Genomic DNA, 48,124 nt, shown 5'->3' with positions numbered 1-48,124 from the left:
CGATCCCGCCGGTGATGATGTTGTCCAAGGCATTGCCCGTGCCGACGAAGTTGACACTGCCGGTGAAGGTCAGCCGCTCGACATTGGCGTAGCCCGCGATGCTCAACGTCCCCTGCGCCGTCTGCACTGTGTCGTCGCCCTCGCCCGCCGCTTCGACGACGGAGACGCCCTGAACGCCGAGGATGTAGACGTCGTTTCCAGCCCCGCCCTGCAGCACATGTCCTGGCACCGCCGAGACCAGCGTGTCACCATAGGCCGAGCCGATCGCCTTCTCGATGTTAACATAGGTGTCGCCGGCAGCATCGCCGCCGCTGCCCGTATTGGTCCAAAAGTCGACGTTCACCGCAGCCGCCGAGGTCGAGTAGTCAACCGTGTCGACACCGGCGCCACCATCCAATCGGTCCGCCCCTGCGCCGCCGATGAGGATGTCGTTGCCTCCGAGGCCGGAGATCTGATCATCTCCGCTAGTGCCATTCAAAGTATCGTTACCTGCCGTTCCCGTAATGACTGCCATTTTAGCCCCCTGTCGATTCAAATGTGGAAAAGAAATGATGTTGGTCGTCCCGAGACACGTGCTCGACGTGGTCGCTGATTGGCTTCAGGAAATAAGGGAGGACCATTCGATCCGTCCTGCGAATGAAAACCTGCGTGGACCGGTAAGAGCTTGAGATCGCGAGCTTTTGCCGTTCGTCTTGAGATATCGTCTGAAATCACAGCAAAGGCGTGTTTTGTCAGCGCACCATCAACCACTGCAGCCATGCGTAGCATCACGTGCGAGCGAATGACCTCCATCAAGAGTCCTGTTGCGAGGAGGATTGGGGCGATCAGGGCCGGAACGCTCTTGCTCAGCATCGCCTGATCGCAGACCTCGACCATGAAAATCGGTTTGGTGAGCTCCAACTATTGATTAGGCGTGAAAAGAGAAACACGCCACCTGAAGCGGCAAGGCAACTCCGATACTCCTGAGGCTGTTTCCTACCCAGCACCTGCATCCTTCTCGCCGCTATAACTCCCCATGAGATCGTTAGGATGACAGAAATTCAGGTGCAACTTTTAATTTAAAATCTTGACATAAGGCGGAACTCATGCCCGCTATAGTGTTAAACCTCGGATGTAAGTATCTATAAAATATCTATTTTTGATTGAATTCAATCTCTTAAGGTAACATTCGAATTCAATGAAAAAGAAATTCGAATAGCTGCAAATCGAGTCATCTCCGAGAAATTATTCCACAACATTTCAGAGCACGAGCCGCGGCCTCAGAAAGCGCCAACGAACGACGCATAGGAATTGCGACGACAAGGCGGACGGAGCTACTTCTCTCCCGTCTTCGGAGCTATTTGAAAATGATCGAGGTCGGAATAATGCCGAGCGCAACGGCGAGATAGCCGGCATGACGCGGCCCGCGCGCATCGAGTTTTTCCGTGACGGAATTCAAGACAGCTCGCACGGCGGTGCCCGAAACCGAACGCATATCGCCAATCTGTTTGACTTCGTGGCCGGCGACGTAAAGCGCCAGATAATCGGTTTCCTTGGCGGTCAATGCGGAAATGCGAGAAGCCTGCGCTGCGGGTTTTGTCTCGATCTCAGCCGTCCTGACCTGAATGGCTTTGCCGATCTGAATGAGCGATGGCAGAGTACGGCCCTTGAACGTCGCCCAATCGTCCCCCTCGAGATTTGATGTGACGCTGAACAGCGCCCGCCCGGCCTGGGCATCGACAAGAGGTATGGAGACGCCATTATTGCCGACGCCATGGCGCTCGGCTTCCGCGAAGAAGGACGCGGTTTCCTTCGACACAGACTTCAAGTGGCTCCAGTCTAACGGTTGAGATGCTTTGCGTGCGGCGATCTCGATGGGGTCGGTGCGAACGTAATTTTTCGACTGATAGAGTTTCTTCCACCTGTCGGAATAGGTCTCTGCAACGAGCCGTTCATTGGTCACCCGGCCCGGAATGAAAAGAGCTTGATAGGCAAGATTGGCAGCCCCGACCAATGCTCGCAGTTGGTGGACAATTGCTGAGAGATGGCCAATTTCATGGAGGTTGCGGATGCAGTGGAATGCTTCCTGCAGGATACGCTGATCGACAGACATTTTCTTCCGAAATCAATATTTCTAATCAGCAGCAGGCCGAAGCGGCCCGCATGCTTTTGATATACATTTATTACACGCGGATTTTACAGTTTGGGTTGTATTTATCCAGTCTGCATTATTGCGATGCAGAATTGACAATTGTCAGGCGACACTGCGGAGGGAATCTTAAGCATTCGGACAGCTGTCCATCCAGCACGGCTAAACGAACGTGAGAGTTCCCCCGGCTGTGCCGGGGTGGCAGTAACAGTTTGACATTTGCTGGAGCCCACCGCGACTTTTCCTTTGTGAGCCGCCAAGCACACGAAAGGTCAAGTCACGATGGACGAGTTTGAAAGTTTAAGCCACAGCAGATGGGAGTGCAAATATCACGTCGTTTTCATCCCGAAATACCGTCGCAAGACGCTTTACGGCGAGTTGCGGCAGCACCTTGGCGAGATATTCCGGAAACTGGCTGAACAGCGTGAAAGCCGTGTGGAGGAAGGGCATTTGATGCCGACCATGTGCATATGATGCTGTCGATCCCGCCAAAATACGCGGTCAGTCAGGTTGTTGGATACATGAAGGGCAAGAGCGCCATCCACCTTGCGCGGGTTTACGGTGAGAGAAAGCGCGGCTTTACCGGGCAGCACTTTTGGGCGCGTGGGTACTTCGTGTCTACCGTCGGTCGTGATGAGGAGACGATCCGCGATTATATCCGCAACCAAGAGAAGGAAGACCACAGGCTTGAGCAATTGAACCTGTGGCGTTGAACGGCCACCTTCAGGTGGCGCATTGAAACCGGGGCCGCGTCAGCGTCCCCATCCAGCCGCTTTGAGCGGCTCACATCTTAAAGCCCCCGGCTTTGCCGGGGGATACTTACTCGTGAGATCCTCATGCACCATGACGCATTCATCATGCGTCACTCGTGCCGCAGCGCCTCGATCGGGTTCAGCTGTGCTGCCCGTCTCGCCGGGAAATAGCCGAAGATCATGCCGATTGCGGCGGAGAAGAGGAAGGCGACGGCGACCATCAGGGGGCTGAAGACGAAGGGGACCTTCATCAGGGTCACCGCGCCGAAGCCGAGGCTCAAGCCGAGCACGATGCCGGTGATGCCGCCGAAGAGCGAGAGCGCCACCGCCTCGACCAGGAACTGGGTGAGCACCTGGTTTTCGAGTGCGCCGATCGCCAGGCGAATGCCGATCTCGCGGGTTCGCTCTGTGACAGAAACCAGCATGATGTTCATGATGCCGATGCCGCCGACGAGCAGGCTGATCGCGGCAACCGCGCCGAGCAGGCCGGTCAGCAGCGTCGTCGTGCCGGTCATCGCCTCGGCGATCTGGGTCATGTCGTTGACGTTGAAATCATCCTGCCGGCCGGGGATGATCTTGCGGCGCTCGCGCAGCAGATCTTCGACATCGGACTGCACCTTGGCGGTGGAGACCCCGTCGCGGGCCGAGATGATGATCTGCGGCACATTGCTGTTGCCGCTGATGCGCCGCTGGAACACCTTGACCGGCATGATGACGACATCGTCCTGATCGGTCCCCATGCCGGACTGGCCACGCTTGGCGAGCACGCCGATGACGGGGCACGAAACCTTGCCGACGCGGATCTGCTGGCCGATCGGGTCGGCGGCGCCGAAGAGCTGCGAGCGCACAGTCTCGCCGATGATGCAGCGGGACTGGCCCCGCTCCTCGGCGGGGGTGAAATTGCGGCCGAGCGCCAGGTTCCAGTCCTGCGCGACGAAATAGTCGTTGGTGGTGCCGGAAACGCTGGTCGAATGGTTCTGGCCACCTGATATCACCGTCGCTGTCGACTGGTTGAGCGGCGCGACCGCCCTCAAGCCGCTGATCTGGTCGCGGATGGCGGCGACGTCCTTGACGCTGAAGCGCTTGGCTTCCGAGCTCGCCCGGCCGGGACCGAACTGGCCGGGGCGGACGAAGAGCATGTTGGTGCCGAGCCGCGACAATTCCGTCGAGACCTGCGCGGTCGTGCCATTGCCGATCGTCACCAGCGCGATGACGGCGGCAACGCCGATGACGACGCCGAGCACGGTCAGGAAGGAACGCAGCATGTTGCGGCTGATGGCGCGCAATGCCAGTTTCAGCGTCTCAAAGAACATGATCCGCCCTCCTCCGGTGCTCGACTTCCGTCTCCAGCTTGCCGTCGACGAAACGCAGCAGCCGCTGGGCATAGGCGGCGATATCGGGCTCATGGGTGACCATGACGATGGTGATGCCCTGCTCGCGGTTCAGCCGCGTCATCAGATCCATGATCTCGACGCTGGTCCTGGTGTCGAGATTGCCTGTGGGCTCATCGGCGAGGAGCAGCGCCGGCTCGGTAACGATGGCGCGAGCGATAGCGACTCGCTGCTGCTGGCCGCCTGACAGTTCCTGTGTCTTGTGATGTTCGCGCCCGGTGAGACCGACCAGCGCCAGGGCTTCGCGGGCCCGCTCGCGCCGCTCGCGCACCGCCATGCCGCGATAGATCAACGGCAGTTCGACATTTTCGACGGCCGAGGTGCGCGACAGGAGGTTGAAGCCCTGGAAGACGAAGCCGAGCATGTGGCGGCGCAGCAGCGTCAGCTGGCTGCGGTCGAAGCCGCTGGTCGGAATGCCTTCGAAGATGTAGTCGCCGGCGCTCGGCACGTCGAGGCAGCCGAGAATATTCATCGCCGTCGACTTGCCGGAGCCAGACGGCCCCATGATCGCGACGAATTCATGGGCGTTGATCGCCAGGTCGACGCGGTCGAGCGCGCGGATCGCCGCCTCGCCCTCGCCGTAGATTTTCGAGACCTGCCTGAATTCGATGAGCGGCGGGCTTGCCATCCGTCTCTCCGCCTAGTTCGCACGCGTCGTGGCGTCGGTCACCAAGGCGTCGTTTTCCTTGATTTCGCCGGAGACGACCTGGGTGAACTGGCCGTCGGAGGAGCCGACCTGGATGACAACAGGTGCGGGCCGGCCGTCGCGCAGCACCCAGACGCGCCGCTCGGCGCCCGTCAATGCCTGACCTGAATTGCCGCCGCGCTGGCGCGGCGGGCCGAAGATGCCGAAAATGCCGCGGCCGCGCCTTTCCGCCTGCGCCGGGGCGTAGCGCAGCGCAGCGTTCGGCACCATCAGCGTTTCCTTGACGGCTTCCACGGTAATGTCGGCCGTCGCCGTCATGCCAGGGCGCAGCAGCAGATCGGCATTGTCGACCGAGAGCACCGCCTTATAGGTCACGACATTGTTGACCACTTCGGAGGCGAAGCGGATCTGCTCGATCTCGGCCGGAAAGCTGCGGTCGGGATAGGCGTCGACCGTAAACTTCGCCTTCTGGCCGACGGCGATCTGGCCGACATCGGCCTCATCGACATCGACCTGCAGCTCCATCTTCTTGAGGTCGCCGGCGATGGTGAACAGGATCGGCGCCGAAAGCGAGGCTGCGACCGTGGCACCCGGATTGACGGCGCGGGTGAGGATCACGCCGTCGATCGGCGAGACGATCTTGGCCTTGGCAAGATTGACCTCGGCAAGCTGCAGGTCGGCCTCCGAGGCGAGCACCTCGGCTTCGTTGATCTGTTTGGCGGCGACGGCGGAATCATATTTGTAAGTGGCGTCGTCGAGGCTCTGCTGGGTGGAGACGTTGCTCTTGACCAGGCTCTTCAGCCGCTCGAGCGAGGTGCTTGCGGATTCCAGATCGGCATTGGCCTTGGCGACGTTCGCCTTGGCAGAATTCAGCTTGGCGCGCGAACTCTTCACATCCGCCTCCAACTTGTTGGTATCGAGAAGCGCCAGCACGTCACCCGCTTTGATCGTGCTGTTGTAATCGACATTGACGTCGCGGACCGTGCCGGAAAGCTCGCTCGATATATCCACCTGCTCGGTCGGCTGCACCGAGCCGGTGGCGGTGACGAGCACCGTCAGATCGCCGCGTTTTGCCGGCTGAGTGGCATAGCTCACTTCTCTTTGCCCGCGGCCCATATAGAAATAGGCGGCGCCGGCTACGGCAGCGACGAGGATCAGCAAGATGAGCAGGCGTCCACGCCAGCGGCTGCGCTTGCCCTGACGTCCCGATGCGGCAAGCACCGCTGCGAGATCGGACGCGCCGCTTGTCTGTGGCCCGGTCTTCTTGCCGGTTCCTGTGTCGTTCATGTCATCCTCGATCAGTCATTGGCCGTCTCGGCCCTTGCAGCGAAATAAGCATAGCGCAGATGAACCGGGCATTAGCGTTGCCGCCGAAGTGGCACGGAATTGCGGATGGGGGAAATGAAATATTGGTAAGAAAAGTCAAGTTTTGGCGCGGAAGCGCTCGTCAGTCGGCATCGCCGGCGGATTGCCCCGCGCCCGGCAGCGGATTCAGCCAAGGTTCGCGCCGCGTGATCCAGATTTCATGATCCGGCGCGAGGTCAGTCGGTGGGCTGTCGAGCGAACCGAGACGGAGTTCCGCCGCCTCCTCCCGCAGGCAGAAAAGCCTGCTGCCGCAGGCGGGGCAGAAGCTGCGGCCGGCAAACGTGGCGATCTCGCCGCTATGGGCAAAAGCCCGGCGCGGCCAGACCGCGAAGAAGACGAAGGCCGAGCCGCTCGATTTGCGGCAATCGGCGCAGTGGCAAAGGCCGACGCGAAGCGGCTCGCCTTCGACGCGATAGCCGACTGCCCCGCACAGGCAGCTTCCCGTCCGGATCCGCATGGCGGCCGTCAGGCGTCGAGACTGGTGGGCAGTCCCGGCGGGCGGCGCTTGGCCGCCATCAGCAGATCGAGTTCGGTGGCGGATGGGCCAAACTTGTCGTAGAGGCGTTTTGCCTCCTTGTCATCCAACCGGTATTTCCTGGCAAATTCGCCGATACTGTAGGGGCGGCCACGCAACACTCTTCGCGCCGGGGTCGCCGTATTCGGTGCGTCGGTCATGGGTTTCTCCTTTCATTCCATGCCCTTTAAGTTAGAGCGATGGGGTCGATTGGAAAGAGCCGACGAGCTGGAGCGGGCTTCCGGCGTAGATCGATCGGGCTGATCGCGGAACCTTCCTGCCGCCAGACGCATTGTCGAATCGAGGTTGCGGGCCGCGCCAAGCGGACGCGGCGGCGCCGGAGAACATCGGGATTTTTCCGCTTTCTCCCGATGGCCAACGAAACGGCAGGCGAGCTCCCTACCCGCCCGGTCCGCTTCCTCATTCCTCATTTCGAGACGATCACGAAATATTAAAATGTGGAACGCATGCGCTGGAGCGAGGTTTTTCTTTCGAGGTCGACGTGGCCTCGTTCAAACCCAAGGAGAACCGAATGGCAAACCAAGGTGGAACGCATGAACAGCACGTCAAAGCCGGGCAGCAGAGTCACAAGAACGACGCCAATGCCCGCAGCTCCTCTTCAGGTGGCCGCGACGCGCAGTCCAGCGGATCCCGCGGCGGCAGCCATGAACAGCATGTAAAAGCTGGTCAACAGAGCCACAAGAATAGCCACTAAAGCTGTCTTGATGTGAAAATTCGGCCCGCGCCTCCATTCCGGCGCGGGCTTTTTCTTTTAATCCGTGCCACTTGGTTTGCACCACGCGCTTCGGAGCAGAATGTCAGCAGATCAGGACGTTACGCCCTATAGTGTTCGCGGGGCCGTCTTGAACATCGATCAATACTTCGGTAGCATTGAAACTGAAATTCAATACGTGCGGGAAAAATGACTAAAATTAACCTCAACGCGCCTCAGATTGACTTACTCTTTCAATCCTTTTCTGGGCCGCCTTGGTATTTGCTATCTCGTCGTGCCTGGTTTTATTAATTTATTTTATATTATTCTATAGCGAAAGCGATTTCCGCCTTCTGTATGTATTCCTAATCCTCGCTGCTCCATCGTCGCTACTCGCATGCATTTATTTCGCGGTCGGGCTGTGGTTGCGGAAAAGAATCTCCGATTAGCCGTCTTGGCGGCGGAGAGACCAAGCTCAAATGAAGACTTCCCTGTCAACATCAATCACAGCTCAAAACCCCGGACGTCCCTGAGCGTCTCAGGACAGACGCCTTCCGTCCTCGCCGAAGAGGTGCAGCACGGCGGGATCGAGATGCAGCGGCAAGCTGTCGCCCGATTTCATCCGTCGCTGGCCGGCAAAGACGGCGATAAGCTTCTTTCCACATGCGTCGGCGTGGACGACGGTCTCCGAGCCCAGTTCCTCGACGAGGAGGATGCGGGTGTCCAGCTTGCGCGCGTCAGTCCCATCGGCAAGGGTGATGTGCTGCGGGCGGATGCCGATGCTGACCCTCTTGCCGATTAGGCGCGTTTCCTCAGCAATAACGGAAAGGCGATGCCCGCCGACGGTTTCGACCTCGGTGAGATTGCCGTCATGGCCGATAATTGCGCCCTCCAGGAAATTCATGTGCGGGGCGCCGATGAAGCCGGCGACGAAGCGGTTGGCCGGCTTGTTGTAGAGCTCCAGCGGCGTTCCCACCTGTTCGATCCGGCCACCTCTGAGCACGACGATGCGGTTTGCAAGCGTCATCGCCTCGACCTGATCGTGGGTGACATAGATCATCGTCGCCTTCAGCCGCGCATGCAGGGCGGCGAGTTCGGCGCGCATGCTGACCCTGAGCTCGGCGTCGAGATTGGAGAGCGGCTCGTCGAGCAGGAAGGCATCAGGCCGGCGGACGATGGCGCGGCCGATTGCGACGCGCTGGCGCTGGCCGCCGGAAAGCTGGCCCGGGCGGCGCTGCAGGAAGGGCTCGATCTCCAGCATGCGGGCGGCGTCAGCGATGCGCGCTTCGATCTCGGCCTTGGCCACCTTGGTATTCTCGAGACCGAAGGCAAGGTTTTCCCTGACGCTCATATGCGGATAAAGCGCATAGGATTGGAAGACCATGGCGAGGCCGCGGTCGGCGGCGCCGATCTCGGTGACATCCGTGCCGTCGATAGCGATGCTGCCGCCTGTTGGCTTATCGAGGCCGGCGATGAGGCGCAGCAGCGTCGATTTTCCGCAACCGGAGGGGCCGACGAAGGCGACGAACTCGCCGTCCTTGACCTCAAGCGAGACATCGCGGATGACCTCGACGGAGCCGAAATTCTTGACGATGTTTCTGAGCTCGAGCCCGCTCATGCACTCTCCTGTATTTTTGTAGCCTGGCCTATTTCAGGCCGGAGCCGGCGATGCCTGTGGTGATGAAACGCTGCAGGAAGACGAAGATCAGCACGACGGGGATCATCGAGACGACGGTCATGGCGAGGATATAGTGCCATTGCACATTGAGCTCGCCGGCATAGACGTTGAGGCCGACCTGCAGCGTATACAGTTCCTTGCGCGAGAGCACGATCAGCGGCCAGAGGAAATCGTTCCAGCGCCAGACGACCGAGAAGATCGCCAGCACCGCAAGCGCCGGCGCCGACAGCGGCAGGATGATGCGCCAGTAGATCTGCCATTCGCTGGCCTTGTCCATGCGTGCGGCGTCGATCAGCTCGTCCGGGATGGTCAGCATATATTGGCGGAGCAGGAAGACACCTGTGGGGGTGGCGACCGTCGGCAGGATGACGCCCCAGAGGCTGTCGAAAAGGTTCAGTGTGCCGATGACGGAATAGAGCGGCACGACGATCACCGAGAGCGGCACCATCAGTGTCGCCAGGATCATCAGCATGACGGCGGTGCGGCCGGGGAACTGGTATTTCGACAGCGCGAACGCGGCCATGGAATTGACGAGCAGCGTGATCGCCGTCGCCACAACAGTCACGAAGACGGAGTTGCGCAGGAACAGGAAGAAATCGAAGCGCTGGAACGGTTCGGTGTAGTTGCCGGCAGCGAATTCCACCTTCCGCACCGAGGTGCGGTCCTTGATGTTCGCCTTGACGATCTCACCCGGCTGTTTCGGATCGACCATCTGACCGACAATGCCGATGCGGCGGACTTCGGCGAGCATCCGGCTGCTGCCGTCCGGCATCGTCACGTTATAGAGCGGCAACGGCTTGTCGTAGCCCGGCACGACTGCCTGTTCGGTGACATAGGGCAGGAAGGACGGCGGGAATTCGGCAAGGGCGGCCGGCGTCTTGAACGAGGAGAAGACCAGCCAGACGGCCGGACCGAACATCAGGAAGACGCCCGAGATCAGCCAAATCCAGGTGACCACGTCGGTCCAGTGCCAGCCGCGGCCGCGGCGGCGAAGGAGAAAGGTGCCGACAGCACTCATTGGCGTTTCCCCTTCTTCTCGTTGCGGCTGCTTGCGGCAAGCTGAATCAGCGTCAGAATGACGAGCACGATGCCCATGAGGATCGAGGCGGCCGAGGCAAGCCCCGGATTGCGCAGCGAACTCGCAAAGCCGGTCTCGTAAATATACTGGGTGATGTACATGGTGCTGGTGCCCGGCCCGCCACCGGTCAAGACGAACACCTCGTCGAAGATCTGCACGGCGCGGATCAACGCCAGCACCAGGACGACGATGAGGTTTGGCATCAGGAGCGGCAGGGTGATGCGCCGGAAGATGCGGGTGGGGCTCGCCTTGTCCATCGCCGCCGCCTCATAGAGATCCCTCGGGATTGCCTGCAGACCGGCGAGCAGGATCAGCGCGTAAAAGCCCATATGCGCCCAGACAGAGACGAAGACCGCGAAGAAGAAGGCCCAGAAACGATCGCTGAGCCAGGAGAAGGGCTCGAAGCCGAAGGGGCTCAGCGCATAATTCAACAGTCCCTGGCGCTGCAGGATCCATTTCCAGATCAGGCCGACGACGACGGGCGAAAGAAGCACGGGGAAGAAGAAGACGGCGCGCCAGAAGCCGCGATTGGAAAGCTCGCGATTGAGGATCAAAGCCGTCGCCAGCGCGGCGACCAGCATCGCCGAGACCTGGAACACAACGAAGACGGCAGTGTTGCGCACGGCCGCCCAGAATGTGTCGGCAGCGCAGGTCGAAGGGTCGAGATAAGAACCGCAATCAAACAGGATGCGATACTGCTCGGCGCCGACATAGGTCCTGTTCGGCAGGAAGATGGCGCCGCCGCTCGTCGTCGAATAGATGAAGTTGATGACCAGCGGCAGGAGCACGAAGACCGTAAAGATCAGCATGTTGGGCGCCAGGAAGACGCCCGCCATGCCGTTCAGCCCGGTCAGCTTCTGCCAGCCGCGCATGGGAATATCGACGATACCCATGAAGAGCCGGACAGGTGCCGAGAGCGCCTGCCGCAGGCCGGCTTTCGCCGGCGGTTCGGAAGAAACCGTCTTTCCCGCCATCTATTCGTCCGTCAGTTGGCGCCGACCTTGGCCTTGATGTCCTCGTCGATGCGGGCATAGGCGTCAGCGAGCTTCATTTCGCCGGCGATCACCTGGCTGATGCGGGCGACGATGGCGCTGTAATAGGCATCCGACCACTTCCAGCCCGGAAGCTTCATGGCCGGCGCCGCCGTCTGACCGGCCGCGGCGACGAAGGCCTTCAATGCCGCCTGCACATGCGGATCGTCGGTCTTGAAGTCCATCTGGCCAGCGGCGACATCCTTATGCGCCGGAATGAACAGGCTGCGCTCGGCGAATTCCTTCTGCACGTCGACGCTCGCTAGGTAATCCATCACCTTGGCGACGTCCTTGGGGTTCTTGGTGTATTTGACGGCGACGAGACCCGCGCCCCCCTGCATGCCGGTGCAGGCCGCCGTGCCACAGGGGCTTCCGGCCATGACCCAGTCGAAACTGTCGCCGATCTTCTGGGCGAAGCCGGAAATCTGCCAGCTGCCGGAATAATAATAGGCAAGGCCGCCATTGATGAAATCTTCGGCGGCGGCGCGATAGGTGGTGCCGGCAGCGCTGACCCAGACATCCTTGTTGACGATGCCCTCCTCGTTCCACTTGACGAAGCGGCTGAGGAATTCCTTGGCGCCCTGATCGATCGGCGCCGGCTTGCCGTCGGCGGCGATATAGTTGGCGCCATAGGAAATGTTCGGGCCGGAGACGCGATGGCCGGAGCGGTCGATCGCCATGGCGAAGACCTTCTGGCTGTCGGCGACCTTCTTGGCGGCCACTGCCCAGTCGTCCCAGGTGGCCTTCGGGCCAGGAATTTCGACACCGGCCTGATCGAACAGCGTCTTGTTGACGAAGCCGCCGGTCAGGGTGATCTGCGTCATGAAGCCGGTAATGGCGTTCGAGCCGTCTGGACGCATCCAGTCAGCCTGGGCGCCGAAGTTGTCGTCCCAATATTTCGCATCGGCAAGGAGCGGGCGTAGATCGAGCCAGTGCTGCGCCTGCGCCTTCAGATTGGTGACGCGGGCTATGTCAGGCCCCTTCCCGGCTTCGAGCTGCACCGGCAGCTGTTCCTTGACGACGTCGTAGGAGACTTCGTCGAGGATGACGTTGACGTCGGGATTGGCCTTCGAGAAGCGCGCCAGCAGGTCCTTGATGACAGCGCCTTCGCCGCCGTCGGAATACCACATGATACGCACGTCGCCGGCATGGGCGGCAACGGAACTCAAGAGAACCGCAGCCAAGGCCGCGCCGATCGATTTCATTCTGGTCATTTTCTCCTCCTCCTGACGGATGAATGCGTTGCCCGGCCGGGTCCTCCACCTGCCGGGCATGTCGTCTATGAGGCCGCGCGCCGAGGCTGCCTGCCTGGTATCTCAAGATGTACCGCGTCTCCCCGCACCGACCAGTCCGACGGGCGAAGAATGCGGCCTTCAGCGCGCACGGTGCCGTCCTCTTCGAAGACGATCTGACCATAATCCGGATCGATGACGATCAATGCGCCCTCAATGTCGCGGCGGGCCGCGAACGTGGCGAAACGCGCCCGCATGCCGTCGAGGCCGCCCTCGCGCCCACAATCGGAGAGACGGACGATCCAGCAGCCCTTGCGGCCGGACAGGCGCAGCTCGACATCCGTCGTCGGGCCGTGTTTCACCGGTTCGAGCGCGCCATTGCCGATCAGCATCGCAAGCCCGTTGCCGGCGCGGGCGAGCGCCAGATTGCCATCGACCACCGTGTCGTCGAAAGCTTCGATTGGGAACCAGGCATGAGTGAAATCCGGCTGGCCCTCGTGGATGTCGAAATCGAGAATGGCGAGATCACGATATTGATGGACGCGCGGCAGCGTTCCGCAGCCACCCCAGAAGCTCGGCCGGCCGTAACCGAATTGAATGGTCTCGCCGGGATGATTGATCCAGACCTGCGCTTCCGGCCGGTCGCCGAGGCGCAGGTGCAGCACCGTCTCCTGATAGCCCCATGCGCCAGGGCGATAATGGGCGATGGTGCCGAGCGCGGTGTCGCGCGTCTTGTAGTGATAGAGGGCGGCAAAACGGTTCTCGCCCTGGGAAAAGGTCCATTCCTGCGCGTCGTCGGCGTCATGCGCGGCGATCGCGGCAAGGGATTCGGGGAAATGCAGGCCGTGGTCGCGGATGCAGACGGCAAGCTGCGGCAAAGCGTGGACGCGCCGGCCATACCAGCCGCGGCCCCAGAGCAGCCGGGCGATGCCCGAGAGTTCGACCGAGCGGCCGGGACGCAGCGTATGTTCGTAGGAGCGGCCCTGGCTGCCGGTCAGCATGCCGTGATGGGCCGAACGGGCGACGATCTCCATCAGGCGGACGATGCTGGCATTGGCGCGAGCGCGGATCATCTCATCGGGCGCGCAGGCGGCAAGCGCCGTCAGGCCCTTGAGGTCGATCGGGAAATAGGGAACGGAATTCCACTCGGCCATTTCCCAGCGCTCGAAATGATCGAGCCAGGCGCGGACGCGCTCTTCGCCGACCTTCATCTGCTCGGCGCCGGTGCGGCCGGAACGGATGAAGACGGCGTCGGGGAAAAGCCTGCCGCCGAGATAGGCGGCGGTATGGAAGAGCAGCGCGTGGTTTTCCGAAAAATACCACTGAACGTCGTTGCCCGGCTCGTCCATCCAATAGCGGTAATTGAGAACGGCCTGCTCGATCCTGCCACGCAGTTCCGCTGACAGCAGATCGCTCCAGCGCGTATAGGCAAAAAGCAGCGGCACCAGCACGAAATCGGCGCAGTCGTGGCAATCCTCGATGACCGGCAGCATGGCCGAAATCATTGACTCGGTCTGCTCGCCACCCTGCCCCAGAGCCAGACGCGCAAAAGCACAGACCGTGTCGGGCTCGGAATGGGCGGCGACTTCGGCAAGCGCCTCGGCAACGCGGTCTTCCAGCACAGCCGGCGCTTGCCCCTGGCGCTGGGGATGACAGATCTCGACGCCGAGCGTGCGGCCGACCGACAACTCGCCGGTTTTGAAGGTGATGCGGAAATGGCGGAAATCGGCGGGCATATCAGCCGAGGTGCCGAGTTCCAGCTTGGTTGCTCCCGCTTCCAGCGCGAAGTCATAGTCGAAGCGCTCGACCGACATGAAGTCACCTTCGATCTCGACATGACAGCTCAGCGCCAGTGGCAGCGGCGCGGGAAACAGGATCGTCACATCCTGGCCGAGATAGGCGGTGCGGTCGAAGCGCATGCCTTCGAGGATCGTCTCCAGCGCATCCGCAGCAGCGGCGGCCACCGGAACGGGGACAGCGGTTTCGACCTCCGGCCCGTCGAGATAATCCAGCTGGAAATAGAAGCGGGCGTCACGCTCGGCGAGATCGTCGAAATAGATGCTGATCTCGTTGAGGCCGGCTGAAAGTTCGACCTCGAAGATCTGCTGGGCTTCCAGATTGCGCTCGTAAGGCGCCATGAAGCCCTGCTCGCGGCCGTTGACGAAAAGGATGGCGCCGCCGCAGGTCGACAGGCGAAGCGTAGCAGATCCGGCCGTGCGGGCATCGAGGAAGGTGCGCGCCCAGCAGCCGATGCGCGTCGGGCGAAACCAGAAGCCGGAAAGATCGACGCGCGGCGAGGCAAAGGGAAGCCACCAGCGGATGGGTTCGAAGTCGTCGGTCGGTTGTGGTCTTTGGCCGGAGAATGATTTTTTGAATTCGGTGCGGCAAGGATATTCATGCGGGATGAAGTTCTTCGTCTTGGTGACGAAGAAAAACGGATCCATCCTGCCTTCCATCGGCCGGTCGGCGACATCGTAGCGCTTTTGTGAGAGGTGGCCGAGCTGCCAATAGACGATCTGGGTCTGTTTGCCGGTGGCGCGGCGAAGATGGGATTTATCAGCGGTCATGTTTCAACTCGCTCGAGCCCTGAGACGTTGGAAACGCCGACGCGTGGATGACGGTCAAGCCGCATCTTCAAAGCCTCCCTGCTCTGCCGCTTGTCGCGGACTCCTCATGTGCAATTGTGCATAGGCATTCCGTTTGCGCAATCTGAAAGATTTTTGCATAAGAGTAGGTGAACGAGGAGAACGACATGTCAGCGGAGGAGAAAAAAGGCAGGCGCACACGTCTCGACGACATCGCCGCCCGCTGCGGCGTCTCGATCAGCACAGTCTCACGCGCCTTGGCGGGCGAAAAAGGCGTCCGGCCGGAGATTCGCAAGCTGGTACTGGAAACGGCAAGCGCGGTCAGCTACGCCCTGCCGGCGAGCGTCGCCGGCAAGAAGGTTATGCTCGTCGCCTCCGGCGCGGCAATGATCGACTATGTCCGCAACCAGTTCACGCTCCATGTGCTCGAAGGCTTGAATGCCCGCGCGGCCGCCCTCGGCATCGAACTGGCGATGCGCCCGGTGGCCGATAAGGCCGATGAAGCCCGTGTCGTCGCCGAGATGCGGGACGACCCAGGCTTTGGCGGCATGCTGATCCTGACCGTCGACGAGGAAGATATGCTGGCGGCAGCCGCCGGTCTCGGCAAGCCCGTCGTGCTCGTCAACAGTGACGATCCCTATATGCGGCTTTCCAGTGTGACGCCCTGCAACCGCTCGGCCGCCTTCATCGCCGCCGAGCGGCTGATCGAGGCCGGGCACCAACGCATCCTGTTCATGCTGCGCCCGGGACGGCGGACGATCGAGCGGCGGCTGGAGGGCTGGCGCGATGCCCTGCAGCATCACGGGCTGCAGGCCGATGCCGATCTGGTGCTCGAGGTCGACGACTGGCTGCCGGAATTGGCCGCCGAGGCGGTCACCCGCCTCGTCCGCGACAAGGGTCTGTCCTTCACCGCCATCCTGACGGCGGGCGACAGCCTCGCCAACGGCGCCGTGCGCGGATTGCAGGCGATGGGGTATGCCGTGCCGCAAGATATCTCCGTCATGGGCATCGACGACCTGCCGCAATCGGCCTTTCTCAATCCGCCGCTCTCGACAGTGCATATTCCTATGCGCGAACTCGGCGCCACCGCGCTCGATCTGTTGCGCGACATGATGCTCGGCCTGGCGACGCCGCGGCGGCGTGTCGAGCTTTCCTGCCATCTCGTCGAAAGAGGCAGCGTCGCGGCCGTCAGCGGCGCAGCAGCGCGAAATATCAGGCCTCGATAAAGCTCGCTTCGAACAGTTCGCGGGCATAGGCATCATGTGTCACGCCGGCCTGCAGATCCTGTTTGGTGAGTTCGTCGACGAAACAGCCGTTCTTCATGATCAGCACCCGGTCGCACATATGGGCGATGACCGCGAGGTCGTGGCTGACGAGCAGATACGTCAGTCCCTTTTCGTCACGCTGATCAGCCAGCAGGTTAAGGATTTCGGCCTGGACGGAGACGTCGAGCGCCGATGTCGGCTCGTCGAGAAGCAGGATGGGCGGCGAGAGGATCAGCGCCCGGGCGATCGCCACGCGCTGCCGCTGGCCGCCGGAAAGCTCATGCGGAAAACGATTGGCGAAGCTTGCCGGCAGGCCCACCTGGATCAAGGCCTTTTCGACCTTCGACCAGATCTCCGAATGGCCCATGGCGCGCAGCGGTTCGGCCAAGGCGGTGCCGATGCGATGTCGCGGATGCAGGGATCCATACGGATCCTGAAACACCATCTGGGCAAATTTCAGCTCCTCGCGGGAGCGATGCTTGCCGATCGGTCTGCCGCCGAGCTCGATCTGACCGGTCCACCCGGCCTCCATGCCGGCGAGGCAACGCAGCACCGTCGACTTGCCGCAGCCGGATTCGCCGACAATGCCGAGCGTCTCTCCCTGCTTGACCTGAAAACTGATGCCCCTGACGACATGGTTGCTGGACTTGCCGGAGGCAAAGACGACATTGAGGTCGCGGACATTGATCATTGCGCCGTCTCCAGATCGAGTTTCGCCCTGTCGAGAACCGCCAGCCGGCGCACCGGGTTCTTCGGGTCCGGCAATGCGGCTATCAGCCCGCGGGTATAGGGATGGCGGGCCTCTTCCAGACTGGTCAGCGTCTCGACGATACGGCCGGCATACATGACGATGATCCGCTCGCAGAAGGCCGCCACCATGCGAATGTCGTGGCTAATCAACAGCAGGCCGGAATTGTGCTCGCGCACCAGCTCATCGAGCAGCAACAGCACGTCCTTGCGGACGCTGACATCGAGCGCCGAGGTCGGTTCGTCGGCAATGACCAGCTTCGGCCGCGCCAAGAGCATCATGGCGATCATCACGCGCTGACCCATGCCGCCCGATATCTGATGGGGATAAAGCGCCATGACCCGATCCGGATCGCTGATGCGCACACGCTCCAGCATGGCGCGGGCGGCGTCTTGCGCCGGGGCCTTGCCGAGACCGAGGTGAAGGCGCGCGGCCTCGGCGATCTGCTTGCCGATCGAGAGCACCGGATTCAGCGAATAACGCGGATCCTGCATGATCAGCGCGATGTCCTTGCCGCGAAGCGCGCCCATCTGCCGCTCGCTCTTTGACAGCAGGGGATCGCCGCCGAGATCCAGGCGTTCGGCGGAGACCACCGCTGCCGGTGGCAGCAGGCGCATGATGGCGCGCCCCGTCGTCGATTTGCCGGAACCGGATTCTCCGACGATGCCGACCCGTTCGCGCCCGACGTCGAAACTGACATTGGAAACGGCGGGCACGGCGCCGCGGCCGAAGCGGACGGTCAATCCTTTGACGGAGAGAACGGGTTGAAGATCACGATCTCTCATTTCACGATCTGGCATGGCGGGGATCCAGAATGTCGCGCAGAGCATCTCCGGCGATGTTGAAGGCAAGGCTGGTGAGAAGGATGGCGATACCCGGCATGACGGCGACCCACCAGTAATCCAGCATGAATTTGCGGCCGTTGGAGATCATCGCGCCCCATTCCGGTGCCGGCGGTTGCGCGCCAAGGCCGAGAAAGCCGAGGGAAGCCGCCGTCAGGATGATGCCGGCCATATTGAGGGTCAGGCGAACGATGACCGAAGGAACGCACATCGGCGCAATATAGAAAAGAAGAATGCGGATCGGCGAGGCGCCGTAAAGGCGGGCGGCGACCACGTAATCGGCGTTTCTGACGACAAGGGCCTCGGCGCGCGCCAGCCTGGCGATCGGCGGCCATGCGGTCAGCGAGATCGCGATGATTGCCGTGGTCAGGCCGGCGCCGAGTGCGGCGGCAAAGGCCAGCGCCAGGATCAGCGACGGGAAAGATAGGACGATATCGGTGGCGCGCATCAGCAGCGCGTCAGTGCGGCCGCCGAAGAAGCCGGCGACGACGCCGATCAGCAGGCCGATCGGACCGACGATTAGGGAGATCGACAGCACGGTCTGGATGGTGATGCGCGTGCCGAAAATCAGGCGGCTCAGAATGTCGCGGCCAAATTCGTCGGTGCCGGCCCAATGCGCCAGGCTCGGGGCCTGCAGGGCATCGCCGAGCGATTGCACGACCGGATCATAAGGCGCCAGAAGCGGCGCGAAGATCGCGATCAGGCACAGCAGGCCGAGGATGACGAAGCCGGCAAGGCCAAGCGGTTCCGCAGCCAATTTGCGGCCGGCGCGCGCAAACGAGGCCGCGACGCGGGTCGAGACACTTGGTGGGCGGATCTGAATGTCAGTGCGGATGGCGTCGCTCATCGGGCCGCCTCCCGCATGCGCGGATCGAAGACGGCATAAGCCACGTCGGCGAGGAAGTTTAACAGCATGAAGATGAATCCCACGATGATGGTGCCGGCCACGATGGCGTTCATATCGCCGATCATGAGGGCGTTCGTCATGTACTGGCCGATGCCCGGCCAGGAGAAGACGATCTCGGTGACGACAGCGCCTTCCAGCAGCCCGCCATAGGAAATCGCCAGGATGGTGATCAACTGCACCGCGATGTTCGGCAGGACGTGGCGCCAGATCGTGCCGAAGGGGCTCACACCCTTGGCACGGGCGGCGATGACATAGTCCTGGCTCAACTGCTCCAAGGTGAAGCTGCGAGTCATGCGGGTGATATAGGCCATCGCCGCATAGGCGAGGATGATGGCGGGCAGAATGATATGGCCGAGCGCATTCCAGAAGATTTCCGTCTCGCCCTGCAGCAGGCTGTCGATCAGCAACAGGCCGGTCTGCGGCGTGACGAGGCCTTCATAAAAGACATCGATCCTGCCGGGCCCGCCGACCCAGTTGAGGCCGGCATAGAAGATGACCAGCCCGACGATGCCGAACCAGAAAACCGGGATCGAATGCCCGACGAGGGCCACCACCCGGGCTATCTTGTCGATGAAGCTGTCGCGAAACAAGGCCGCGACCAGGCCGAGCGGCACGCCGACGAATGTCGAAATGATCACCGCCAGCGTCGCCAGTTCGAATGTCGCCGGAAATGCCTGGGCGAGGTCTGAGGAGACGGGATTGCCGGTGAGCACGGCAGTGCCGAAATCGCCATGCGCCAGCCCGTTCAGATAGAGGAAGAACTGCTGGTAAATCGGCAGATCGAGCCCGAGGCGGGCCCGCATCGCCGCATAGGCGGCGGGATCGGCGAGCTCGCCGACGATCGCGCCGACCGGATCAGTGGGCAGGACGCGGCCGATCACGAAGGTCACACAGAGGAGAATGAACAGGCTGACCAGCAAATGCGCCAGGCGTCGGCCAAATTCGGCTACGGAGAGTTCCTTCATGATCGGCTGTCCTCCCGAGTCTTACTGGGTTTCGACCTTGGTTACGTTCTCGAGACGCGTCATTTGAGACGGATGTCCGACATATCCCTGGACCTTGCCGGTCAGGACGATCGGCTCAAAGCGCTCGAACATCGGCAGCACCGCCGGCTTCTGTTCGACGAACATCTTCTGCATCTGCACGTAGAGTTCGCCGCGCTTCTTGGCGTCCGGCTCCATCGATGCTTTCGCCGTCAGCGCCGTCAACTCGGGAATATCCCAGGCCGACCGCCAGACGAAATTGCCGGCATTGTTGGCCTCTTTCGAGTTGTCGGGATTTGAGGAAAACTGCTCCATCGAGCCGAGCACGTTCGGCATGTAGGCGCTGGTCTGCGGGATCAGCAGATCGAAATCCCGGGCGCGATGGGCGGCGATGATTTCCGAACCGTTGCCCTGCTGGATGTCGATCTTGATGCCGACCTGGGCAAGGGAAGCCTGAATGGCGGTGGCAAGATCGATGCGCGGTGTCTGGGCGATTGTCTTCAGCGTCAGCGAGAAGCCGTCCTTATAACCCGCCTCTGCCAGCAGCTGCTTGGACTTCTCGACGTTGAGCTGCCAATCCGGGCTCGGGATAGCATATTCGAAATTCTCCGGCACGGGCACGGTTCTCGCCCGTCCGTAGGGGCCCATAATCGTCTTCTCGATGCCCTTGTAGTCGATGCCGTAGGCGATTGCCTCGCGGACCTTGGGGTTGGAGAGGAATTGGTTGCCGGCATTCATCGACAGCACGTAGAAACCGCCTGTCGGAATGCGCTGGATGGCAAAACCCTGCTTGGCCTGGAATGTCGCGAGATCGGAGGCTGTCAGCGCACTGGCAATATCGATATCGCCGCGCTCCAGCATCAGCCGCTCGACCTGGCTTTCCGGCACATGGCGGACGATGACGCGACGCATCTTCGGAGCGCCGTCGACATAACCCTTGTTGGCGTCGAGAATGACCAGCTCGTTCGGAGACCAGCGGTTGAGGGTGAATGGACCGGAACCGGCCGAATGCGTTCGCATCCAGGCATTGCCATAGTCATTGTCGACGGCGTGGCTTTCGACCTCGACGCTGTCGACCACGCTGGTGGTGGTCGTCGTCAGCCGGTAGAGCAGAAGCTCCGCCGTCACCTGGTCGGAAAGATCGATACGCACCGTCTGGTCGTCGACCGCCTTGACGAGCTTGTCGACATTGTTCTTGTCGTAGCCGACGCGCTTGAGGTTGGCGGCTGCGGCCTGATCCATCTTCAAGAGCCGCCCCAGCGAATAGACGACGTCCTTCGAAGTCACCGGGTTGCCGGACGCGAAATTGGCCTTGCGCAGCGTAAAAGTGATGCCCTTGTCGTCAACCTTCCAGCTTTCCGCCAGCTGCGGAAGGATCTTGCCGTCCGCCGTGCTGGCGACCAGCCGGTCGTAAAGATTCGACATGATCTCAACGGCTTTGCCCTCGGTCGCCTGCTGCGGATCGAGGGACAGAACCTGGGCCAACGACGTTCCCATCACCAGCTGGTCTTGCGGCGTCGCAGCCTGCAGCTGCGGGGCAGCCATGGTCAGGGCGCCGAAAACGGCGCCGAGGAACAGGCCTTTAGAAAAATGCTTCATTGTCACTCCTCCATGAATTACTATAGAAGACATATTATGTCGACCGTATGTCGTATTATGATCTATCGAAGTCAGATACGATTGACAAGGCCCGAACGGGAGACTTGAGTGCAATGGGATTGGGGAACAGAAAATGACGACACTCGGCCGTGGCCGGCAAAGACTGGCGCAGCAGGTCATCGATCAGCTGCGGGCGCAGATCGAGGCTGGCATGCTACGGGTCGGTGACCAGCTGCCGACCGAGCCGCAGCTTGAAGCGACCTTCGGCGTCAGCCGCACCGTGGTGCGCGAGGCGATCGCCGATCTCAGGTCGGCCGGCTTCGTCAAGCCGATCCAGGGCAAAGGAGTGTTTGTCGCGGATCCGAAATCTCAATCGGTGCTGCCATTGACGCCGGTGGAAATCAAAAGCATCCCCGAAACCCTTGAGTTGCTGGAGTTTCGCATGGCGGCCGAGGGTGAAGCGGCGGCGATTGCCGCCTATCGCCGCACCGCCGAGCAGGAGGCGGCGATCCGTGAGGCCAACCGCCGGATGGCGAACTTGATCGAGACCGGGCAGCAAACGGTGGAGGCGGATTACGCCTTCCACATGGCGATCGCCGCCGCCACCAACAACCGATTCTATGTCGATGTGCTGCGCCAATTCGGCCCCAAAGCGATCCCCCGCGGCCAGTTTCCGACGCTGCCGGAGGCCAATGACCGCGACTATCTGCAAAAGGTCTATGCCGAGCATGTCGAAATCCTGTCGGCCATCGCCGATCAGGATCCGGAGCGCGCCCGCCAGGCGATGCGTGCGCATATGATGGCCAGCCAACGTCGCTATCGGATGCTCTCCGAGCAGCAATAGGGCTCGACTCTCTTCGAAATTCATATTATGTCATATGACATTGTGTAATTTCGAAAGAGACTCAAATGTATCTGGGAACACAGGTCGCCGCGCGGGATGACGACGATTATCGTATCTTCGCGCAACTGGGTGTGAAGCATATCAACGCCGATCCGCCGGGAGAACCGAGCAGTTGGACGCTTTCAGACCTCGAGCGCCATCGCGACAAGGTCGAAAGCTTCGGCCTGATCCTCGACATGATCCAGCTGCCGCTGCCCTCGCAGCCGATCGAGAAGGCGTCCTATCCCGATATTCTGCTCGCCGGCCCGGAGCGCGACAGGCAGATCGACGCCGTCTGCAAGCTGATCGAGAATACCGCAGCGGCCGGCATTCCGGCGGTGAAATACAATCTCAACCTGATCGGCATTCCCCGCACACCCGATGAGCCGGGACGCGGCGGCTCGATGAATGCCAGCTTCCGCTGGGACAAGACCGATCAGCAGGCAGCACCCGGTCTTGCCGGCGTTCTCTCCGAAGACGAAAACTGGGAACGGATCGACTATTTCCTCGAACGGGTCGTGCCGGTCGCCGCAAGCAACCGCGTCAGGCTCGCCTGCCATCCGCATGATCCCTATACGCCACCCGGCTTTCGCGGCGTCACGCGGGTGCTCGGCACCGTCGAAGGCCTGAAGAAGTTCGTGCTGATGCGGGAAAACCCCTATCACGGCCTCAATTTCTGCCAGGGCTCGATCGGCGAGATGCTGGAAAGTCCCGGCAAGGAGATCGACGACGTCATCCGCTGGTTCGGTGAGCGCAACAAGATCTTCAACGTCCACTTCCGCAATATTCGCGGCGGCAAGCTCTCCTTCATGGAGACCTTCCCCGACGAGGGCGACATGGACATGGTCCGCTCGGCCAGGATCTACAAGGAAGTGGGCTTCAAATACATGCTGATGCCCGACCATGTGCCGACCGTCAGCGGCAAGGACCCTTCCGCCACCGCATTCGCCTATTGCTACGGCTATATCGCGGCCCTTCTGCAGACGCTCGAAAGCGCCTGAGACCGCCAATTTCAACAGCTAAGGAACAGGACTTCATGATGAACCCGATTGAATTGAAGAAGGCCGTCGGTAGTGGTCTCCTCTCGTTTCCGGTGACGCATTTCGACGATCAGCTCACATTCGACGAGCCAAAATACCGTCGTCATGTCGAATGGCTTTCGGGGTATGACGCGGCTGCGCTGTTTGCCGCCGGCGGCACGGGAGAGTTCTTCTCCCTCAATCCGGCCGAAATCCCTCAGGTCGTCCGCGCCGCCAAGGCCTCGGCCGGCAAGACGCCGATCATCTCGGGCACCGGTTACGGCACATCGCTCGCCATCGAAATCGCCAAGGCGGCGGAAAAGGCCGGCGCGGACGGATTGCTGCTTTTGCCGCCCTACCTGATGTTTGCCGAACAGGCCGGCCTGATCGCACACGTGAAGGCAGTCTGCCAATCGGTTGGCATCGGTGTGATCGTCTATAACCGCGACAACGCCGTCCTGACGGCCGAAAGCATCGCGCGGCTCGCCGACGAATGCCCGAACCTGATCGGCTTCAAGGACGGCGTCGGCGATGTCGACAAGGTCATCGAGATCACCACCCTGCTCGGCGACCGTCTGGTCTATGTCGGCGGCATGCCGACCCACGAGGTCTATGCGCAAGCCTATTTCGCCGCCGGCGTGACGACCTATTCCTCGGCCGTCTTCAACTTCGTCCCGGCGCTGGCCCAGCGCTTTTACGGCGCCCTTCGCACCGGCGACCAGGCAACCGTCGATGAAATCCTGAAGAGCTTCTTCTTCCCCTTCGTCGCCTTGCGCAACCGCAAGAAGGGCTATGCCGTCTCGATCATCAAGGCGGGTCTTCGCGTCCTCGGCCAGAACCCCGGCCCGGTTCGCCCGCCGTTGACGGACCTCACCCCGGAAGAGCTGACACTCTTGGAAAAGATCGTCCAGGCCAACGGCGTCTCGCGGATCGCGGCGGAGTAGTCGCGGGTTACCTTTTCAACGACAAAACCGCCGGGCTTGCTCGGCGGTTTTGTCGTTGTCAGCCATCCGTTAAATCACGCCCACAGCCTATCGCACAAAACGCGCGCAGCAATCAAAGCGCCACGCCACTGCCGCGGTCGAAAACATGCACCTGGTCGCTGGCGATGCTTGCCTCGAACACCGCGCCGTAGCGGGCGGGGTATTCACCGTCGACGATGGCGGTCACCTGCTGGCCGGCGAGATCGAAGACCACATGGGTCTGGGCGCCTGTGGGTTCCACCAGCATGGTGCGGCCGGCAAGCGGCGTGCCGGCCGACAGGCCGGGAACGAGATGTTCGGGGCGCAGGCCGATGGTGACGGCCTGGCCGGGCCTGACCCGGCGGTCGGGCGCAATAAGGATCGCTGTGCCGTCTTCGAGGCGGGCGGCGGGCGCGCCGTTTTGACCCTCCACCGTGCCGTCGAGCATATTCATCGCCGGCGAGCCGATGAAGGCGGCGACGAAGAGGTTGGCCGGCTTTTTGTAAAGTTCGAGCGGCGTGCCCGACTGCTCCACCCTGCCCTGATTGAGCACGACAATGCGGTCGGCGAGCGTCATCGCCTCGATCTGGTCATGGGTGACATAGATCGACGTCGTCTTCACCTTCTGGTGCAGCGTCTTGATCTCCGAGCGCATCTGCACGCGCAGTTTCGCATCGAGGTTGGACAGCGGCTCGTCAAACAGGAAGACGGCCGGATTGCGCACGACGGCGCGGCCCATGGCGACGCGCTGGCGCTGGCCGCCGGAAAGCTGGGCCGGCTTGCGGTCGAGCAACTCGGCAAGATCGAGCATGCGGGCAGCCTCGGCAACGCGGGCCTCGATCTGGGGTTTGGCAACGCCGGCGAGCTTCAAGTTGAAGCCCATGTTTTCGGCGACCGTCATATGCGGATAGAGCGCATAGGACTGGAAGACCATGGCGATGTTGCGCTCGCGCGGTGTCATCGCGTTGACGATATTGCCGCCGATCGCGATCTCGCCATCGGTGATTTCTTCCAGGCCGGCGATCATCCGCAGCAGCGTCGACTTTCCGCAGCCGGACGGACCGACCAGGGCGACGAATTCGCCATCCTCGATATGAAGCGAAATGCCGTGGATAACGTCGACGGCGCCATAGGCCTTGGTTACATCGTGCAGTGAAACGGATGCCATGATTGCAACTCCAATAGTTCGGCTCAGGACTTGACGGCGCCGGCGGTCAATCCGGCGATGATGTGCCTCTGGGCGACGAAGAAAACGATGATTGTCGGCAGGATGGTCAGGGTGATGAAGGCCAGCACCAATTGCCATTCCGTGCCGTATTCGCCGCGATAGACCATGATGCCGAGCGGCCAGGGATATTTCGATTCCGAGTTCAGCATGATCAGCGGCAGGATGTAGCTGTTCCAACTGCCGACGAAGGAGATGATGCTGACGGTCGCGACGATCGGCCGGGAGAGCGGCAGCGAGATATGCCAGAAGAAACGGAGATAGCCGCAGCCATCGACGAAGGCCGCCTGAAACAATTCTTCCGGAAGGTTGCGGAAATAGTTCCGGAACAACAGGATGCTCATGCCGAGGCCGAAGGCGACCTGCGGCAGCACCACACCCCAATAGGTATTCAGCAAGCCGAGATCGCGGATGCGGATGAACAGCGGCAGGATCGCGGTCGCTGCCGGAAACATCAGGCCGAGCAGGAAATAATTGAGCAGGAAGGACGAACCGAAGAAGCGCACATGGGCAAAGGCGAAGGCCGCCATCGACGAGACGATCAGCGTCAGCAGCACGGTGAGCGCTGCAATGATCAGCGAATTGCCGATCTGCAGCCAGTAGCGCTCGCCGAACAGAATGTCGGTATAATTCGCCCACTGCCATTCCGTCGGCAGGCCGAAGGGATTGGTGCGCAGGTCGCCCAGCGTCTTGAAGCCGCCAAGCGCCGTCGTCAGCAGCGGGATCAGCACGATGGCGGCAATCAGGGTCAGCGACACGTAGAGGTAGATGCGGGTCGATGCGCGCATGCGGATGGAAGAGCTCGTATCAGTCATGGCGCATGAAGATCCTTTTGTAACCGAAGGCGAGCGTTACGCAGATGATGAAGAGCACGACGCCGACGGCGCTGCCGAGACCCACCTGCATGCGCATGACGCCATAGGTGTATAGAAAGGTGACCATTGTCTGGGTGGAGTTGGACGGGCCGCCGCCGGTCAGCGGCATGATCATGTCGAAAAGCTGCAGCGAACCGACGACGGCGAAGAAGATGGACAGGCGCAGGGTCGAACCGAGCAGCGGCAGCGTGACATAGCGGAATTTTTGCCAGCCGGTGGCGCCATCGATTTCGGCCGCCTCAAGCACGCTCTTGTCGACCGATTGCAGCCCTGCGATAAACAGCATCATGTGAAAGCCGAAATATTTCCAGACGATGACACCGAGCACGGCATAGATCGCCAGGTCCTTGTCGGCGAGCACATAAGGATTGGCGAAGCCGAAGAAGTTGGAAATGGCGGCAAACAGGCCGTAATCGCCATCATAGACGAAGCGCCAGATCAGGCCGGCGGCAACGTCCGCCAACACATAGGGCAGGAAGAAGATCAGCCGATAGCCGACGACGCCCGGAATGCGGTGGGCGAGCATGGTCGCAAGCCAGATGGCGAGCGGCACCTGGATGCAGATCGAGATGACGATGATCAGGCCGTTATTGACCAGCGCCTGGGTGAAGGCCGCATTGCGGAACAGGACCTGGAAATTGCGGAGTGCGATGAACTCGGTCGGCGTGCCGTAGCCGTTCCATTTGTAGAGGCTGTACCAGGCCGCCTCGCCCATCGGCATGATGACAAAGAGCGTGAAGAGCAGCAGCGCCGGCGGCAGAAACAGCAAGAGCACCGCCAGCCGGTCATGGGCGACCGAACTTCTGCTGTTTGCGGCTCTTCGTGCCGGCCTTGCGGCAGTCGTTATCGAGGGAACTGAAATATTGGCCATGGTCCTGCTTTCGTTCGTCGGCAGCAATGCCGGCGCTCCACTGGATCTGGAGCGCCGGGAAGGCTCTGCGGGCGCCGGTTATTGTTCCAGCTCGAAAGCGTCCTGGATCATCTGGGCGCCGTCCTTGGAATTCATCTGGCCGGAGACGATTTCCACCGAGACGTCGTTGACGACACGGCCGACGGCCGCACCGAGATCCTGATCGAAGAAGTTCTGATGCCAGGTCGAACCGGCAAGCTGTTTGGCCGATTCGGCCAGCAGCGGATTGACGACGCCGTCATCGGCGCCGACGGCAACGGGAAGCAACATGCCGGCCTTGGCCATCGCCCGTTCATTCTCCGCGCTCGTCAGGAAAGCGAGGAAATCGATCGCTTCCTTGGAGGCCTTCTTGGTGACGGCCCAGCCGTTCAGGCCGCCGAGCGTATCGGTCGGCTTGCCGGCGCCGCCCTCGACCGTCGGGAAGACGAAACGGCCGATATTGTCCGGTGCCAGCCCCTTGCCGTCGCCGGCATTCTTGCGCTGGTTGGCCTCGGTGGCCTCAAAGCCGAGGATCATCGCCGCCTTGCCGTCACCGAAAACGCCGAGCGTCTGCGGCCAGGTGGCGCCGAGATAACCGGGCTGGAAAGGCTCGAGCTTGCCGAGTTCGGCAAGGTCGTCACCGGCCTTGATGATGGCGGGGTCGAGGAAGCCTTCGCCCTCGCCGTTCTTGGCGGCGTCGAAGACCTTCTGGCCGCCTTCGCGCATGACGAGATAGCTCCAGTAGAAATGGATCGGCCATTTCTCGCCGCCGCCGCCGGCAATCGGCACGATGCCGGCCGCCTTGATCTTCTTCACCGCAGCGAGGAAATCAGCCCAGGTCTTGATGTCTTCGGCCTTGACGCCAGCCTTGGCAAACAGCGCCTTGTTGTAGAAAAAGCTGACCAGACCGACCTTGTAGGGAATAGCCCAGGTCTTGCCCTCAAAGCTCAGGCCGTCGACCGAGGCCGGCGTGTAGGCCTTGCGCAGCTTGCCGCCATCGGCATCGAGCGCTGCCGTCACATCCTGCAGCGCGCCGGTCTCGGACTGCTGCTTCAACACGCCGCCGCCCCAGCTGAAAAAGAAATCCGGCACGTCGTCGGATTGCAGCAGCGTGGGAAGCTTGGCCTTGAAGGCCTCGTTTTCGAGGAACTGCATCTGGATGTCGACGTCCGGATGCTGGGCTTCGTATTTCTTGACGATGTCTTCCCAGGCCGCGACGTTCTTCGGGTCGAGCTCGAGATGCAACCATTTGACCACCGTCGTCGCGGAGGCAGCACCCGCACCCGCCAGCAACATGCCGGCTGCCGCGGCCATGGATACGATGCGCCTGCCGCCGAAAGCGGCGTTCTTCAGCATAAAATTCATGATTTTCCTCCCAGGGGACCTATCCTCACAATTTTTCCCCAATGCGGATTAATTCACCGGAGCTTTTGCCGGATGTCAACCCAATTGCCGCTATTTTTACCAAATGTGCTTGACAGGTCCGTGGGATTGCCTGCTATTTATTTCGTAACCCGTTAAAAATATTGGCTTCCGCCCAACGAACGATGCCGGCTAGTTTTTCATGAAGACCGCAGATCCAGAATTGATGCGCGCGATCAATCGCTTGAACGTGCTCGACACCATCCGGCGCCATGGTCCGATCTCGCGCATCGAGATCAGCGAACGCACCGAACTCTCGACCACCACGGTTTCCGCCATTACCGCCTCGCTGCTCGACGACGGGCTGATCCTGCCGCGCCACGAAGGCGATATCCGCAACGAGGCGGTGCGCGGCAGGCCGCGTGTGGCGCTGGAGCTCAATCCCGACGCCGCCCGCGTCGTCGGTGGCAAGATCGCCGCCAACCGGATGGTCTTCGTCGTCACCAATTTCCGCGGCGACGTGCTGTCGAAACTCGCTTTGCCGATCCGCCTCGACCGGCAGCCGATCGGCGTCATCGCCGATCTGGTCGAGGACGGCGTGCGGCGCTGCGTCGTCGATGCCGGGCTGTCGCTCGAAGATGTCGACAGCGTCTGCCTCGGCTTTCCCGGCGTCATCGAGCACCGCACCGGCTACATCAGAAGCAGCCCGATCTTCCGGGACACCAATGTCGATTTCGCCGCCGAGATGTCGACGCGGCTGTCGACGCCGACCATCGTCGAAAGTGACGCGCATGCCATCACGCTTGGCCATCACTGGTTCGGCAAAGCGCGCGATCTCGAGGATATGGTATTGATTTCATTGGAGCAGACGCTGGGCCTCGGTGTGCTGCACGGCAACAGCCTGTTCCGCGGCGCCGGCGGTCTCAGCCACAATCTCGGCGACCTCGTGCTCGGCATGGGGCCGAATGGCGTGGTGCGGCTGTTCAGCCAGGCCGGCGAAAGCGCCATCCTCGGCGAACAGCAGGCCGACGGGCGTTTTGCCGAAGCGATCCGGCTCGGGCGCGGCATGACTCATGCCCAGGCCCTGATCAAGGCCGATGACGACCGGCTGATCGGCGCCGCCATCCGCGCCGGCGAAGCGGTGGGATTGACCATCGCCAATATCGTTACGCTGTTTGCGCCGCCGCGCGTCATCCTTGTCGGGTCGAGCCTGGCGCTCGGCGAACCCTTTTTGAACAGCCTGCGCGATGCCTATGCGCTTGCCATTCCGCCCTCACTGAAGGGCGTGAGCGAACTCGTCTTCGACGATTCGAGCGATGATTTCTGGGCTCAGGGTGCCGCTGCGGTGGCGCTCTACGAACTCTACGAATCGCCCTGGAGCACCACCGGGCCGGCACTCTGACGGGTGTCACAATCACGATCAGATGGAGGAATTCATGGAAAGAGTCGGTATCGGCATCATCGGATGCGGCAATATTTCGGGCGCCTATCTCAAAGCGATGGCGTCCTTTCCCATTCTCGACATCCGCGGCGTCGCCGATCTCAACCGGGAACTGGCGGAAGCCAAGGCGCGTGAATTCAATGTTCCCGCCAGAACGGTCGAGGAGCTTTTCGCCGACCCCAAGGTCGAAATCATCGTCAATCTGACGATCCCCAAAGCCCATGTTGCCGTGGCATTGCAGGCGCTCGAGGCCGGCAAACATACCTATTCGGAAAAGCCGCTGGGGATTAATTTCGCGGAAGGGAAAAAATTGGCGGAGGCCGCCAAGGCCAGGAATCTGCGCATCGGCGCAGCCCCCGACACCTTCCTCGGCGGCGGTCATCAGACGGCGCGCGCGCTGATCGACCAGGGCGTCATCGGCCAGCCGGTCGGCGGCTCGGCGAGCTTCATGTGCCCGGGCCATGAGCGCTGGCATCCGAACCCGGCCTTCTATTACGAATTGGGCGGCGGGCCGATGCTCGACATGGGTCCCTATTACATCACCGACCTCGTCAATCTTCTCGGGCCGGTCGCTCAAGTGGCGGGCTTTGCGACGACGCCGCGGCCCGAACGGCTGATATCAAGCGAGCCGCGCAACGGCGAGCGCATTCCCGTGCACGTGCCGACCCATGTCACCGGCATGATGGCTTTTGCAGGCGGTGCCGTCGTCCAGATCGCCATGAGCTTCGACGTCGCCGGCCACAAGCATGTGCCGCTCGAGGTCTACGGCACCGAGGGCACGCTTATTGTGCCCGATCCCAACAGATTTGAAGGCCCTGTCGAATATCTGCGCAAGGGCGGCCAATTCGAGGATCAGCCCCTCACATCTCCCTATGCCGATGGCAATTACCGCTCGCTCGGCGTCGCCGACATGGCGCATGCGATCCGCTCCAACCGGCCGCATCGCGCCAATGGCGATCTGGCGCTGCATGTGCTGGAGGTCATGGAAGCGTTCCACACTGCGTCTGAGACCGGCCGGACGGTGGCGATCTCAACGGCGGTGGAGCGCCCTGCCCCCATATCGCAATCCATCGTCGACGGACGGCTGGCGAAATAATTTCAGGAGGAATGACTATGCGTGAAGCACTGATCGTCTGGGGCGGCTGGAGCGGCCACGAGCCGCAGGAATGCGCCGAAATCATCAAGGGGATGCTCGAGGAGGACGGCTTCAAGGTCTATCTCGAACACGGCACCGAGGCCCTTGCCGACCCTTCCGTTCATGATCTCAGCCTGGTCGTGCCGATCATGACGATGTCGAAGATCGAGAAGGAGGAGGTCAAGAACCTCGCCGCCGCGGTCGAAAGCGGCGTCGGCATCGCCGGTTATCACGGCGGCGCAGGCGATGCCTTCCGCGACTCCGTCGACTACCAGTTCATCATCGGCGGCCAGTGGGTGGCCCATCCCGGCAATATCATCGACTATACCGTCAACATCACCCGGCCGGACGATCCGCTGATGGAGGGGATTGCCGATTTCCCCTATACGTCGGAGCAATATTACATGCATGTCGACCCCTCGAACGAGGTGCTGGCGACGACGAAATTCACCGGCGAGCACGCCTACTGGATCGACGGCGTCGTCATGCCGGTCGTCTGGAAGCGCAAATACGGCAAGGGCCGGGTTTTCTATTCCTCGCTCGGCCATCAGGCCAAGGAGTTCGACGTGCCGGAGATGAAGACGATTTTCCGCCGCGGCGCCAATTGGGCAGCGCGATAGTTGTTCGGTTCGCGGGGAACAAAGACCCCTCCCCACAAGGGGGAGGGACTCAGATGCCGCACCGCTTCACATAAACTCTATCGTATCAATCCGTCGAACGGCACCAGCCAATACGACCTCTGCTTTCGGTCGCCGCCGGACACCACAGCTTAGCCCCTCCCCCTTGTGGGGAGGGGTTTTTGGCAATCTCAACGCAGGATCAACGCCGTCTCATAAAGCCCCAGCGCAAACACCGTATGCGCCAGCAGATTGAAGCACCGCACCTTATTCGGGGTCGGATGTTTGGAAGCGGCCCAGCCGATGCCGAGGCCCGGCTGCAGCAGGAACCACCCTGCCCCGACGGTGATGATGCCGAATATCCAGGCGGGGAGAAATGTCGGGACGGCCAACCAGCCCTGCCCCATGATGAGCGCGAAGATAACGCCGTAGAGAATGCCGACGGCGTAGTGGCTGATCCAGCCGAGCGCCAGTTCATTGGCATAGGGCTCGGCATCGGCGATGCTGTCGTGAAAGACCTTGCCGCGGCGGAGATGCCAGAACCAGCGGCCGACCGGCGCCCAATTGGGCGCCGTCTGGCCGAAGACCTTGGTGAGCACGATCGCCCAGAGGTCCATCAGGATGGTTGCGCCGGCGCCGATCGCCAAGCCGCGCCACAGAATATCGAACATTGGGAATCACCGGAGAGCGTTAAATTGCAGAGACGCCAGCAAACCATTGCAGGCGCGTCGGCGCAATGGCTCCAGTGAATTCCTCGCGCATCCGGGGATTATATGACAGTGCCCCGCCCTCTGGGCGATGGCCGATGCTGCATCATCCGCAAAAAGGCATCGGTGCGGGCGCAAATTGATGCTTTTCGCGTGCAGCGATATTTCCTACTCACTGTCGAAACGGCAATGAGAGGCGCGGCGATGGCAATGCCATTTTACTGGAACGAACTGAATAGCTCCGATTTCGCCGGACTTTCGCCCGACACGACCATTGCCATCCTGCCGATCGCCTCGACCGAACAGCACGGTCCGCACCTGCCGATCGCGACCGATGTGGCGATCGCCAACGGCATGCTGGCCGAACTGCGGAAACAGAAGCCCGACGACCTCGATTTTCTGGTCCTGCCGACGCAGGAGATCGGCAAGGCGAACGAACATATCTATGGGCCGGGAACGCTGTCGCTCGATGCTGAGCTGCTCATTCCCGTCTGGACGGCGATCGGCGCCAAGGTTGCCGAAGCCGGCATTCGCAAGATGGTCATCGTCAATTCGCATGGCGGCAATGTCGACATCATGAGCATCGTCGCGCGCGAGTTGCGCGTCCGCTGTCAGATGGCCGTCGTCTCAACGCAATGGGGCCGCTTCGGTCATCCCGAAGGCATGATCGGCGAAGACGAGTTGAAATACGGCATCCATGGGGGCGAGGTCGAGACCTCGCTGATGCTCTATTTCCGCCCCGATCTGGTGCGGATGGACAGGGCGCAGAATTTCACCTCCAAGGCCGAATGGATGCGCGGACAATCGAGATATATCCAGCCGCTGCCGCCGCATTCGCTTGCCTGGATCGCCCACGACCTCAATCCGCACGGCGTCGTCGGCGACGCCTCGCGCGGAACGGTGGAGAAAGGCGAAGCGATCTGCCGCCATCAGGTCAAGGGCTTCATCGAGTTGCTGTCCGACCTGAAGCGCTATCCGCTTTCCAGCCTCTATTCACAATAACGCCGGCGAAAGCGACCAAGAGCATTAGGCCGAAAAGTGTGTGCGGTTTTCGGACGACATCATGCTCTAACCCTTTAATTTAGAACAGGATTCATATTTAGGTCGACCCCTAGAATATGAATCCTGTTCTAAGGTGCGACAGGCTTTTCCATCACGATATGACCTTTGGCCTGCAGTTCCTGCACGAGGCCGGCAAGTTCGGCGAGCAGGTATTCGACGAACAAGCTGGTGGCTGAATCGAGCGGCGCGCGGGCGCGGGCAAAAAGCTTCATCGGCTGCTGGCGCGCATGCGGTTCGGCGATCGCCCGGAAAACGAGCTCGCCCTGCCTGCATTCGGTGATGACGTCGAGCGGATTTAGTATCGTCAGCCCCGCCCCCGATTTGACCAGCTTCTTCAACATCTCCGACGCATTGGTCTCAAGCACCGGCTCGACATGCACGTCGAGGCGCGCCAAGGCCAGATTGATCACATCACGCAGGCTGGTGCCCTGCTGGGCCAGCACCAGGCGCTCCTGGACGATATCCGCCAGATTGATCGGGCCTGAACCGATCAGGTGATGGCCGGGCGGCAGCACCACGCCGATCGGGATATCGAAACTGCCAAGCGTTCGGATGCCCGGTGTCGCCGGAATGTTGAAGCCGAGGCCGATATCCACCTCGCCCGACAGCACCGGAGTGACCGTCATCGTGCCCGCGTCATTGCGCAGCTGCATGAAGACGCGCGGATGCTCCGACTGGAACCGAGCGATGATGTCAGGCAGAGGGCCGGCGGCAAGGCCAACCGTGGTAACGATGCGGACCTTGCCGGCCTGCTGCATCTTCAGGCTGCGGATACGCCCTTCCAGCCGCTCGTAATTCTTCAGCACTTCGCGAATATGTTCGATGCAGAGTTCACCGGCCGCCGTCAGCCGCAGGCCGCGCGGCAGCCGCTCAAAGAGCGGCGCGCCCATTTCCTCCTCCAGCGCGAGAATCTGGCGGTTGATCGCCGATGACGCCACATTCAGCCGCGCCGCCGCCTTGCGGATCGAACCGGTGCGGGCGATCTCATTGATGTAGATGAGCTTTCGGGAATGCAGCATGGCAACCTCGTTGCATGAAAATAAAGCAGACGCACAAATTAGGCACAGGCTGCCGTTGAGATGCCAAAAAGGCATCGTTGCGCACGAAATTTGATGCTTTTCAAAGAGCAAAGCAATCGCTCCAATGAAGAAAATCCGACGTCATCACAGGCGTTGCGAACTCAAAAGGGGAACGCTGATCATGCCCAATGCACTGAAGAATACGGTCTTTTCCGCCCTTATGGGTTTTGGTGGCGCGCTCGTCGCTACTGTTGCGGCGCATGCGGCCGACAAGGTCAGCTACGGAACGAACTGGCTGGCGCAGGCCGAGCACGGCGGCTTCTACCAGGCGGTCGCCGACGGCACCTATGCGAAACACGGCCTCGACGTCACGATCGTGCAGGGCGGCCCGAACGCGGCCAACAGCGCGCTGCTGATTTCCGGCAAGATCGATTTCTACATGGGTGGGCCGCAGGGTGAGATCTCGGCTGTCGAACAGGGCATCCCGCTCGTCGATGTCGCGGCGATCTTCCAGAAGGATCCGCAGGTCCTGATCGCCCATCCGGATACGGGTATCGACAAATTCGAGGATCTTGCCAAGCTCAAGACCTTGTTTCTCGGCAAGGACGGTTACCTTACCTATTTCGAATGGATGAAGGCGAACTTCAAGGGCTTCAAGGACGAGCAGTATAAGCCCTACAATTTCAGCCCCGCGCCCTTCCTTGCCGACAAGGAATCCGCCCAGCAGGGCTACCTCACTTCCGAGCCCTACGAGATCCAGAAGCAGGCCGGCTTCGAACCGAAGGTCTTCCTGCTCGCCGACAACGGCTATTCGCCCTATTCGACGATGATCACCACCACACAGACGATGATCGACAGCAAGCCGGATGTCGTCCAGCGCTTCGTCGATGCCTCGATCGAGGGCTGGTACAACTACCTCTACGGCGACAACAGCAAGGCGAATGAGCTGATCAAGAAGGACAATCCTGAAATGACGGATGGCCAGATCGCCTACTCGATCGCCAAGATGAAGGAATACGGCATCATCGAATCCGGCGACAGCCTGGACAAGGGCATCGGCTGCATCACCGACGCGCATTACAAGGCGTTCTTCGACGAGATGGTGGCGATCAAGGTGTTCAAGCCGGAGACCGATTACGGCAAAGCCTTCACGACGAAATTCGTCTGCAAGAGCATCGGAATGGCGATGAAGAAGTAGGCACCTCCGACGTCGGCCGATGGTCCGCCTGTGGTGGCGGACCGCATACTCCCCTGGTGAATGAGACAGGCAATGCCGTTAGCAAAGGCCCAGGCCTTATCCCCGCAAGAGACGCGCAAGCGGCCGCTGGTCGTGATGCAGTCGGTCTCGAAGGTCTTTTCCAGCGGCACTGTCGCCCTTTCCGACATGTCGCTCACCGTCGAAAGCGGCGAGTTCGTCAGCCTGCTCGGCCCTTCGGGCTGCGGCAAGTCGACAGCGCTGCGCATCATCGCCGGCCTTGGCGACGTGACGTCGGGGGCGATTGACTGGCCGAGTTCGCGCATCAATGCCAGGGGCCTGCCGGAGGGCGATATCGGCTTCGTCTTCCAGGAGCCGACGCTGATGCCGTGGAAGAACGTGTTCGACAATGTCCACCTGCCGCTGAGATTGAGGCGGGTTTCGAAGGCGGCAGCGCATGGAGAGATCATGCAGGCGCTGACCACCGTCGGCCTCCAGGATTTCGCCAAAGCCTATCCACGCGAACTTTCCGGCGGCATGAAGATGCGCGTCTCGATCGCCCGCGCGCTGGTCACGAAACCGAAGCTGCTTTTGATGGATGAGCCCTTCGCCGCGCTTGACGAAATCACCCGCCAGAGGCTGAACGACGACGTGCTGCGGCTGTGGAAGACGACAGGCATCACCGTCATCTTCGTCACCCATTCGGTCTATGAATCCGCCTATCTTTCGAACCGCATCGTGGTGATGAAGGCAAGGCCCGGCCGTGTGCATGCCGATGTTCCGCTGACCACCAGCCTGGAACGCGACGAGCATTACCGCACCTCGGAAGAATACCGGAAGGCCTGTGAGACGGTCTCCCTTTCGCTGATCGGGGCAATCAACGCGGCGGGAGAGCATTGATGCATGACGAAACGGATACGCCGCCGCGGCTCCTTCATCTTTCCGTAAATGCAGCAGGCGCAAGACGCCGCGATCTCGCGCTGCGCATCGCCATCCCCTTCCTCGTTATCGGCCTGCTGGTCCTGATCTGGTATGCTTATGTGAAGCTCTCAGGCGTGCCGCCCTATATCCTGCCGGGTCCGGCCGCCGTCGCAAACGCCTTCGTAACGGACTGGGATACGCTTGCCCCTGCCCTCTGGGTCACCACCAAGATCACCTTGCTGTCGCTGATGCTGGCCCTTGTCGGCGGCGTCGGCTTTGCGATCTTCCTGGTGCAGTCGCGCTGGATCGAGCTTGCCTTCTATCCGCTTGCCGTCATCCTGCAGGTGACGCCGGTCGTGGCGATCTCGCCGCTGATCCTGATTTATGCACCGTCGACCCAGGTGGCGCTGCTAATCTGCGCCTTCCTCGTCGCCTTCTTCCCGATCCTTTCGAATATGGTCCAGGGGTTGAAGAGCGTCGACCACAATCTCATCAATCTCTTCGAGCTTTACGGCGCCTCGCGCTGGCAGACGCTGCTCTTCCTCAAACTGCCCGCCGCCCAGCCCTATTTCATGACGGGCCTCAGGATCGGCGGCGGCCTGGCGCTGATTGCCGCCGTCGTCGCAGAATTCGCGGCCGGCTCGGCGGGCGCCGGCTCCGGCCTTGCCTTCCGGCTGCTCGAAGCACAGTACCGGCTCAACATTCCGCGCCTCTTCGCCGCGCTGCTGATGCTCTCCCTGCTTGGCGTGGCGATCTTCGCCGTCACCTCGTTCATTTCCTGGCTCGCCCTGCATCGTTGGCATGAGAGCAGCCTGAAACGGGAAAACTGATGACCCATTCCTTCATTTCGCCGCCCAATGCCGGCCGCTTCGTGCTGAGCAATGCGACGCTGCCTGCCGTCGCCATCGAGGGATTTGACGCGCCGGCGATCGAGGGGCTGGTCAAGGCGGATATCGTCATCGCCGATGGCGTCATCTCCGCGCTGCTGCCGGCGGGTGCAGCCCCGGTGGAATTGCCACGATCCGATCTGAAGGACGGCATGGTCTGGCCCTGCTTCACCGACATGCACACCCATCTCGACAAGGGGCATATCTGGCCGCGCAACGCCAATCCCGACGGCACCTTCACTGGCGCCCTGGACGCGGTGCGAGCGGACCGGGAGGCGTACTGGTCGGCAGCGGATGTCGGCAAGCGCATGGAATTCTCGCTGCGCTCGGCCTATGCGCACGGCACCAGCCTGATCCGCACGCATCTCGATTCGCTGGCGCCGCAGCACCGCATTTCCTTCGAGGTTTTTGCCGAGATGCGCGAGGCCTGGAAAGACAGGGTCGCGCTGCAGGCGGTGGCGCTCTTCCCGATGGAGAATATGGTGGACGCGGCTTATTTCGCTGACCTGGTTGCCGTCGTGCGCGAAAAAGGCGGGCTGATCGGCGGCGTTACCCGGATGAATCCCGATCTCGACAGCCAGCTCGATGTGCTTTTCAGGGCTGCCGCCGATAAGGGCCTCGACGTCGATCTTCATGTCGACGAAAGCGACGATCCCGCCGCCGAGACGCTGAAGGCGATCGCGCAAGCCGTGCTGCGCAACCGGTTCGACGGCAAGGTGACGGCAGGCCATTGCTGCTCGCTCGCCAGGCAGGACGAGGAGGCGGCAAAACGCACGGTCGAGCTCGTCGCAAAGGCCGGCCTCTCCATTGTCTCGCTGCCGATGTGCAACCTCTATCTGCAGGACCGATATCCCGGCCGGACCCCTCGCTGGCGCGGCGTGACCCTGTTCAAGGAACTGGCGGCCGCCGGCGTTGCGACAGCGGTGGCCTCCGACAATACCCGCGATCCCTTCTATGCCTATGGCGATCTCGACCCGGTCGAGGTGTTGCGTGAAGCAGTCCGCATCCTGCATCTCGATCACCCGCTGGACACGGCCGCGCGCGTCGTCACTACCTCGCCTGCGGATATTCTCGGCCGGCCCGACAAGGGGCGCATCGCCGCCGGCGCGCTGGCCGATCTCGTGCTCTTCAGCGCCCGGCGCTGGGGCGAATTTCTCTCCCGTCCACAGTCCGACCGCGTCGTGCTTCGTCGCGGCAAGGTGATCGACCGCAGCCTGCCGGATTACCGTGAACTCGATAACATCGTTGGAGCCTGACATGCCGGATTATCAAACGATCAAAAAGGAACTCGAGGGCATCGCCATCGAGGACAATCCGGCGCTGGTGCGCCAGAAGAGCCGCGATTTTTACTGGTATTCGCCGATCCTGAAAGCGCAGCTCGACAATGTGACGGCCGATCTCGTCGTCACGCCGAAAAACGAGCAAGAGGTCATCCAAACGCTGAAGGTCGCCTTCGCCCATGGCGTGCCGGTGACGCCGCGTGGCGCCGGCACCGGCAATTACGGCCAGGCCATGCCACTTTCCGGCGGGATCGTGCTGAACCTTGCCGCCATGGACAGGATCAAAGAAATCCATCCCGGTCGGGTGGTCTGCGAACCAGGCATCGTCATTGCTCAACTCGACAAGCAGACCAAGGCGCATTCCGGTCAGGAACTGCGTTTCCATCCGTCGACGGCGCAGACGGCAACGGTCGGCGGCTTCGTCGCCGGCGGCTCCGGCGGCGTCGGTTCGATCACCTGGGGCGGACTGCGCGATCTCGGCAATATTCTGCGTCTGCGCGTCGTTACCATGGAGGCCGAGCCGCGCGTGCTCGACCTAACCGGCTGGGATCTGCAGAAGGTCAGCCATGCCTACGGCACCAACGGCATCATCACCGAAATCGAAATGCCGCTCGCCCCTGCCTATGATTGGGTCGACGTGCTTGTCGGCCATGACGACTTCATGGCTTCGGTGCGCTTCTCGGATGCGCTGGCAAAATGCAACGGCATCCTCGTCAAGGAAATCGCCCCGATCGCGGCACCGATCCCGCACGATTATTTCACCCGCCACAGACCCTATATCCGCAAGGGCCAGTCGGTGGTGGTGCTGATGATCGCGCCGCATTCGATGGATGCCTTCCTCGCCTTTTCAGCCGCCCACAAGGGCGAGATCATCTTCCGCTCCGACACGGTCGAAAGCATGAAGGGTATTCCGCATGCCTATGAGCTTGCCTGGAACCACACGACGCTGCGTGCCTTGAAGGTCGATCCCGGCTTCACCTATCTGCAGGTTCAGTATCCGGGCCCGGATCACGTCGCCAAGGTCGCCAAGATGGTCGAGATCTTCGGCGACGAAGTGCCGGGCCATCTCGAATTCATCAGGTTCGACGGTCAGATCCAGTGCTCCGGCCTGCCGTTGGTGCGCTATAGCACGGAGGAACGCCTCGAGGAGATCATCAAGATCCACCAGGATCACGGCTGCCCGATCTTCAATCCGCATCGTTATACGCTTGAAGAAGGCGGCATGAAGCGCACCGACAAGGTACAGCTCGCCTTCAAGCAGGAAACGGACCCGAGAGGGCTGTTGAACCCCGGCAAGATGATCGCCTGGGAAAATCCCGATTTCGATTTCAATGCCGGCAAGAATTATCTCTTCCCGGGGCTCGCGAGCGTCATGGAGGCCTGATGAGAGTTCTGGTTCTTCACTCGCATCCGGTCGAGGAAAGCTACGGCAAGGCGCTCTACAAACAGACGCTGGAGAGCCTGCAAAAGGCCGGTCACGAGGTGGATGCGTGCGATCTCTATGCCGAGAATTTCGATCCCGTGCTCTCCCGACACGACCGGCTCGCCTATCACGATTATCCCGGCAATACCGAGCTGGTGAAACCCTATGTCGAGCGGCTGAAGCAGGCCGAAGCGCTGGTGCTGGTGACGCCGATCTGGAATTTCGGTTTCCCGGCGATCCTGAAGGGCTATTTTGATCGCGTCTGGCTTCCTGGCGTCTCCTTCGAACTGGTCGACGGCAAGGTGGAATCGCGGCTGCGCCACATCAGGAAACTCGCGGCGGTGCTGACATACGGCGCGACGCCGTTTCGCGCCTTCGCCGCCGGCAACCCGCCGAAGAAGATCGTCAAGCGTGTGCTGAGGGCGCAGATCAATCCGCTGCGGCCGGTCACCTTTCTTGCCCATTACGACATGAACAACTGCACGCCGGAAAGCCGGGCCAGTTTTTTGGAGAAGGTGAAGACGGCGATGGAGCGGTTTTAAGAGCCCGCAGCGTCCTCGTTGCACTGAGGAACGGCCTATGAAGAAGATTTTCAATCCCCCGTCCGTCCGCCGTCCGTTCGGAAATTACAATCACGGGCTGCTGGTGCCGCCGGGCGCTTCGCTGCTCGTGACCTCAGGGCAGCTCGGCATCGGTCTCGACGAGAAAGTGCCGGAGGATATCGGCGCTCAGGCAGAACTTTGCTTCGAGGCCATCAAGGCAATTCTCGCCGAAGCGGAAATGAGTTTTGCCGACGTCATCCGCATCTCAGGTTTTGTGACGAAACGTGAGGATTTCCCCGCCTATATGGCCATGCGGGATCGCTATACGCTCGATCCGAAGCCGGCCTCGACGCTGATCATCGTCAGCGGCTTCACCCGCCTAGAATTCCTCGTGGAAGTCGAAGTCACCGCCGCCAAACTGTTTTGCTGAGGCGAGCCCTCGGGACGCACCCAGGGACGCACCCTCGTCACCCGCCCGCTCCCTGGGACTCTGCCACGTTACCGCCGGTATCATCGCCGATATCCTCTGCAAACTTCCGCATCAGCCGCACGAGCTCATTGAAGTCGTGCTCGTCCCAGCGCTCGAAGATGGCGCGGCCGATCCTTTCACGCGCCACGTCGATGCGATCGGTCATCGCCTTGCCTTTCGGGCTGATGACCGCCTCGCGCACGCGGCGATCGGCGGCACTTCCGCGACGCTCGACCAGGCCGAGGCTTTCGAGCTTGGCAACCTGACGGCTGACGGTGGTGTAGTCGCGCCCGGCGCGATCGGCGAGCTCGACCACACCGATCGGGCCGAGGCGTTCCACCGTGACCAGCAGCGGAAACAGCGCACGATCGAGTGATATCCCCGCCTCGCGCACCATCTGCTCGTCACGCTGCGGCCGGTTCATGACGCTGACAATCTCGATCAAAGCCCCATGCAGTTCACGCAGCCTTTCCGACATATGTGTATTATGCACATTATTTCTTGACGGCATATCGATTCTCCTATTATGTGCATAATACACACATGGAGATGGCAATGACACAGAATTCTACGGTGGACGTGCTAATATCAGGTGCCGGTGCAGCTGGCCTGACGCTGGCGATCGAGCTGGCGCGGCGCGGCGTCAGCTTTCGTCTAATCGAGAAATTGAACGACCCGTTCCGCGGCTCGCGCGGCAAGGGCATTCAGCCGAGAACGCAGGAAGTCTTCGAGGATCTCGGCATCCTCGACCGGATCGTCGCGCTCGGCGGCGCCTATCCCCGGCAGCGGGAATATCGCGACGATGGAAGCTTCAGCGAATCCGACGCCGTCCTGCGCGAGGAGCCGACGCCTGCCGAGCCCTATCATTTTCCGCTGATGGTGCCGCAGTTCCAGACCGAGGGCGTGATGCGCGAGCGCCTCCTCGAACTAGGGTACCGCCCGGACTTCGGATGTGAACTCATCGGCTTCGAGCAGGATGATGCGGGCGTGACGGCGCGGCTCCAGGGTCCGTCCGGGCAAGAGACGATCCGCGTGCGCTGGCTGGTCGGCGCCGATGGCGGGCGCAGCTTCGTGCGCCACGCGCTTGATATCGGCTTTCCCGGCAAGACGCTCGGCGTGCGCGCCATCGTCGCCGACGTCATGCTGACGGGTCTGGATCGCGACGCCTGGCATCGGTTCGGCGAAGGCTATATGCAGCGGCAGATTGGGCTTTGCCCGCTCGCCGGAACGGAGCTGTTCCAGATCCAGGCACCGATCCCGCTCGAAGGTGAGATCGATCTTTCCGCGGCGGGTCTGACCGCGCTGGTGGCGGAGCGCACCGGCCGCGACGATATTCACGTCCACTCGGTTTCCTGGGCGTCGGCCTTCCACATGAATGCCCGCCTTGCCGATCGCTACCGGCTCGGCCGCGTCTTCCTGGCCGGCGATGCCGCCCATACGCATCCGCCGACCGGCGGCCAGGGTCTGAATACCAGCGTGCAGGACGCCTATAATCTCGGATGGAAGCTGGCGGCGGTCGCCGGCGGCGCGCCGGATGCGCTGCTCGACAGCTATGAGCAAGAGCGCCGCCCGATCGCGGCGGCGATGCTCGGTCTTGCCACCGGTCTTCTCGATGCGCTGAAGCGCGGCGATCTCAGGCGTGGCCGCGAGGTCCATCAGCTCGATATCGGCTATCCCGAATCTTCCCTCTCATTGGAAAAACCGGCCCGGCGCGGCGGCCTGCTGGCAGGCAACCGTGCGCCCGATGCACCGCTCATGGCTGCGGCCGGCCAGCCGAGACGTTTGTTCGAACTGTACAAGGGCACGCACTGGACGTTGCTCGGCTATGAGGTCGACCAGGCAGCCGTGCCATCGCGCAAGGGATTACATATTCACAGGATCGGCGGGAGCGGCGACCTCATCGATCAAAGCGGACACTTCCTTAACGCCTACGCCCTGACGCCGGGCGACTTCGTGCTGGTGCGTCCGGACGGTTATATCGGCGCAATTGTCGCATCCCGTGAAGCTTCGGCGCTGGAAGACTATCTCGCCCAGTTGGGCCTTGGCCTGACGGCGGGAGAACGGTCATGAGGCGATAAGCTGACCGCGCCTTTATCGGTCACAGCGCATTCCCGGCTCGCTGACCTCGCATTCCCGGTCGTTCAATTCCGGCTGCGCAACCAGATATGAGCGAAACATGGTCGTCAGCTGCCTTTCGGCCTCAAGACCATCGGCCGCGGACAAAACGCGGTGGCAGAAGGGCGGGACGGTTCCGTAAAGCGCTGCCGCCAGGGTTTGAGCAAGCAGGCCCGGATCGGCGAAACGGCCGTCCGCCGATGTGGACAGCATCGCCTCGATGGCCCCTGCGCTCCGCCGGACCGCCGCCTCGATCAACGCGCGGACGTCGAGTTCCATGGCGATGCGATAGAGGGCTGGGGAAATCTCAGCCTGCGCCAACTGCGTTTGAAGATAGGCCTTCACCACGGGCTCGGCGATCAACTCTTTCGCAGCGCACCGGTTTTGATCACGCGCTTTCTCGATGGCGCCGGCCAGCATTTCGAGGTGTCGCTCCAGCACCGCGAAGAGCAAGGCCAGCTTGTTCGGGAAATACTGGTAGAGCGTTCCCACAGAAACGCCGGCACGGCGAGCCACTCGCGTGGTGTTCAGACGGATGAGGCCATCGCTCGACAAAACCTGAAGGGTTGCCTCGAAAATGGCGTCGACAGTGGCGATGGCTCGGCCCTGACGCGGGGATTTCCGGGGGGTTAGCGGTAGCGGAGAGCCCGTTCCCATAAGCGAATCCAAAAGCTGAAGGATGTTTCATATATAACTTCCGGCCCCGCTGCTCCAGCAATCCTGCACGCCATGCCGGGTCTTCAGACGTAAATTGGAGACGAATGTGGGTAAATTGGACGGTAAAATCGCAGTCATCACCGGCGGCAACTCGGGAATGGGACTGGCGACAGCCAAGCTCTTCGCACGAGAAGGCGCAAAACTCGTTATCACTGGCCGCGATCAGGCGACGCTGGATGCGGCGGCGCAAAGCATCGGCAATGGTGTCGACGCCATCCGCAGCGATATTTCCAGGATTGCAGATATCGATGCGCTTCGCGACCATCTCGAAAGAAAGTATGGTCGCGTCGATATCATCTTTGCGAATGCCGGCGGGGCAAAGCCAAACCTGTTCGAATACATGTCGGAGGAAGAATTCGATTTTTCCATCGCCAACACCTTTAAGGGAACCTACTTCACAGTGCAGAAACTCGTTCCGCTCATGCACTCCGGCGGCTCGATCATCCTCAACACCTCGACGCTCAGCAGACAAGGCCGCCCCTATGTCAGCGTCTACTCCGCGGGGAAAGCCACCATTCGTTCGCTGGCACGCTCGCTGACCGTGGAACTGAGCGAGAAAGGGATTCGCGTGAATGCCATGGCTCTGGGCTACATCGATACCGATCAGGCGCGTAAAGCAGGCATGAGCGAAGAGATGATCGAGCAGACGAAGGTGCAGGTGCATGCTCAAATTCCGATGCACCGCAGCGGCACGGTCGATGAGATCGCCAAAACAGTGCTGTTTCTCGCCTCCGATGACTCGGCCTACATCACAGGCTCTGAATTGTGCGTCGACGGTGGCTGGGCGCAGATCTGACAACGCTTTCGGCGGCTCTCCGTGAGGCGCGGCCTGAAACGGCGGGAGGCCCTCTCGTGTCAGAGGGCGTCGCGCTTGTATCGCGGTGTCCAACCGCGGGTCATTCCGCGGCTCATCGCCCGCTCCGCCAGGGCCAATTGCTGGCGGAGATGTTTGCAGTCGTCGAGCAGCGAGCGGATCGCCGCCTTAGCATTGTCGTCATGCCAGGCCAGCACGGCTTCGACTTCCCAAGCACGATCGGGCCAAGCAGCATCGGGCCAAGCAGGATCAGGCAAGGCCAGATTGGGCGACATGGGATCGGGCTCCTGGATCTTTGCCGGCTGCATCAGTTCAGCGCCAATGGCAATTGAACCGGACGCGGCAAGGGCGGCAGCGGCCGGCTGAGTTCGACCTTTCTCTGCCAGGCGGCGCGGCGCAACTGATCGCGCTCGCGCGCCGCACGCGACGCTTCGACAAGGGCTAGGGCGTTGGCGATCACTTGTTCCGTATGCGTCATGACCATCTCCAATGTTCCTGTTTTGTTCTAATTTAGCCTCTCGGCCGAAAATGTCAAGTCGGGCGGATCTGGCGTTCAGGACGATTGGATCAGGCGGGTGTTCAGTCCGCAGCCTCAATGACGGCGATGCCGGCTTCCTGAGCAGCCCGGATAAAGGATGCCCGCACCTCTTCCGGCGGGAGATCGCCGATAATCGCATCCAGGCAGGACTTCACGGCTTCGAAATAGTCTTCGCCGTCATCGACCGGCCACTCGTGCAGAAGCGTGCGCGCAGCGTCCCACACAGAGTTAATAACGGCATAATGGCCAAGCCCCATTGAGGCCAAGCCGACCGGTCGAAAATTTGCCGTCTGTCTCACTTTGCTACAGCTTTTCCAATTTCGGTGAGCTTACGAGTTAAAGATGCAATTTGCGTGCCGTGGGGTAGGCGGGAGCGGACATTCTCCTCGCCCCCTCCAGCAGGCGCTTTGAGAACATGCAACGCTTGAAGTGCTCTGATCGGCGTCGAGAACCCCGCAACTGGTTATCAAACGGCTGATTATGGTAAATATCAGGCTTCTCCTGCCGAGCCTACTCATTAAAAGCCGGCCTTTGCCGAGTATTCTATAGAATTTACAGCAACGCATCGAATTCTCCGGAAGCAACAGCCTTTATATTCATTCATTGATTGTGCCAAAGGTGGACGCGAAAGCGTCCAGATCGTAGAATGCCATCGCTTGCACGCAACGGATCTGGGAGGACACGCGATGCCTATCTTCATGGATCGGCACTTTCTCGAGGGAACGTCGGCGGCCGACGTTGCGCAGGCGCATCGCATGGATCTGGACATCCAAGATCGCTACGGCGTCAAGTTCCTGACCTATTGGTTCGACCAGCGCCGCGGGACCGCCTTCTGTCTCGTGGATGCCCCTGACATGGAAACCGCCCAATGTGTGCATCGCGAGGCGCACGGCTTCGTCGCTGGCGAGGTCGTTGAGGTCGCTTTGTCGGCTGTCGAGGCGTTTCTCGGCCGCATTCATGACCCCGATCCGGCGCCTGGCCAATCCTCCGCCGAAATAGATCCCGGCCACCGGGCAATCCTCTTTACCGATATCGTCGGATCGACCGAGATGACCGCGCGGCTCGGCGACCGCATCGGGACTGAAATGGTGAGAGCCCATGACGCGATCGTGCGCCGATGCCTCGGCCAAAATTCCGGCCGCGAAGTGAAGCACACCGGCGACGGCATCATGGCGGCCTTTTCCGCGACCACTGCCGCCGTCGAATGCGCCATGGCAATCCAGAAGGAATTCCAGCTTTACAACGGCGGAAACACCGAGCCGATCCATATCCGCATCGGGCTGGATTGCGGCGAGCCGGTCGAGGACAGTAACGATCTGTTCGGCTCGACCGTACAGCTCGCCGCACGCCTCTGTGCGGCCGCATCAAGTGACCAGATTCTCGTCTCAGAGAATATTTTTAGGGAATACGGCGCCGCCGATCTCTTCGGTCACGCCTCGCGCCGGCGGCTCAAGGGCTTTTCGAAGCCTGTGATGGTGTTCCGCTGCGACTGGGCGAATGACAGCCTTGCTTGAAATTCCGTCGAGCCTGCGACCACCGGAGGACATCTGTCTCTCGTAGTGAGTGTCATGACGCTTTCTGGCGAAGAATAGGCGGCCGCCGAGCAGCCTGAACGCAAGACGCGCCGCACATGACGTGACGGCGCGCCCCCTGCCTACTCACTATCATCAGGCATTCCCGATATTTCGATCCCCCATTAGTTGCTCGAATTTGGGGGCGCCCTCGACTTTGGCGAGCACACCCGACATCTTCAGAAAACGCCGGAAATTCTCGCGCGCAGCGCTCAGCGGGAAACGGCCGCTGGCCGTGTCCCTGCACGCCTTCAACAGCGTGTCATATGCCAGACCTCGTTTGTCCTGCGGCCATTCATCCAGAAAATCGAAGATTTCATCGAGACATGTGATCTCCGCGATGAAATGCTGACGATGAAGCAAAACCGGATCAAACCGAGTTTCCGCCATAGTATCCTCCCATTTATATTACTTTTTTATGGGATAATATTACTGAAAAACCTTGATTTATTCAAGACAAAATCACCTGCCTTTAGCCAAAAGCATCCGCAACTACTTCCATAACGGCAGAATAGCCCGATCAGCTTATCTTGAGTGAATTGGTCAGCGATCTAGGTTCAAAAGCACCAAGATCTAGATTGATTGATCCATCGCACACGTGTTCAGCCAAATATGATCAATCGCGCCGTAAGTTTGGTATAGGCTCGTGAGCGGCATGGCAGAATGCGACCAAGATCAACTCCGCAAGGGAGAGCCCAGATGAACCGATTTCTGACTTTCGTAGCCGTCGGCGCACTGCTTTGTGTGTCCGTGATCACATCTTCCTGCACCTCGCCCGGCAAGCACGATCGTGAAGATTTCCAGTATCAACGGGACACGTCGATCAACCCGGCTTGCGCAGGTGGTTTCAGACCCGGCAACGCCCGCTCGTGCAGTTATTGAAGGTCTGGGCCGCAGACCTTCGTTCAGCGCCTCGCTGCGATTGCCGGACCGCCGAAGCAAGCTGCTGCCGGGCCCCGCCTTGCGGGAGAGCAGCCGTGGCATCACTGCGTCGAGGAGA

Annotated in this window: 50 protein-coding genes and 1 pseudogene; 21 read left to right on the top strand and 30 right to left on the bottom strand. The window is 61.2% G+C overall.

The genetic code is table 11. The annotated features are described in order from the left end of the window. From K6N12_RS34640 to K6N12_RS08985, 3 genes are all read right to left on the bottom strand, one after another. A partial coding sequence (locus K6N12_RS34640) for a calcium-binding protein (RefSeq protein WP_425517710.1) occupies window positions 1–514 on the bottom strand: 514 nt, incomplete at its 3' end. Between the two features lie 17 nt (window positions 515–531). Further along, complete coding sequence (locus tag K6N12_RS08990) at window positions 532–900, bottom strand: 6TM ABC transporter family protein (protein WP_131710887.1); 369 nt, start codon at window positions 898–900, stop codon at window positions 532–534. Between the two features lie 436 nt (window positions 901–1,336). After that, on the bottom strand, window positions 1,337–2,092 hold the full coding sequence (locus K6N12_RS08985; RefSeq protein ID WP_097625447.1) for an autoinducer binding domain-containing protein: 756 nt from the start codon (window positions 2,090–2,092) through the stop codon (window positions 1,337–1,339). 318 nt (window positions 2,093–2,410) lie between these two features. On the opposite strand from K6N12_RS08985, the pseudogene tnpA reads away from it, so the two are divergent. After that, window positions 2,411–2,841 (top strand): annotated as a pseudogene (gene tnpA, locus K6N12_RS08980) (IS200/IS605 family transposase). A 149-nt stretch (window positions 2,842–2,990) separates the two neighbouring features. Here the strand turns inward: tnpA and K6N12_RS08975 are convergent. The 5 genes from K6N12_RS08975 to K6N12_RS08955 all read right to left on the bottom strand — a co-directional run bounded on the left by K6N12_RS08975 (window position 2,991) and on the right by K6N12_RS08955 (window position 6,957). After that, window positions 2,991–4,193, bottom strand: a complete 1,203-nt coding sequence (locus tag K6N12_RS08975) for an ABC transporter permease (protein ID WP_097625446.1) — start codon at window positions 4,191–4,193, stop codon at window positions 2,991–2,993. After that, the gene (locus K6N12_RS08970) at window positions 4,183–4,899 is read right to left on the bottom strand and encodes an ABC transporter ATP-binding protein (protein WP_097625445.1); all 717 of its coding nucleotides are present in this window, start codon (window positions 4,897–4,899) and stop codon (window positions 4,183–4,185) included. The genes K6N12_RS08975 and K6N12_RS08970 overlap by 11 nt, the downstream gene beginning before the upstream one ends. 12 nt (window positions 4,900–4,911) lie before the next feature. Beyond that, window positions 4,912–6,204 carry an efflux RND transporter periplasmic adaptor subunit gene (locus tag K6N12_RS08965; protein WP_097625444.1) on the bottom strand — a complete coding sequence of 431 codons (1,293 nt, stop codon included), beginning with the start codon at window positions 6,202–6,204 and terminating at the stop codon, window positions 4,912–4,914. A 160-nt stretch (window positions 6,205–6,364) separates the two neighbouring features. Further along, window positions 6,365–6,739 carry a GFA family protein gene (locus tag K6N12_RS08960; RefSeq protein ID WP_097625443.1) on the bottom strand — a complete coding sequence of 125 codons (375 nt, stop codon included), beginning with the start codon at window positions 6,737–6,739 and terminating at the stop codon, window positions 6,365–6,367. 8 nt (window positions 6,740–6,747) lie between these two features. Further along, window positions 6,748–6,957, bottom strand: a complete 210-nt coding sequence (locus tag K6N12_RS08955) for a hypothetical protein (RefSeq protein ID WP_003586528.1) — start codon at window positions 6,955–6,957, stop codon at window positions 6,748–6,750. A gap of 371 nt (window positions 6,958–7,328) precedes the next feature. On the opposite strand from K6N12_RS08955, the gene K6N12_RS08950 reads away from it, so the two are divergent. Next, window positions 7,329–7,511 carry a hypothetical protein gene (locus K6N12_RS08950; protein ID WP_071086825.1) on the top strand — a complete coding sequence of 61 codons (183 nt, stop codon included), beginning with the start codon at window positions 7,329–7,331 and terminating at the stop codon, window positions 7,509–7,511. Between the two features lie 535 nt (window positions 7,512–8,046). On the opposite strand, the gene K6N12_RS08945 is transcribed toward K6N12_RS08950, so the two are convergent. From K6N12_RS08945 to K6N12_RS08925, 5 genes are all read right to left on the bottom strand, one after another. Beyond that, complete coding sequence (locus K6N12_RS08945; protein WP_097625442.1) at window positions 8,047–9,126, bottom strand: ABC transporter ATP-binding protein; 1,080 nt, start codon at window positions 9,124–9,126, stop codon at window positions 8,047–8,049. A gap of 28 nt (window positions 9,127–9,154) precedes the next feature. Next, entirely contained in the window at window positions 9,155–10,204 is a 1,050-nt protein-coding gene (locus K6N12_RS08940; RefSeq protein ID WP_097625441.1) for a carbohydrate ABC transporter permease, read from the bottom strand. Next, window positions 10,201–11,238: a carbohydrate ABC transporter permease gene (locus K6N12_RS08935; RefSeq protein ID WP_097625440.1), complete on the bottom strand. Its 1,038-nt coding sequence runs from the start codon at window positions 11,236–11,238 to the stop codon at window positions 10,201–10,203. The genes K6N12_RS08940 and K6N12_RS08935 overlap by 4 nt, the downstream gene beginning before the upstream one ends. Window positions 11,239–11,249: 11 nt before the next feature. Further along, window positions 11,250–12,509 carry an ABC transporter substrate-binding protein gene (locus K6N12_RS08930; RefSeq protein WP_097625439.1) on the bottom strand — a complete coding sequence of 420 codons (1,260 nt, stop codon included), beginning with the start codon at window positions 12,507–12,509 and terminating at the stop codon, window positions 11,250–11,252. A gap of 65 nt (window positions 12,510–12,574) precedes the next feature. Next, window positions 12,575–15,094 carry a hypothetical protein gene (locus K6N12_RS08925; protein WP_131710886.1) on the bottom strand — a complete coding sequence of 840 codons (2,520 nt, stop codon included), beginning with the start codon at window positions 15,092–15,094 and terminating at the stop codon, window positions 12,575–12,577. 185 nt (window positions 15,095–15,279) lie between these two features. Between K6N12_RS08925 and K6N12_RS08920 the strand changes: the two genes are divergently transcribed. Then, window positions 15,280–16,338 (top strand): LacI family DNA-binding transcriptional regulator, encoded by a 1,059-nt coding sequence (locus tag K6N12_RS08920; RefSeq protein WP_097625437.1) that lies wholly within the window; start codon window positions 15,280–15,282, stop codon window positions 16,336–16,338. On the opposite strand, the gene K6N12_RS08915 is transcribed toward K6N12_RS08920, so the two are convergent. Genes K6N12_RS08915 through K6N12_RS08895 form a run of 5 tightly spaced genes read right to left on the bottom strand, consistent with a single transcriptional unit; the run spans window position 16,325 to window position 21,456 of the window. Next, entirely contained in the window at window positions 16,325–17,068 is a 744-nt protein-coding gene (locus K6N12_RS08915) for an ABC transporter ATP-binding protein (RefSeq protein WP_097625436.1), read from the bottom strand. The genes K6N12_RS08920 and K6N12_RS08915 overlap by 14 nt on opposite strands. Next, the gene (locus tag K6N12_RS08910) at window positions 17,065–17,910 is read right to left on the bottom strand and encodes an ABC transporter ATP-binding protein (protein WP_097625435.1); all 846 of its coding nucleotides are present in this window, start codon (window positions 17,908–17,910) and stop codon (window positions 17,065–17,067) included. The genes K6N12_RS08915 and K6N12_RS08910 overlap by 4 nt, the downstream gene beginning before the upstream one ends. A 1-nt stretch (window position 17,911) precedes the next feature. Continuing rightward, the gene (locus K6N12_RS08905) at window positions 17,912–18,814 is read right to left on the bottom strand and encodes an ABC transporter permease (protein WP_097625434.1); all 903 of its coding nucleotides are present in this window, start codon (window positions 18,812–18,814) and stop codon (window positions 17,912–17,914) included. Further along, window positions 18,811–19,839 (bottom strand): ABC transporter permease, encoded by a 1,029-nt coding sequence (locus K6N12_RS08900; RefSeq protein WP_054183148.1) that lies wholly within the window; start codon window positions 19,837–19,839, stop codon window positions 18,811–18,813. Before K6N12_RS08900 ends, K6N12_RS08905 begins: the two co-directional genes overlap by 4 nt. Before the next feature lie 21 nt (window positions 19,840–19,860). After that, window positions 19,861–21,456, bottom strand: coding sequence for an ABC transporter substrate-binding protein (locus tag K6N12_RS08895; protein WP_097625433.1), 1,596 nt, complete (start codon window positions 21,454–21,456; stop codon window positions 19,861–19,863). Between the two features lie 133 nt (window positions 21,457–21,589). On the opposite strand from K6N12_RS08895, the gene K6N12_RS08890 reads away from it, so the two are divergent. The 3 genes from K6N12_RS08890 to kdgD all read left to right on the top strand — a co-directional run bounded on the left by K6N12_RS08890 (window position 21,590) and on the right by kdgD (window position 24,302). Then, entirely contained in the window at window positions 21,590–22,300 is a 711-nt protein-coding gene (locus K6N12_RS08890; protein WP_097625432.1) for a FadR/GntR family transcriptional regulator, read from the top strand. Window positions 22,301–22,365: 65 nt separating this feature from the next. Next, the gene (locus K6N12_RS08885) at window positions 22,366–23,340 is read left to right on the top strand and encodes a mannonate dehydratase (RefSeq protein WP_097625431.1); all 975 of its coding nucleotides are present in this window, start codon (window positions 22,366–22,368) and stop codon (window positions 23,338–23,340) included. Window positions 23,341–23,375: 35 nt separating this feature from the next. Then, window positions 23,376–24,302 carry a 5-dehydro-4-deoxyglucarate dehydratase gene (kdgD, locus tag K6N12_RS08880; protein ID WP_097625430.1) on the top strand — a complete coding sequence of 309 codons (927 nt, stop codon included), beginning with the start codon at window positions 23,376–23,378 and terminating at the stop codon, window positions 24,300–24,302. 112 nt (window positions 24,303–24,414) lie between these two features. On the opposite strand, the gene K6N12_RS08875 is transcribed toward kdgD, so the two are convergent. The 4 genes from K6N12_RS08875 to K6N12_RS08860 form a co-directional block, all read right to left on the bottom strand. Further along, entirely contained in the window at window positions 24,415–25,488 is a 1,074-nt protein-coding gene (locus K6N12_RS08875; RefSeq protein ID WP_097625429.1) for an ABC transporter ATP-binding protein, read from the bottom strand. 23 nt (window positions 25,489–25,511) lie between these two features. After that, window positions 25,512–26,360: a carbohydrate ABC transporter permease gene (locus K6N12_RS08870; protein WP_097625428.1), complete on the bottom strand. Its 849-nt coding sequence runs from the start codon at window positions 26,358–26,360 to the stop codon at window positions 25,512–25,514. Further along, window positions 26,353–27,291, bottom strand: coding sequence for a carbohydrate ABC transporter permease (locus K6N12_RS08865; RefSeq protein WP_097625471.1), 939 nt, complete (start codon window positions 27,289–27,291; stop codon window positions 26,353–26,355). The genes K6N12_RS08870 and K6N12_RS08865 overlap by 8 nt, the downstream gene beginning before the upstream one ends. A 78-nt stretch (window positions 27,292–27,369) precedes the next feature. Further along, window positions 27,370–28,674, bottom strand: a complete 1,305-nt coding sequence (locus tag K6N12_RS08860; protein ID WP_097625427.1) for an extracellular solute-binding protein — start codon at window positions 28,672–28,674, stop codon at window positions 27,370–27,372. Window positions 28,675–28,873: 199 nt separating this feature from the next. Between K6N12_RS08860 and K6N12_RS08855 the strand changes: the two genes are divergently transcribed. The 3 genes from K6N12_RS08855 to K6N12_RS08845 are packed head-to-tail and all read left to right on the top strand — an operon-like array spanning window position 28,874 to window position 31,867. Next, window positions 28,874–30,073, top strand: a complete 1,200-nt coding sequence (locus tag K6N12_RS08855; RefSeq protein WP_097625426.1) for an ROK family transcriptional regulator — start codon at window positions 28,874–28,876, stop codon at window positions 30,071–30,073. Window positions 30,074–30,107: 34 nt separating this feature from the next. Then, window positions 30,108–31,208, top strand: a complete 1,101-nt coding sequence (locus K6N12_RS08850; RefSeq protein WP_097625425.1) for a Gfo/Idh/MocA family protein — start codon at window positions 30,108–30,110, stop codon at window positions 31,206–31,208. 17 nt (window positions 31,209–31,225) lie between these two features. After that, on the top strand, window positions 31,226–31,867 hold the full coding sequence (locus tag K6N12_RS08845; RefSeq protein ID WP_097625424.1) for a ThuA domain-containing protein: 642 nt from the start codon (window positions 31,226–31,228) through the stop codon (window positions 31,865–31,867). 188 nt (window positions 31,868–32,055) lie between these two features. Here the strand turns inward: K6N12_RS08845 and K6N12_RS08840 are convergent, their stop codons facing one another. After that, window positions 32,056–32,535, bottom strand: coding sequence for a DUF2938 domain-containing protein (locus K6N12_RS08840; protein WP_222148802.1), 480 nt, complete (start codon window positions 32,533–32,535; stop codon window positions 32,056–32,058). 240 nt (window positions 32,536–32,775) lie between these two features. On the opposite strand from K6N12_RS08840, the gene K6N12_RS08835 reads away from it, so the two are divergent. After that, on the top strand, window positions 32,776–33,573 hold the full coding sequence (locus K6N12_RS08835) for a creatininase family protein (protein ID WP_097625422.1): 798 nt from the start codon (window positions 32,776–32,778) through the stop codon (window positions 33,571–33,573). A 128-nt stretch (window positions 33,574–33,701) separates the two neighbouring features. Here the strand turns inward: K6N12_RS08835 and K6N12_RS08830 are convergent, their stop codons facing one another. Continuing rightward, window positions 33,702–34,652, bottom strand: coding sequence for a LysR family transcriptional regulator (locus K6N12_RS08830; protein WP_097625421.1), 951 nt, complete (start codon window positions 34,650–34,652; stop codon window positions 33,702–33,704). 181 nt (window positions 34,653–34,833) lie between these two features. Here K6N12_RS08830 and K6N12_RS08825 point away from each other — a divergent pair, with 181 nt between their 5' ends. The 7 genes from K6N12_RS08825 (at window position 34,834) to K6N12_RS08795 (ending at window position 41,330) form a co-directional block, all read left to right on the top strand. Beyond that, complete coding sequence (locus tag K6N12_RS08825; protein ID WP_097625420.1) at window positions 34,834–35,850, top strand: ABC transporter substrate-binding protein; 1,017 nt, start codon at window positions 34,834–34,836, stop codon at window positions 35,848–35,850. 72 nt (window positions 35,851–35,922) lie between these two features. Further along, a complete protein-coding gene (locus tag K6N12_RS08820) occupies window positions 35,923–36,747 on the top strand; it encodes an ABC transporter ATP-binding protein (protein ID WP_097625419.1) in 825 nt (274 codons plus the stop codon). Continuing rightward, window positions 36,747–37,598: an ABC transporter permease gene (locus K6N12_RS08815; protein ID WP_097625418.1), complete on the top strand. Its 852-nt coding sequence runs from the start codon at window positions 36,747–36,749 to the stop codon at window positions 37,596–37,598. The genes K6N12_RS08820 and K6N12_RS08815 overlap by 1 nt, the downstream gene beginning before the upstream one ends. Then, entirely contained in the window at window positions 37,598–38,911 is a 1,314-nt protein-coding gene (locus K6N12_RS08810; protein ID WP_097625417.1) for a cytosine deaminase, read from the top strand. The genes K6N12_RS08815 and K6N12_RS08810 overlap by 1 nt, the downstream gene beginning before the upstream one ends. A gap of 1 nt (window position 38,912) precedes the next feature. Further along, window positions 38,913–40,319, top strand: a complete 1,407-nt coding sequence (locus K6N12_RS08805; RefSeq protein WP_097625416.1) for an FAD-binding oxidoreductase — start codon at window positions 38,913–38,915, stop codon at window positions 40,317–40,319. Further along, window positions 40,319–40,900 (top strand): NAD(P)H-dependent oxidoreductase, encoded by a 582-nt coding sequence (locus K6N12_RS08800; protein WP_097625415.1) that lies wholly within the window; start codon window positions 40,319–40,321, stop codon window positions 40,898–40,900. The genes K6N12_RS08805 and K6N12_RS08800 overlap by 1 nt, the downstream gene beginning before the upstream one ends. Before the next feature lie 37 nt (window positions 40,901–40,937). Beyond that, window positions 40,938–41,330 carry a RidA family protein gene (locus tag K6N12_RS08795; protein ID WP_097625414.1) on the top strand — a complete coding sequence of 131 codons (393 nt, stop codon included), beginning with the start codon at window positions 40,938–40,940 and terminating at the stop codon, window positions 41,328–41,330. A gap of 37 nt (window positions 41,331–41,367) precedes the next feature. Here the strand turns inward: K6N12_RS08795 and K6N12_RS08790 are convergent, their stop codons facing one another. Further along, on the bottom strand, window positions 41,368–41,880 hold the full coding sequence (locus tag K6N12_RS08790) for a MarR family winged helix-turn-helix transcriptional regulator (RefSeq protein WP_097625413.1): 513 nt from the start codon (window positions 41,878–41,880) through the stop codon (window positions 41,368–41,370). Window positions 41,881–41,924: 44 nt separating this feature from the next. Between K6N12_RS08790 and K6N12_RS08785 the strand changes: the two genes are divergently transcribed. Next, on the top strand, window positions 41,925–43,439 hold the full coding sequence (locus tag K6N12_RS08785) for an FAD-dependent oxidoreductase (RefSeq protein ID WP_097625412.1): 1,515 nt from the start codon (window positions 41,925–41,927) through the stop codon (window positions 43,437–43,439). A 21-nt stretch (window positions 43,440–43,460) separates the two neighbouring features. Here the strand turns inward: K6N12_RS08785 and K6N12_RS08780 are convergent, their stop codons facing one another. Then, window positions 43,461–44,141, bottom strand: coding sequence for a TetR/AcrR family transcriptional regulator (locus K6N12_RS08780; RefSeq protein WP_097625411.1), 681 nt, complete (start codon window positions 44,139–44,141; stop codon window positions 43,461–43,463). A 106-nt stretch (window positions 44,142–44,247) separates the two neighbouring features. On the opposite strand from K6N12_RS08780, the gene K6N12_RS08775 reads away from it, so the two are divergent. Then, window positions 44,248–44,997: an SDR family oxidoreductase gene (locus K6N12_RS08775; RefSeq protein ID WP_097625410.1), complete on the top strand. Its 750-nt coding sequence runs from the start codon at window positions 44,248–44,250 to the stop codon at window positions 44,995–44,997. 59 nt (window positions 44,998–45,056) lie between these two features. Here K6N12_RS08775 and K6N12_RS08770 read toward each other — a convergent pair whose 3' ends face one another. The 3 genes from K6N12_RS08770 to K6N12_RS08760 form a co-directional block, all read right to left on the bottom strand. After that, complete coding sequence (locus tag K6N12_RS08770; protein WP_097625409.1) at window positions 45,057–45,323, bottom strand: hypothetical protein; 267 nt, start codon at window positions 45,321–45,323, stop codon at window positions 45,057–45,059. After that, window positions 45,323–45,493: a hypothetical protein gene (locus K6N12_RS08765; RefSeq protein WP_010069037.1), complete on the bottom strand. Its 171-nt coding sequence runs from the start codon at window positions 45,491–45,493 to the stop codon at window positions 45,323–45,325. Before K6N12_RS08765 ends, K6N12_RS08770 begins: the two co-directional genes overlap by 1 nt. 101 nt (window positions 45,494–45,594) lie before the next feature. After that, the gene (locus K6N12_RS08760; protein ID WP_003586584.1) at window positions 45,595–45,852 is read right to left on the bottom strand and encodes a DUF982 domain-containing protein; all 258 of its coding nucleotides are present in this window, start codon (window positions 45,850–45,852) and stop codon (window positions 45,595–45,597) included. Between the two features lie 387 nt (window positions 45,853–46,239). On the opposite strand from K6N12_RS08760, the gene K6N12_RS08755 reads away from it, so the two are divergent. Then, window positions 46,240–47,067 (top strand): nickel-binding protein, encoded by an 828-nt coding sequence (locus K6N12_RS08755; protein ID WP_097625408.1) that lies wholly within the window; start codon window positions 46,240–46,242, stop codon window positions 47,065–47,067. Between the two features lie 153 nt (window positions 47,068–47,220). Here K6N12_RS08755 and K6N12_RS08750 read toward each other — a convergent pair whose 3' ends face one another. Continuing rightward, window positions 47,221–47,514 (bottom strand): DUF982 domain-containing protein, encoded by a 294-nt coding sequence (locus K6N12_RS08750; protein ID WP_097612589.1) that lies wholly within the window; start codon window positions 47,512–47,514, stop codon window positions 47,221–47,223. 309 nt (window positions 47,515–47,823) lie between these two features. On the opposite strand from K6N12_RS08750, the gene K6N12_RS08745 reads away from it, so the two are divergent. Then, complete coding sequence (locus K6N12_RS08745) at window positions 47,824–48,006, top strand: hypothetical protein (RefSeq protein WP_097625407.1); 183 nt, start codon at window positions 47,824–47,826, stop codon at window positions 48,004–48,006. Window positions 48,007–48,124 lie beyond the last annotated feature (118 nt).

The sequence above is a fragment of the Rhizobium redzepovicii genome (assembly GCF_019793435.1).
Taxonomy (GTDB): Bacteria; Pseudomonadota; Alphaproteobacteria; order Rhizobiales; family Rhizobiaceae; genus Rhizobium; species Rhizobium redzepovicii.
This window is presented reverse-complemented; position numbering and strand designations above follow the sequence as displayed.

Excerpts from the sequence above, each read along its gene's own strand:
- K6N12_RS08985 (WP_097625447.1), bottom strand. The coding sequence starts at position 2,092 with ATGTCTGTCGATCAGCGTATCCTGCAGGAAGCATTCCACTGCATCCGC.
- K6N12_RS08975 (WP_097625446.1), bottom strand. The coding sequence starts at position 4,193 with ATGTTCTTTGAGACGCTGAAACTGGCATTGCGCGCCATCAGCCGCAAC.
- K6N12_RS08970 (WP_097625445.1), bottom strand. The coding sequence starts at position 4,899 with ATGGCAAGCCCGCCGCTCATCGAATTCAGGCAGGTCTCGAAAATCTAC.
- K6N12_RS08965 (WP_097625444.1), bottom strand. The coding sequence starts at position 6,204 with ATGAACGACACAGGAACCGGCAAGAAGACCGGGCCACAGACAAGCGGC.
- K6N12_RS08960 (WP_097625443.1), bottom strand. The coding sequence starts at position 6,739 with ATGCGGATCCGGACGGGAAGCTGCCTGTGCGGGGCAGTCGGCTATCGC.
- K6N12_RS08955 (WP_003586528.1), bottom strand. The coding sequence starts at position 6,957 with ATGACCGACGCACCGAATACGGCGACCCCGGCGCGAAGAGTGTTGCGT.
- K6N12_RS08950 (WP_071086825.1), top strand. The coding sequence starts at position 7,329 with ATGGCAAACCAAGGTGGAACGCATGAACAGCACGTCAAAGCCGGGCAG.
- K6N12_RS08945 (WP_097625442.1), bottom strand. The coding sequence starts at position 9,126 with ATGAGCGGGCTCGAGCTCAGAAACATCGTCAAGAATTTCGGCTCCGTC.
- K6N12_RS08940 (WP_097625441.1), bottom strand. The coding sequence starts at position 10,204 with ATGAGTGCTGTCGGCACCTTTCTCCTTCGCCGCCGCGGCCGCGGCTGG.
- K6N12_RS08935 (WP_097625440.1), bottom strand. The coding sequence starts at position 11,238 with ATGGCGGGAAAGACGGTTTCTTCCGAACCGCCGGCGAAAGCCGGCCTG.
- K6N12_RS08930 (WP_097625439.1), bottom strand. The coding sequence starts at position 12,509 with ATGACCAGAATGAAATCGATCGGCGCGGCCTTGGCTGCGGTTCTCTTG.
- K6N12_RS08925 (WP_131710886.1), bottom strand. The coding sequence starts at position 15,094 with ATGACCGCTGATAAATCCCATCTTCGCCGCGCCACCGGCAAACAGACC.
- K6N12_RS08920 (WP_097625437.1), top strand. The coding sequence starts at position 15,280 with ATGTCAGCGGAGGAGAAAAAAGGCAGGCGCACACGTCTCGACGACATC.
- K6N12_RS08915 (WP_097625436.1), bottom strand. The coding sequence starts at position 17,068 with ATGATCAATGTCCGCGACCTCAATGTCGTCTTTGCCTCCGGCAAGTCC.
- K6N12_RS08910 (WP_097625435.1), bottom strand. The coding sequence starts at position 17,910 with ATGAGAGATCGTGATCTTCAACCCGTTCTCTCCGTCAAAGGATTGACC.
- K6N12_RS08905 (WP_097625434.1), bottom strand. The coding sequence starts at position 18,814 with ATGAGCGACGCCATCCGCACTGACATTCAGATCCGCCCACCAAGTGTC.
- K6N12_RS08900 (WP_054183148.1), bottom strand. The coding sequence starts at position 19,839 with ATGAAGGAACTCTCCGTAGCCGAATTTGGCCGACGCCTGGCGCATTTG.
- K6N12_RS08895 (WP_097625433.1), bottom strand. The coding sequence starts at position 21,456 with ATGAAGCATTTTTCTAAAGGCCTGTTCCTCGGCGCCGTTTTCGGCGCC.
- K6N12_RS08890 (WP_097625432.1), top strand. The coding sequence starts at position 21,590 with ATGACGACACTCGGCCGTGGCCGGCAAAGACTGGCGCAGCAGGTCATC.
- K6N12_RS08885 (WP_097625431.1), top strand. The coding sequence starts at position 22,366 with ATGTATCTGGGAACACAGGTCGCCGCGCGGGATGACGACGATTATCGT.
- kdgD (WP_097625430.1), top strand. The coding sequence starts at position 23,376 with ATGATGAACCCGATTGAATTGAAGAAGGCCGTCGGTAGTGGTCTCCTC.
- K6N12_RS08875 (WP_097625429.1), bottom strand. The coding sequence starts at position 25,488 with ATGGCATCCGTTTCACTGCACGATGTAACCAAGGCCTATGGCGCCGTC.
- K6N12_RS08870 (WP_097625428.1), bottom strand. The coding sequence starts at position 26,360 with ATGACTGATACGAGCTCTTCCATCCGCATGCGCGCATCGACCCGCATC.
- K6N12_RS08865 (WP_097625471.1), bottom strand. The coding sequence starts at position 27,291 with ATGGCCAATATTTCAGTTCCCTCGATAACGACTGCCGCAAGGCCGGCA.
- K6N12_RS08860 (WP_097625427.1), bottom strand. The coding sequence starts at position 28,674 with ATGAATTTTATGCTGAAGAACGCCGCTTTCGGCGGCAGGCGCATCGTA.
- K6N12_RS08855 (WP_097625426.1), top strand. The coding sequence starts at position 28,874 with ATGAAGACCGCAGATCCAGAATTGATGCGCGCGATCAATCGCTTGAAC.
- K6N12_RS08850 (WP_097625425.1), top strand. The coding sequence starts at position 30,108 with ATGGAAAGAGTCGGTATCGGCATCATCGGATGCGGCAATATTTCGGGC.
- K6N12_RS08845 (WP_097625424.1), top strand. The coding sequence starts at position 31,226 with ATGCGTGAAGCACTGATCGTCTGGGGCGGCTGGAGCGGCCACGAGCCG.
- K6N12_RS08840 (WP_222148802.1), bottom strand. The coding sequence starts at position 32,535 with ATGTTCGATATTCTGTGGCGCGGCTTGGCGATCGGCGCCGGCGCAACC.
- K6N12_RS08835 (WP_097625422.1), top strand. The coding sequence starts at position 32,776 with ATGGCAATGCCATTTTACTGGAACGAACTGAATAGCTCCGATTTCGCC.
- K6N12_RS08830 (WP_097625421.1), bottom strand. The coding sequence starts at position 34,652 with ATGCTGCATTCCCGAAAGCTCATCTACATCAATGAGATCGCCCGCACC.
- K6N12_RS08825 (WP_097625420.1), top strand. The coding sequence starts at position 34,834 with ATGCCCAATGCACTGAAGAATACGGTCTTTTCCGCCCTTATGGGTTTT.
- K6N12_RS08820 (WP_097625419.1), top strand. The coding sequence starts at position 35,923 with ATGCCGTTAGCAAAGGCCCAGGCCTTATCCCCGCAAGAGACGCGCAAG.
- K6N12_RS08815 (WP_097625418.1), top strand. The coding sequence starts at position 36,747 with ATGCATGACGAAACGGATACGCCGCCGCGGCTCCTTCATCTTTCCGTA.
- K6N12_RS08810 (WP_097625417.1), top strand. The coding sequence starts at position 37,598 with ATGACCCATTCCTTCATTTCGCCGCCCAATGCCGGCCGCTTCGTGCTG.
- K6N12_RS08805 (WP_097625416.1), top strand. The coding sequence starts at position 38,913 with ATGCCGGATTATCAAACGATCAAAAAGGAACTCGAGGGCATCGCCATC.
- K6N12_RS08800 (WP_097625415.1), top strand. The coding sequence starts at position 40,319 with ATGAGAGTTCTGGTTCTTCACTCGCATCCGGTCGAGGAAAGCTACGGC.
- K6N12_RS08795 (WP_097625414.1), top strand. The coding sequence starts at position 40,938 with ATGAAGAAGATTTTCAATCCCCCGTCCGTCCGCCGTCCGTTCGGAAAT.
- K6N12_RS08790 (WP_097625413.1), bottom strand. The coding sequence starts at position 41,880 with ATGCCGTCAAGAAATAATGTGCATAATACACATATGTCGGAAAGGCTG.
- K6N12_RS08785 (WP_097625412.1), top strand. The coding sequence starts at position 41,925 with ATGACACAGAATTCTACGGTGGACGTGCTAATATCAGGTGCCGGTGCA.
- K6N12_RS08780 (WP_097625411.1), bottom strand. The coding sequence starts at position 44,141 with ATGGGAACGGGCTCTCCGCTACCGCTAACCCCCCGGAAATCCCCGCGT.
- K6N12_RS08770 (WP_097625409.1), bottom strand. The coding sequence starts at position 45,323 with ATGCAGCCGGCAAAGATCCAGGAGCCCGATCCCATGTCGCCCAATCTG.
- K6N12_RS08765 (WP_010069037.1), bottom strand. The coding sequence starts at position 45,493 with ATGACGCATACGGAACAAGTGATCGCCAACGCCCTAGCCCTTGTCGAA.
- K6N12_RS08755 (WP_097625408.1), top strand. The coding sequence starts at position 46,240 with ATGCCTATCTTCATGGATCGGCACTTTCTCGAGGGAACGTCGGCGGCC.
- K6N12_RS08750 (WP_097612589.1), bottom strand. The coding sequence starts at position 47,514 with ATGGCGGAAACTCGGTTTGATCCGGTTTTGCTTCATCGTCAGCATTTC.
- K6N12_RS08745 (WP_097625407.1), top strand. The coding sequence starts at position 47,824 with ATGAACCGATTTCTGACTTTCGTAGCCGTCGGCGCACTGCTTTGTGTG.